Raw genomic sequence first — 56,763 nt, forward strand, 5'->3', positions numbered from 1 at the left:
CACCGCCGATCAGCACGTTCGCTGCCGAATTGCCCCTCATGCTGTTGTCGAGCGCGTTACCCGTACCGGCAAGCGCACTCGCTCCCGACAGTCTCAGTTCCTCGATATGGGCGCCTTTGGCCGATAGATCGAAGGAGATCGATGCCTCGACGGTATCGCTACCTTCACCGAGGTTCTCCACGATGACGTCACCGGCGTTATCCACGACGAAGATATCGTCCCCCAGGCCACCGACCAGGGTATCGGACCCGGCCAGGCCATCGAGGAGATCATTGCCATTGCCGCCATCGAGCAGGTCTGCCTGGGCGCCTCCCTTCAACCGGTCGTGGCCATCCAGACCGTAGATCCGGTTGGCGTCGCTGGCCGATCCGGTGATCGTGTCATTGCCCGTGCTGCCGCCGATGGCAGTAAGGCCGGCGCGGACGCTGGCCGCATCCCAGACGGTGCCGTCCGTAAAGCTGAAGCGCTCGATCTCGCTGGCGGCCGCAAGAAACTGATTCTTGACGGTAACCCGATCGGCTGCGCCGAACAGGATCACCAGGTCGTTGTTGGCGCGCAGGGTATCCGTGACATCGGCAGCCCTGAGATCGGGAAACTGCAGGGTATCGACGTGACCCGGCGTGAGATCACCATCGGTGATCACGTCGGGCCCGTCGCCACGTGCGAAGACATAGGTATCGCTGCCAGTTTCCCCGCTCAATACGTCCTGGCCCGGGCCACCGGACAGCGTATCGGCCCCAGTACCCCCATTGAGGAGGTCGTCACCGGCACCGCCCAGCAAACGGTCATCTCCTCCCAAGCCGTTGAGCAGATCGTTGCCGTTGCCGCCGTCGAGCAGGTCCGGGAGCGCGCCACCGCTCAGGGTGTCGTTGCCGTCGAGGCCGTAGATGCGGTTGGCGGTATCCTCCAGGCCGGCAATCATGTCGTTGCCAGCCGTCGCAGCGTCGGCAAGCAGTCGTGCACGAATGTCGTTGGCCGCCCAGACCGTCGCCGATCCGGAAAACACGATACGTTCGACCGCCTTCGCGCCAGCGCCCGGCGCAAATGCGTCGACCACGGTCAACCGGTCGCCGCTGCCGATGATCTGGAGGATCAGATCGTTGCCCTCGCGACCGAGTTTGAGGTCCACCGGCGTCACCTCCGCCGCAAACACGATCACGTCGCTTGCGCTCGCTTCGCCGCTGTCGACGATGCGGTCGCTGCCACTGCCGTGGCCAAAGCGGTAGGTATCGCCGCCACGACCACCGTCGAGTTGGTCGGCACCCCTGCCGCCGTCCAGGCTGTCGTCGTCGCCATCACCATGGAGGCTGTCGGCGCCATCGCCACCGCTGAGCAGGTCCTTGCCGTCGCCACCATGCAGCGTGTCGTTGCCGGAACCGCCGGCGATCTCGTCATCACCCGCCATGCCATCGACCACATCGTCGCCGGCGAGGGCGTCGAGGATATCGTTGCCCGGCGTGCCCGTGCGGATGTCGTTACCATCGGTCAGCCGATTCTCCAGGTGCTCGTCGATTTCAAGGACACTCCAATGTCTGCCGTCGGCAAAACGGATGACGTCGATGGGTGCGCCGGCGTAGTGCCTGAGCACTGTCAGCCGATCGTCGGTGCCGCGCACGCTGACGATCAGGTCGTCGCCGTTGCGCCTGAGAACGAGGTCTCCCGGCAGCAGTTCGTTGCCGATCGCCACCGTATCGGTCTTGCCGGTCGAGCTGTCGACGTTGTCGATGTGATCCTGGCCGCTGCCGATTCCCCAGGAATAGGTGTCGGAACCGCCACCGCCGCGCAGGCGGTCGTTGCCGGAGCCGCCATCGAGACGGTCGCTGACGCTGGTGCCACTGAGCGTGTCGTTGCCTATCGTACCGACGAGGTCGAAGCCTTTGGCGAGCAATTCGGGGTAAGTCAGCACGGCGCCGCCGACGAACTCGAAACGGTCGATCGCCGGGGGAGTGGAGATCCCGAGGGCATCGTCAGGATTGAATCCGTCGATGTGGATGGCGTCGTCGGGGTCGCTGCCGACCCGGATCCTGAGCGAGCCCAGCTCCAGCTTGAGGTCGTCCGGCATGATGCCGGCACCGAAGCGCAAGGTGTTGAACAGCCGGGCACCGGTGGCGTCGATCTTCGGGCTGCGATCGATGATCCGGTCGCTGCCGTCGCCCAGGCTGTAGAGATAGGTGTTGCCACCACCGTCGCCATGCAGGATGTCGTTGCCGCGACCGCCCGAGAGCGTCGCGTGGCCGGCGGTGGCGGTCAGGTCGTCATCGTGCTCGCCGCCGAAGCGAATGCTTGATCCATCGCGATCCTCGCTCATCGGCGCATCGGCCTGGCGACCAATCAGTTCGCTGTGGCTCAGCGTCTCGCCGTGGGCGAACTGGTAGTGTTGCACGCTGCCGATGACGCCGTCGATGACGCTCAGTCGATCGCTGCTGCCATAGTCGATGATCAGGGTTCCGGCGAAGCTGTCGAGGCGCAGTTCGGCTGACGTGGCGTCGAGGAAGACGATGGTATTGCTGCCTTCGCGATCGACGACTCGCTCGGTCATGCCGGACCCATCGGGCAGGCTGTCGCCGCTGGCGAAGAGATAGTGGTCATCGCCTGCGTCACCGGTCAGATAGTCGATACCGATACCGCCAACCAGGGTATCGTTACCACCACCGCCTTCCAGATAGTCTCTGTCGGCGCCACCCATCAGGGTGTCGTTGTCGTCGCCGCCGGACAGTTGATCCCTGCCGGCGTCGCCGGCAAGCCAGTCCTGGCCGCCCTCGCCGAGCAGCGAGTCGTTGTCGCCACCGCCTTCAAGAGTGTCGTTGCCAGCGTAGCCGCGCAGGTAGTCGTTGCCAGCGCCGCCGTTCAGCAGGTCATGGCCCTGGCTGGCCAAAGGCGTGAGGTCCGTATCGCCGTACAGTTCGTCATCGCCGTCGCCACCGAAAAGGGTATCGCTACCGGCGAATCCCAGCAGGATGTCGTCGCCGGCGTCCCCATACAGTCTGTCGTCGCCTTGTTCGGTGACCGCCGAGCCGCCGGCGTCGCCCTGCAGGTTGTCATTGCCGCTGCCCCCCTGCAGCTTGTCCCCGCCGCCGGCGCCGATCAGGGTGTCGTGGCCGGCACTGCCTTCGAGGGTATCGTCATCAGCGCCGCCATGCAGAAAATCTTCGCCGTTACCGCCTACCAGGAAGTCGTTGCCATCCCCGCCCCACAGGATGTCGTTGTCGTCGCCCCCGTCGACATCGTCGTTGCCGGCTCCAGCCCAGACCACATCGTTGCCCTTGTCGCCGGTAATCGTGTCGTTGCCGCTGCCGGGGGGACCTTCCTGGAATTGGTCATCGATGGCCGTGAGCTCGACAACGAACTCAAATTCGTTGCGGTGGACATTCCAGGCGCCGTAGACAAAGCGATCCTGATCGCCAAAAAGATAGTCGTCGCCACCCAAACCGCCAAGAAAGTCATTGCCGGCTCCACCGTAGATGAGATCCGTGCTGGGAGAACCATACAGGATGTCATGGCCACCCTGACCCGAGACGAGGTCACCGCGCTCGTTGTTGCCGGCTTCCCTGACCTGGAGAGCAAGCGTCTCGGCTCGGTCGGCAAAGAGGATGTCGTCGGCGTCACCACCGGCCAGCAGATCGAACCCCCCAGGACCGCCTTCGATGGTATCGCGCCCGCTTCCGCCGACCACGAAATCCACCTTCTTGCCGCCGACGATCCAGTCGTCGCCAGTGCGTTGAGTGAGAAAGGGCTGGGTTTCACCAGCGGCGTCCGGAACCGCCAGCGCCAGATTGAAGCCATCGCCGAGAATCATGTGATCGTTGCCGACGCTGTTATGCAGGATGTCCGTTGCCCCGAGAGCGGGAATTGCGGGATCTCTGATCAGGTTGCGCAGGTCGTCATACCGGGACTGGATGCCGTCCAGGGCAGGATCGAAGTCTACGACCTGTCGATCGCCGACGATTTCCCGGGTGATTCTGGCAGCGTCCGGAGCCTGCGCGAGCCGGATGCCAAAGTCGCTTTCGGCAAAGGCTTCCGGGCTGCTGTAGTGGTCGAAGGTAAGCGACGTGCGGTCGTCGAGGGTGAGAACGCCTGGGGAGTGGAACTTCATCTCAAAGCCTTCGTCGCCGACGAAGGTGTAGATGTCCGAGCCGGGGTTCTGGACGAAGAGACCGGCGATCAGTTTGCCGTTGTACTTGAGGAAGTTCCTGCCGGTATCGACGATACGATCGTTGCCGTCGCCGCGGTTGATGACGTACGTGTCTTCGCCGTCGCCACCGATCAGGACGTCATCGCCGGGACCACCGTTCAAAGTGTCGTTTTCGCCTCCGCCATCGAGCGTGTCGTGATCGGCGTTGCCTTCGAGATAGTCGGCACCGTTGTTGCCGTTGAGGGTGTCGTTGCCGGTGCCGCCGTAGAGATCGTCGTCTACGCCACCACCGGAAAGCGTGTTGGCCTCGCCGTCACCGAAGAGGTGGCGCCGGGTACTGGTCAAGGGGCTGTCGGACGGGAAGCCTTGGGCGATCTTGTAGGCACTGAAGGAATCTTCGAAATAAGTGCTGTCCGTCTGATACCGATGACTGTCCTTTGCCGGGTCGAGGGTCACTTGTTCCGGGTTCTTGTTGTTGGCGTTGAACCACAGAAGGCGTTGCATGAAATCGGCGCGGTCGTGCAACCAGGCGTCACTGATCCTAAGCGAAAGCGGGTCTGCGCCGGTGGCAAGAGCGGCCTGGTCCGCCTCCCAGTCGGTGTAGAGGTCGCTCCAGGCGCTACTCAATGCGGCTTTCAGAATTTCCGGATTGCCGGCCGACAACACGAAGGGGCTCAGGGTGTACAGCGCGGCGAAAGCGGCGAAGTCGCTGCGCGCTGCGCGCTCGATGTCGGGGTCGACCACCTTGAGCGTCAACTGGCCGGCAAGAGCGCGGTAGGTCGGGCTGCCGGTGATGGCGTCGAGCTTGGCGTAGAGCGCGTCGCGGCCGGCGTAGCGATCGATGTTGTCGGTTCTCGAGAAGGTGTTGCCGTCGAGGCTGCCTTGCAGGCGCTGGTCGTGCGGCTGCGAGCCGAGCAACAGGTCGGCGAGGGCATTGACGACGGTTTCCAGAACATCCCCTTCGGCCTTGCCCTGCATGCCGTTTTTGCTTTCTGCCTGGTGCCAGGAGGCCTGGCGCAAGACAGTGTCGAGGGCCTCAGTAGTGGCGGCGCGCTGCGTTTCAGGAACCAGTTGCAACAGAGCGTTCTGGACATTCAGCGAGTCGATGATCAGCACCAGGCTGTGGTTGTCGCCGAAGTCGTTGACCGCGTAGTGGTTGACCAGGCCCTTGAAGTCACGCGCCTTGAGAGACTCCCTGGTCACTTCGGAGAGATAATTTCCGCGCGAGAACGGCTGGTCTTCGATGAATACCCGGACGTCGCTGCCGTGGTGCCACTGCGAATGTGCCACTGCCGACCATTCTGCGGTGGTCGTTTCCCGTCCGACGAGATCGTACTGATTGGTGAACAGGGGCTCCCCGTAAACCTTGTTGCCAATACTGCGCAGCGCACCGCTGAGGAGGCTGGCGGGGACGGTTCGCTCGGCGGCGAACGAGACCGCCAGCCGGTAGTCGAGGTCGAGCGCCAGGATCTCCTTGGCGGGGACTGCTTTCGGAGAGCTTGCCGCGCCCTCTCCTTCGCCACCGGCGATGAGTCCGGCGACGCGTACGATATCCGCCTGCAACTTGGTGATCTCTTCGAGTGCGGTTTGCAGACGCTTCTTCTCCTGGGCGAAAGCCTCACGTTCGGGGTCGCTGATCAGACCACCGGTCAGCGTGCTGCTGCGGACCGCATCGGACGCCTGCGCCACCGTCCAACTGCCGTCGGCGAGATGGCTGCGCACCTCGCGATAGAACGTGGCGATCGCCGGCGACCCGGAAGAGAGGGCGAAGGCCATCCGTTCGGGGTCGCTGCGCAAGCCGTTGAAGGTATCGAGCGCAGCCCGCAGCCCGTCGGCGAGCCCCCCGCTCTTCACCTTGCCGACACCGGCGCCATTGAAGGTGACGACTTCCTTGACGTCGTCCGGGTGCAGGAGGTGAAAGGCGGTGGCCAGATGCCCGCCGAGGCTGTAACCGGTGACCGAGAACGTTTGGCCCTGGAGTTTGCCCGGATCGCGGCGCAGTTCGTCGTACCAGGTTTCCATATCGGCGATCTGCCCCCACGCCCAACCGGTATCCTTGATCTCCTTGACGTTGGTCGCCTCGTTGTCGCGCACCGCGTCGTCAATGAATTCGGTTGAGCGGAAGCTCAGGACGAGCTCATTGGTTTTGTTGTTCTTGAACAGCGTGCCGGAGAAGCCAGTGGGGGTGTTGGCGCGTTGGTCGAGAACCGTCCAGCCGTCAACGGGATCGGCGAATTTCCTGGCTTCGGATTCGGGGAAGCGGGAGGTGTGCTTGTTGCCTTCTTTAAGGGCGTCAGTAAGATCCTCGTTGGAATCCCTGAGGATGTTGGTTTCTTCGTCTCGAATGAATGCCTCAGCCGCCATCTGGAGGCTTGCATACTTGAGATAGTCAGCAATCGTCGGAGCAGGCATTTTTCAGTTCTCCAATTTGGGTTTGAGGACCTTTTCGGCGAAGTCTTGCGCTTGGCGAGGCTGTCGGCCAGACCCATGCCGAGTGCCGAAACTCGGGCAGGCATGATCGGCAGCGAAAAGCCAGGGCGACCGCCCGCCGGCACCGGAGCCCTGGGCACGATCCATCATGTAGCCGATACGCTCGGCCATTACTTCCTGGGTCTTGAGGTCGATCACGCGCAGCGAACTGCCGGCGATCCAGTACTCGCGTTCTTCGCGCGTCGAGAGGTCGTCGTAGGTGATGCCGTAGCGGGGGGCTGGACCGAGGGCGGGGACTTTGTCGAGGACGTAAGCGTAGATGTTGAGGTCGTAAGCAGGGTCTGCTGCAAGCTCGCGACGCACATTCTCCGCCGTGACATCCTTGCGCCCGACTGCCTTCACAGACCCGGTATAGCGGTACCGTTTCCCGTCCTTGGGATCGACGGCCTCTACGTAGAGATAGCCGACACGCGGCGGAAAGCCGGGCGGAGGTGTGCCGCTCGTATTTGCCTGAAAGCTGCCGCGGAGGAAACTGACGATATACCCGTCTCCCCCCAAATCTCGCCCATACGGGTCATCGAGCAGGAACTGCTCGCCAAAATTGATCTTGCCCGACCGCAGTTTCATCAGCAGCACGCCCTCGACGTTCTCGGCCGTGCGATGGATGGTGACGCCCGCTTTCTTGCAGCGTTCCTGAAACATTGCCTCGGCCGTTTGCAAACGACTGCGGCGGGCGGCAATGTCGGCTTCCTGCGCAGCATTTGGCGAGAAACAGCCCGTCAGGCAGACCACGAGCGCGAGGAGCGCGCGCGGGTTCATGCGGCGATCCAATCATGACGGTTGGCCGCAGCGGGGAGCTTTCCTGCTGCGGAGTGGGTGTTGCCAGGTTCCAGTGCGCCTTTCAGATCCGCGTCCCGGAACAGCTTCTTACCGGTATCCCGGTCAATCAGGAAGGCTTCCGCGGCCATCTGCAGATGGCCGAACTTGAGAGAAATGGCAATCGGCTTCGCTGGCATATCAGTCCTCCTTAATTTTCAGAGTCTTTTCTGCAAGCGACACGGCCGAGCAAGCCCCGCTTGTCCTCGGCGTGCTCGCGGGGTAGAGAATTTCAGGACAGCCAAGGAAGAATGGCGGCGACAGCGGGCGATGCCGCCGGGCACGCATGCGCTTGCTGATCCGGTTCAGGTGCTTCCCAGGCGGCGGAGTCGCCGCCTGGGAATGGACGGCATTAATGACGAACCTGCCGGAAAGCGCAGCGAACGGGTCCATGGCGTGCCTCATCGTCTTAGGAGTTTTCGGCATCTGTACTTAAGTCCAGCATCAGAAAAAAGTCAAGGCATCACGCGCGATGCCGACGGGAAAGCAGCCACTGCGGCTGTCGCCCACCGGTGCGCCGGACGCCGTTCCGTGTCGACACGCGCACTCATTAATGTGAAAGTCGCGTCCGCGACTCACGAATCTCCCCTCCCCCTCGCGGGGGAGGGGTCGGGGGAGAGCAACTGTGTTCCCAGTCAAGCTTTTTTAGGCGCATTTTGCATGCTCTGGATTCCACGGAATACCCGATTTGACTATGGCGTTCATGATCGTCAGCATCTTGTGCATGCAAGCGACCAGCGCGACTTTTTTGAGTTTTCCGTTAGCAAGCAAACGTTCATAAAAGGTCTTGATGACGGGGTTGTAACGTATGGCACTTAAGGCCGCCATGTATAAAGCGGTACGGACCGTCGCTCGACCACCCCAGGTGATGCGCTTACCCTTGTGGCGACCACTGTCCGCGTTTAATGGAGCGACTCCGACCAACTTGCCAATCTGCGCATGGGTGAGTTGGCCCAACTCAGGCAATGCCCCCATCAGACTCGCTTGCGTACACGGTCCGACCCCTTTGAAGCCTTTGAACAAAGCGAGCTTCTCGGCAAAATGCTCTTTCAGCATGCCAGCCATGCTTTTATCAACCGCCACGATCTGTCGATCCAGTATTTTGAGGACTGCCTTGATGCTCTTGTGTTGCGAACCATGGCTCAGGGCCAATCGGTTTCCTTCCGCCACGCGCATGCCAATGAGCTGGTTGTGGCGTACAAGCAAGGCTTCCAACGCCTCCTGGTTGGCATCGGGCAGTTTCATCAACAGCCGTTCCCGCTGCGCCGATTGGTGCAGTGTCCGCGCAAAGTGCGACAGGACTCGCGCATCAATGGCGTCCGTCTTGGAAAGGTATCCCATGGATTTGGCAAAGTCTCGCGCCTGCCTCGGATTGACCACCATCACCGGCAGCCCGGCCGCACAGAGTGCCGCCGCCACCTGGCGCTCGAAGCCTCCCGTGGCCTCCAATACGATCGCCCCAATCTCCTCAGAACGTGGAACGAGCTCTTTGACCAACGCCGCTATATCAGCGTCAGCATTGGCAATGCATTGGGTTTTTGATTGGTCGTCTAAAGCGATCTCCAGCGTGTCTTTGGAAACGTCAATACCCACAAACGTTGATTCAGAAGCGTTCATCTATAGCCATCCTTGCAAATACGTGGTCACGGCTTTCCGGCACGTGCCAACCAGCAACTGTTCGGTATTCAGACAAACGGCTGACAATGCACGCCAAGTGCTCTCCCACGGGCTTGATGTCCCAGAGGGGCGTCGGGCTGTGCGTCGCCTTCCGAACTCGTTTCCACCACACCTCCGTGGCACTCTACGACCTAAACCTTGGGGCTCTGCCCCAAACCCCGCACTCGCCGTGAGGCAGCGGCCGGGGATGATCAACCCCTCCCCAGCCCCTGCCTCAAGTGTACTTGGCTTACAGGATGTCAAGAGGCTTTCGCGGCATAAACGCAAGAGAAAAATACCTCTCTCGCATTTATTCCACGGTCCTCTTGACACCCTTCCAGCCATGACTTCATCTCCTCTCTTGAACGAACGAAAAACCACAAAACGAAGCATACAAGGGAAACGGTCATGACTTTCATGATCGGGGGTGCCTGGAAAAGTCATGACCGTTAGCAGCGCTTTATTTGACCGAAACTGCGCCCGGCGTGCCGTGAAAAGCGAATACCTCATCGACCTGCAGGCCGGCCGGAACCTGGTGGGTAATGAAGATCATCGTCACCCTCCCCTTCAGCTGGTTGATCGTTGACGCAAGGTGTCCGGCCGTTTGCGGGTCGAGGTTGGACACGGCTTCGTCGAAAATCAGGATGCGCGGGCGCTTGAGCAGTGCCCGGGCAATGGCGATGCGCTGCCGCTGTCCGCCGGAAAGCCCGGTGCCGCGTTCGCCGATCTCGGTCTGATAGCCTTTCGGTAACCGTTCGATGACTTCGTGAATCTCGGCGGCCTTGCAGGCGGCGACGATCTCCTCGAAACCGGCATGCGGGTGCGCCATGAGCAGATTGTCGTAGAGCGTGCCGGAAAACAGCACGGTCTCCTGCGGTACCACTCCGAAAGTCGCTCTCAGTTCGTTGGCGGCGAGATGACGGATGTCCTTGCCGTCAAGCGCAATGTGACCTTCCACCGGCTGATAGAAGCCGAGCAGCAGTTTCGCCAGCGTGCTCTTGCCGCAGCCTGAAGGACCAGTGACGACGGTCAGCTGACCCGGTGGGAAAGCCAGGTCGAGATTTCTGAATAGCCAGGGATGCTGTTCGGAGTAGCGGAAAGCAAGCTTGTCGATGGTCAGCAGAGCTTCATCGAGCTTCTGGCGATGCGGAACCAGCGTGTGCGGCTCGCGCGGCATGTCGAGGATGTCGCCGAGCCGCTTGACGGCGATGCTGGCTTGCTGGAACTCCTGCCACAGACCGACGATTCGCAGCAGAGGCTGGCTCATGCGGCTGGCGAACATCTGGAAGGCGACCAGCATGCCGACAGTGAAGCCCTCGTTCTGCATCACCAGCAGCGCGCCGACGATCAGGATGGCGAGGGTCATCAACTGTTCGAGTCCGTTGGCCACCACGTTGTAGGTATTGCCAACCTGTCGGGTCGCGAAGCCGGCAGCAAGGTACTGGGCCAGGTAATCGCCATATTTACGATCGATGTCGGGTTCCATCTGCAGCGACTTGACGGTCGCCATGCCCGCAAGGTACTCGGTCAGGAATGCCTGGTTGCGGGCGCCGAGCAGGAATTGCCGGTTGAGTCTGGTGCGAAACAGCGGTGCGACCAGGAGACTGATGACGGCGATCGCCCCGAGCAGGACGATGGCGATCAGTGAGAGCTGCCAGCTATAGGCGAACATCACCGCCAGAAACAGCAGCAGAAAGGGAAGATCGAGAATCAGGGTGACGGACGCGCCCGAGACGAACTCGCGAATGGTTTCGATCCCCTGCAGACGCGCGACCAGCGTGCCGGTCGGGCGATGTTCGAAGTAGGGAAGCGGCAGTTGCAGCAGGTGCCGGAAGACCTGGGCGCCGAGGACGGCATCGATGCGGTTGCCGGTGTGCAGGATGAGATACTGGCGCAACCAGGTCATGCTGCCGAAAAAGAGCATGAACATCAGCAGTGCGACACCCAGTACGATCAGCGTGCCGTGCGTCTGATGGACGACCACCTTGTCGATGATCACCTGGGTGAACAGAGGCGTTGCCAGGCCGACGAACTGGATCGCCAGACTGGCAAGCAACACGTCGCGCCAGATCGACCGGTGCTTGACGAGTTCAGGAACAAACCAGTCAAAACCGAAGGGCTTGCGCGCGCAGACGAGATCGTGAGGGTCGGCCGTTTCCTGGTGGCCGGCGGTGGCGTTTCTGGCAAGCAGAATGACTTCCGCTTCGAAACGCCGGTGCGCTTCGGCAATCGGCAGTGTTTCGGGAGTTTGCTTGCCGGCTGCGAAGCAGAGCAGCGACTGACCATCGGTGTTTACGATCAGAACCGGGTGGCAGACCGGCGGTGGCCCTTCCGGGACAGCCGCAGTCTGCAGAAACGCAATGGCCGGCAGCGGCAGCTTCTGCCAATCGACGTCTGCCTGCGCGACGACGCCGGTCCGGAAGCCGAGCGCGCGTGCTGCTTCGTGCAGGGTGGCGAGGGTGTACGGCGGCGGAAACTCCTGCTCGATCAGACTCGCTTCGAACGGCAAGCGGTACAGTGCGCTGAGGCTGCCCAGAAGCCAGATGACGTCCTCGTGCCTCACCCCCTCCACTCGAGACATGATTGTTATGCTTCCGTTCCGCCCTTCATGTGAAAGTCGCGTCAGCGACTCACGAATCTCTCTTCTCCCTCGCAGTGGAGGGGTCAGGGGAGAGGGAAACGATGATGACTTTCATGATCAGTGGCCGGGAAAGTCATGACCGTCAGGATGCGGGCCACTCTACTGTTCATTTGATCACCAGTCAACAGACCACTTCCGAGCTCATCCCCAGGGCTTCGCCAAGAAGCGGGTTCACCGAGTTCTCCTCGACGTCGTTGTGCGCCTTGCCTGTTTCTCGACAAGGGCGGGTCTTCGGGAAGCTTGAGGGTGGGCTATCCCCCAGCGTCTGATCGCTCCAGGAAATACTCGTCGTATTTCTCCCTGGCCTGATCGCCGAACAGGATTTCACACGCCTCCATCAGCCCGTCGGCGTTTCTGATGTCTTCCCGGCGCACCACCAAGGCGATCTTGGAGCGGCGCCGCAGGAAATCTTCGAGCTTGACGATCATTTCCTGATGTCTGGCCAGCCGAATCTCGCAACGAATGTAGTCGGTACCCTTGATCAAGACTTCCGCCTGTCTCGGGTTCTCGCGGATCTCGGCGAGCAGGGCCAGTGCCTGCTGGTCGTAGCGCCGCCACAGCCGACTGCTCAGGCTCTCGATCGACTCCGGCGAGGTATAGCTGTCGAGATTCATCAGCCTGACTGGTTGACGGCCAGCCAGTCGTTGTTCTCCGGCGTGTCGAAGTCGATGACGCGCGCCTGCGCGCCCGCGATCGAGCCATCCTGGCGGCGGTACGCGACCGTGGCGCCGTCGAGGAGCATCCGGGGCACCGCGCGGTTGCGCTCGATTAGCGATAACACATCGCTGCGCGTCAGCTTTCTAAAGGCGTCTTCCAGCGCTGCGTGCGGTAGGTCGGGATTCAGGCTGACGAGTGCCTGGCGGAGCCGCCCGTCAAGCATCGCGTCGTGGTAGTTCGGGTCGCTGCGCTCGGCGCCAGGTTGACTGACGGCGATGGCCGGTCCGTGCAGCACCGTGTAGCCCAGGGCTTCGAACCAGGCGAGGGCGGCGTCTTCGACGAGGGATTCGGTGAAGCTGGCCATGAATGGCTCAACTCGGTCGCAGGGGGTCGATGATTCATGCGATCGCCTCGGCAATCGCCGCGCGGAACGTCACGAAACTCCGCGAATGGCTGCGATCGGCATCGAGCTGAGTCCCGAAGGTTCGCGCGGCCTCGATCTTTCGCAAGCCAGTCCTGAAATAACCCTGCCGCTGTAGGACGCGCTCGAAGGCTTCCCATGTGCCACCGCGGATGCCATCGGGATCGCGAAAGGCTGCCTGCTTCGGAAGGTTGGGCGACACTCGCGGATAGGCGCGGCAGACTGCCTGCCAATCGCCAAAGTACCACGCTTCGAGTTCCTCGATCGCGATGCGGTTGACGAGTTGCCACCGTCGCCCAGCGGCGCGTGATCGCGTCATCAATCCGGCTGCCTCGGCCATCGCTTCAAGCTTTGTCTTCAGTTTCGCGCAGTCGTCGTCGTCGCGGTCGACCACCACGACGATGCGCCAGTCTTCCGGCAACCACTGCGCATAGCCGCGCAGACGATCCAGCAACTTGCTCAGGAGGTCGCTCTTGCCCTGGAATGGATGCACCTCGAAGCTGCGATCGCTGGGCAGCAGGCGCGGCAACAGGGCGCGCAGGAAGGCCTCCATCGACGGCTCCTCGACCAGGAATTCCAGATGCATTGCCGTCATGGCTTGCGCGCTCGCAGGGGGCGAGTTGGCGCTCCCTGATTGACCAGCGGATCGCCGACGCCAAGCTGGCCCTCCATCCAGAGATGGCCAAGCAAGGCGCCGTGTTCGACAAACTCGGGCACACCGGGCAAGTCCGACGCGCGCTGCGTCTGCGTGTAACCCTGCTCGTCGCGCCACAGCACGCGCACCTCTGTCGGCCGTAGTGCATTGAGAAAGAAGGGAGAATGTGTAGTCACCAGCAACTGCGTACGCCCGCTGGCGGTTCGGCATTCCTCGGCGAGTTCCGGCAGCAGGCGCGGGTGCAGGAAGTTCTCGGGCTCTTCGATGCCGATGAAGGGAGGTGGCACCGGGTCGTAAAGCAGCACCAGATAGGCGAGCATCTTCAGCGTACCGTCGGAGGCAAAGCGCGCGAGTACCGGATGGCTGAACGGCGCATCCTTGATCTGCAGCAGCAGGCGGCCGTCCGGCATGGTCTCGGCGAGTACACGTTCGATTCGTGGCACGCGGCTACGCAGCACGGCAAAGATTCGTTCGAGCTGTCCCTCGTGCTGCTCGGCCAGGTACTGGATCACGTTGGCGAGATTGTCGCCGGTCTTGCTCAAGCGCTCGCGCGGACCGGCCTCAGGCTGGCCACGTGCGCTGTCTGCCGACAGATAGGACACGTACCAGCCAGTGATGAACTCCCGCAAGGCGGCGACACGAGGATGCTCGGCGAATTGACCCAGCGCGTTCACCGCCAGCAAGTCGGAGGACTTCAGCGGCACCTCGATGCGCCGGTCCTGTGCATCGGGCTGTTCGCCGCTGACGGCGCGGCCTAGACCCTCGCGGTAGTCGAGAAAGCGAAACGGTTGCCCGTGGCTACCGCGCTTCCAGCGCAACCACTCCTCGATCACCACCGGCCTGCCAGCGCGCTCGTCCACGGCCAGGTGATAGGTAATCAGCGGATAACCCCGCTCGCGGTACTTGATCTCGATCGATACCGGCCCCTCGCCGCCGCGAGTCTTGAGTTCCTTGGCCCTGCCGCGCTTGTCCCAGGCTCGACGGAGCCCCACTTCGAAGCACTCGGCCAGGAAAGCGAACACGTCGAAGACGGTGGACTTGCCGCTGCCGTTGGGGCCGAGAAGCACCGTCAAGGGCGTCAGTTCCTTGAACTCGACCTCGCGCAAGGCGCGGAAGTTCTGTACCTTCAGGTACTCGATGCGCGCCGGGGCGCCGGGTCGTACATCGGACGGTTTCATGTGATCTCCTCGATTCGCTTCTCGGCATCCTTCACACGCAGCATTCACCGGAGATCGGCTTGGGCAGGAGGGTGTCACGCAGGTTGGTGAGGGTGCAGGTTTCGCGTCGACACTCAAACGTTCGAGCCAGCAAGCCGTCGACACGCTGATCGAAAGCCGCGATAACAGACGAGGGGGGATCTACAACTCCGACGTCTAGAATCGATGCGACTAGCGCACGCTGATGGCCAAGGATAGGAAATCCAACGGCACCATCGAGAGTATATGGAGTATATGAGCCTTCATCAACGGGCGTCAATCTCGGATTGGGTCCCAGGAACCCATGAAAAGTCATCCGAATCCCGCCTCGCCCAGTGCCTGTGTTCATCCGCCCGGCCGGGCCGATGAACACAGGCACGAGTCGTCCCACGACGGGCGATGGCAGCTCGTCTGGCTTCAGTCTGGACCTTTGCGCATGGATACTTCCAACCCGCACCTACCAGGCGATACGCTGGTCGAATTCGTACTCAGGTGCCGGTTGAGCCTGTGGGTCGTCCTCGCCCATGGTGGCGCCCTGCATCTCCCAGAGCGGCGGTGCACGGGCGGGCATCAGGCGTGGCGGCGATGTTGGCTCGCCCAGATGGGTCAGGATGTCGCGCACCGCGCCGGCGTCGGTGATGAAGGCGATGATTCGCATCTCACCGCCGCAGCGTGGGCAGACGAGCGGAAAGACCTCATCGATCCGCGTGAGCAGCAGCGCCCAGACGTAGCCGGTCGCACGACGCAGGGGCGCTTCCTCTGCCTGCTCCTCGCTGTCGGACGACGCGCCTGGGGCGGTGATTGGCGCCGCGATTGGCTCAGTCTCCGTCTCAGTCGCTGTAACCAGCGGCGCGGTCGGACGCTCTGGCACGCCGGCAAGCGCGGTGACCTGTGCGCGTAGCGGTGCGTTGGGCGCCAGTACGCCGTAGTACCGATGTCGAGGACGGCGCGGGGGTGGAATCAGCGCCGCCAGACGCTCGAACCGTTTGAGCGGCGTGAGCATCCAGCGGACGCTGTCGCAGGGACCCGGCTTGACGCGCTCATAGACCCGGTGTTCGGCGTCGAGTTCACGCAAACGTTCCAGCGCAAAGGCCGGTCGAGCGCAATACCGTAGCAGCCGTTCCAGGCCCAGGCGGTCGGCCCCTTCGACGCGCACGCTGGCGTCGACCGAGAAGCCACCCTCGTGCTCCCAGCTTGCCATCGTCTCGGCATCTTCCGGCTCAAGCACACCGCGCCGGGTCAGCGCGCGCAGCAGACGGCGGCGGACCTTGGCCTGCACTTCGTCGAGCAATTTCCGGTCGGGGGCACTGCTTTCCTGAAACGTCGCCGTTCCTGAAGCGTCCGCCTCGAAGACGCCTTCGATGACGATGCAGTGGAAGTGCTCATGCGGATTGAGCAGCGCGCCAAAGCGGTGAATGAAGGCAAGCGCCCCGATCCGGGCATCGGAACCCGCCGCCGGGCAGGGAAGCGCTGCCTGCCCGAGGGCGCCCTGATCCAGACCCGAGTCAAGCACCACACCACCGACATGAAGGCACCAAGGACAAAGTGCGCCGCGTCTACGAAGAACACGGCTCGCTGACCCTGTTCCGCCTGAGCCAAACGCGGTTCGAGGTCTTTTTTTGGCTCTTTATGCGTTTCGGACGGCTAGGCCAAGAGGGCATTGAGGAGATGTTTCAGCAAGCCTTTGCCACGGATTCTGGCGTTGTGCACGAACTGGAAGAAGCCCAGGTGGAGCATCGGGCCATATCCTCACGGAATAACAACCCAAAATTCTATCGGAATGGGCGCCTCCCTGCACATAGAGATCTTCAACCGTTCGGGAACGAACCAGTCAAAACCGAAGGACTTGTGCGCGCAGATGAGATCGTGAGGGTCGGCTGTTTCCTGGTGGCCGGCGGTGGCAGCTTCTGCCAATCGACGTCTGCCGGTGCGACGACGCCGGTCCGGAAGCCGAGCGCGCGTGCTGCTTCGTGCATCCAGAACTTCGCCAAGAAGCGGGTCACCGAGTTCTCCTCGACGTCGTTGTGCGCCTTGCCTGTTTCTCGGCAAGGGCGGGTCTTCGGGAAGCTCGAGGGTGGGCTATCCCCCAGCGTCTGATCGCTCCAGGAAATACTCGTCGTATTTCTCCCTGGCCTGATCGCCGAACAGGATTTCACACGCCTCCATCAGCCCGTTGGCGTTTCTGATGTCTTCCCGGCGCACCACCAGGGCGATCTTGGAGCGGCGCCGCAGGAAATCTTCGAGCTTGACGATCATTTCCTGATGTCTGGCCAGCCGAATCTCGCAACGAATGTAGTCGGTACCCTTGATCAAGACTTCCGCCTGCCTCGGGTTCTCGCGGATTTCGGCAAGCAGGGCCAGTGCCTGCTGGTCGTAGCGCCGCCATAGCCGACTGCTCAGGCTCTCGATCGACTCCGGCGAGGTATAGCTGTCGAGATTCATCAGCCTGGCCTGATGCATGTATTCCTCGCGTACCGAAGGGTGCGGTTCGCCATACCACTTGTATTGCCGGTACGGCAGCGCGACACCAAGCCGGGTGACGATCTTTGATACCTCGTCACCCACGTTGACGCAGTCGGTCAGCTTGCCGCCAAAGATGCTCAGATGAGCCGTGGCCCAATTGACATCGATCTCGTGCTTGCGCGACAACTGCATCCAGTCCCGGAGCCCGCCGTCGCCTCTCGCCTTGACCACCAGCGGGCGCACCCCGCAACGCTCGGCGATGATGTCGGCGCGGCTCAGTGGCCGCGCGATCTTGAGGCGCTTGTTGATGTTGTCGAGAACGAACTGACGATCTTCGTCGGTCACCTCGGTGAACGGCGAGTCCACCCGTGTGTCGGTGGTGCCGATGCAGGTGCGAACGCCCATCGGGATGACGAAAAACAGGCGCCCGTCGTCGGCGAAAAAGGTCAGGATTCGCTGCTTCGGAGTGATCTGCGGCACGATCAGGTGGATGCCCTTGGAAAACAGATGATGATGATCCGTTTCTTCGCCAGTCAGTGCATTGTGCTCGTCCACAAACGGACCGGCAGCGTTAATCAGCACCTTCGAGCAGATTTCGAGGGTCCGCCCATTGATCACATCGCGCACCCTGGTCCGCCAGTACCCGCCTGCACGGCGGGCGCCGAGCGATTCCACGTAATTGGCCGCGATGCAGCCGCGGTCCATTGCCGAGCGAACGAACTGAAAAACAAAGCGGGAGTCGTTGTCGTGCAGGTAGGCGTCTGAATATTCGCAGCCGCCCGCGGCGTAGCGCGTGTCGACCAGCGGTTCTTCGTGCGCGATGGCCTGCCTCGAAAAGCGGCGCGGCATCCTGGTGAAACCGTTCCCGAACAGCCAGTACACCCAGGTACCCGCCCAGAGAATCAGGGGATGAAAGCGGAAACCCTTTTCTATCGTGGCAAAGAAGCGAATCTCCTTGACTCGCGATGGATAGTGGCGAATCAGATGATTGCGGCTCAGACACAGCTTTCTGACCAGCGTGTAATCGCCGCTTTCGAGATACTTGATGCCCCCCCAGGCCAGGTTCGATGACTGCTGGCTGCTGAAACCGGCAAAATCACGCTTGTCGATCAAGGCCACGGCCGCGCCCTTGCCCGACAGGGCGGCAGCAGACACCGCGCCGTTGATGCCGCCGCCAATGATCAGCACGTCGTAGACGCGCTGATCCAGCTTGCCGATATTGCTGTCACGTAGATTCATGGGTGCCGCTCACTCGTCATCGAGTGCCCAGGCCTTGGAACGTGCCAACGCCTGATTCCACCCAGCCTGGTTCGGGGTAGTACCCGGTGAACGGTGACTCCGAGTAGGCACGCCCCTAACGGTCATGACTTTTCCAGGCACCCCCGATCATGAAAGAAAGTCATGACCGTTTCCCTCTCCCCCAACCCCTCCCCCGCAAGTGGGGAGGAGAGATTCGTGAGTCGCTGACGCGACTTTCATGGTAAGCCTTTACGAAAAGCCGAAATTATATCGCTTTGGGTTCGCTACCCCGCCACGACGGGAATGCAGTGCTGGGAAGCGGGAATCCGGCGGGACGAAAATTCGCTTGACGCTCCGACCGAATTCTATAGAATGAGAATGGTTCTCATTATTACTCATAAAGTACAGCCCACGCCATGACTACGGATCCCGACATGACCCCGACCCCGCATTCGTCGCACTTGCCGACGCAGGCAACTGCGACGGCACAGCCGGATCTACCGTCGAGCCTGAACAGCGGCCAGATATTCCGCGGCCAGAAGACGGTCGAGATCACCCATGGCGAGCAGCGCTACACACTACGCCTCACCAGGGACAACAAGCTGATCCTGACCAAGTAAGCACCCTGCATCTCTGCGTAGCGATCGACCACCGCATCTTTCGCTCGTTCCCGCCAGCCACATGTCTGCGCACTGGACGAATGGAACAGAAGGTGCCGCCAAAGAAGATGAATACCATCACTCACGCCGCCAATCCATACGCCACGTACGCGCCCAGGCTGTCCCTGTGCGCCGTGACATTGATCGCTGCGATGCACGCGGGCATTCTTGTCTTGCTCACCAAGATGGATGTCGTGCCGATGCCGACCAGCGTCAGCACACTGATGGTTGATATCCTCCGCCCGGAGTTGCCCGTCGACAGGACGCCGGAACTGCCGAAGCCGACACCCGTCGAAGCAAAGCCGCGACGCCAGACAGCCCCTGTACCGCAGCAGATGCTGGCCGCGCAGACCAATTCGCCTGCCGCCTTTTCAGAAACGACGATCGTCAGGGACCCACCTCCACCCACCCTGCCAGACCTACCCGCCCCGCCAGCACCGGCCACCATCAGCCAGCCCCGCTTCGCCGCCGATTACCTCTCCAATCCCGCACCCGCCTACCCCCCCCTTTCTCGCCGCATGGGCGAAGAAGGACAGGTCGTGCTGCGGGTTCATGTCGAGACCAGCGGTCGACCGTCGCAAATTGAAGTCAGGAAATCGAGCGGCTCCCCACGTCTCGACCAGGCGGCACTGGACGCCGTCTGGCACTGGCGGTTCGTTCCGGCCAAACGGGGCGAGGAAGCCCTCGCCGCGTGGGTTCTGGTCCCCATCACATTCCACCTGAAAAACTGAAAGGTCGTCATGGAAAATCCGCTGGGCTTTGCCCACTTCCTCGCCCACACCGACATCGTCGCCCGCATCGTGCTCTGCCTGATGCTGATCGCGTCGATCGGCACCTGGTACCTGATCGCCAGCAAGGGCATCCGCGGGCTGCGCATGCGCCGCCGCAGTGCTGAATTTCTCGCCGCATTCTGGAAAGCACCCAACCTCGAAGCCGTTGCCGCCCGCATCCGCGAGAAGGGCACGACCGAACCCTTCTCGCATCTGGTACACCACGGTTTTACCGCCATCGAGCAGCACAACCGCTGCAAGAACGGTGGCGAGTGCAGCACCGCCAACCTGGTCAACGCCGGCAACCCGGAAGACCTGCTCACCCGTGCGTTGAAGCGTGCCATCGACGAAGACAAGGCGAGCCTCGAATTCGGCCAGACCTTCCTTGCCACGGTCGCATCGTCCGCGCCCTTCGTCGGCCTCTTCGGCACGGTCTGGGGCATCTACCATGCGCTGATCGCCATCGGCATGTCCGGACAGGGCACGCTCGACAAGGTCGCCGGCCCGGTCGGCGAAGCACTGATCATGACCGGCATCGGCCTTGCCGTCGCCATACCGGCCGCCGTCGCCTACAACCATTTCGCCCGCGAGAACCGCAGTACGCTGTCGCAGCTCAACTCCTTCGCCTACGACGTGTTTGCCTTCCTCGCCACAGGTGTCAAGACCTCGCCAATGCTCACCGATGCCCGCACGACGAGCGAGAAGGTGATCGCCATGGCGCGCGCACAGGGCGTCGCTGCCGGTGCAGAACGTCAGTCGGCCCACCCCGGCCTGGCCGTTCGCTGAGGAGGACGGAACATGGCCTTCGCCAGCATGGAATCCGGCGACGACGACGCGCTGCTGACCGGAATCAACATGGTGCCACTGATCGACGTGATGCTCGTCCTGCTGATCATCTTCATCGTCACTGCCCCCCTGCTCACGCATGCCGTCAAGGTCGACCTGCCGAAGGCTTCGTCCTCGGTCAACCAGACCAGGCCGGATAACGTGCAGCTCGCCATCGACGCCACCAGCCAGGTGTTCTGGAACGGCGAGCCGATCGATGCCGCCGGGCTTGCCGAACGACTGCAGGCCGTTAGCGCCATGCAGCCGCAGCCGGAAATGCACATCCGCGCCGAGCGCACGACGCCGTACGAGAAAGTTGCGCAGGTCATGTCGGAAGCCGCAAGAGTCGGCCTGTTGCGCATCGGGTTCATTACCGATCCGTCCGGAGCGCGCTGACGGAGCAGCTCATCCGAATGTTCATGACTTTCAAAAAGAAACAAGGCGACACCAATTGACTAGCCAGCCAGACGCGATGCCGTTCAGCCAGCCACAAAACCTCACCCCACGGAGATTTGTATGCCTGCTGACGCCTCTCGCCAGACCGCCCGCCCGCGCTCCTGCGCACCGACCCCTTCCCTGCCCCGCCGGCTGCCACTGGCCGCACTGATGGCCCTCTCCTTCGCTGCCGGCGCGCAAACCGCCGGTGAACAGACGATGGCACCGGTCGTCGTCACCGACACCGCCGAGCGCCAGCCCGATGGCTACCTTGCCACGCGCACGCGCGTCGGCAAGGTGGAACAGGATCCGCACAGGATTCCGCAGGCCATCACCACGGTGACCAGTGCACTGATGGAAGAACAGCAGGTCGGCTCGCTGCGCGAGGCGATGCGCAACGTCTCCGGGATCACTTTCAACGCCGCCGAGGGCGGCCGCTCGGGCGACAACATGAATCTGCGCGGCTTCTATACCTTCGGCGACATATATCTCGATGGCATCCGCGACACGGCCCAGTACAACCGCGAAACCTTCAACGACGAACAGATCGACGTACTGCGCGGCGCCGGTTCGATGCTCTTCGGCCGCGGCCAGGCCGGCGGCGTCATCAACCAGGTGAGCAAGACTCCCCTGCAGATAGACAAATACAGGCTGACCGGCAGCATCGGCACCTACGGCTACCGCGAGCTGACCGCCGACCTGAACAAGCGCTTCAGCGCCGATGTCGGCCTGCGCGTGAACCTGATGAATCGTGACGAGGGAAGCTGGCGCGAAAATCTCGCCAACGGCGACGAGCCGGAAGTGCACCGCCAGGGTGCTGCGATCAGCCTCGCGCTCAACCAGAATTCGCACAACCGCTTCTGGCTCAACCATTATTACCTGAAGACCCGCGACAACCCCGACTACGGCATCTCCTTCGACGGCGTCACGCGCCGCCCGAACGAACGCTTCCCGGCGCGGGCGTACTGGGGCACCGACAAGACCCTCGACGACAGCGACACGACGATCACGACGCTGGTCAACGAATATCTCTTCGACCCCGAATCGATGCTGCGCACGCAGGTCCGTGTTGCCGACTATCAGCGCAGCTACTGGGCGAAGACGCCGAACCTGACCCTGCCGCCGAGCGCCAACGGCGTCAACGGCGGCAACGTCACACGCTCGTCCCATTACGAGACGGTGACGCTGCAGTCCGACTACTCGACGCGCTTCAAGACCGGTGGCATGGGCCACGAATTCCTGGCCGGCATGGAATACCTGAAGGAGGACAGCTTCCGCCACGGCCTGCAGAACTTCGGTGGCACGACCAATGCCAACCCGCCGCTGTTCCATCCCTACCAGGAAGCGCTGGCCGGCACACCGACGAAATTCACCAGCGACTCCTACGCACTTTACCTGCAGGACAGCATCGAATTCATCCCGCACTGGAAGGCCACCATCGGCCTGCGCCGTGACGAGATGGATGCAAAATATTCCAGCACCACCTCGCCAAGCCTGAAGTACGGCGAATGGAGCACGCGGGCCGCGCTGTCCTGGCAGCCGCAGGAGGAAGCGAATTACTACCTCGCCTGGAGCGACTCCTTCAGTCCGACGGCCGACCTCTATCAGTTGACGGTCACGCCGATGCCGGCCGAGCGCAGTCAGGTCACCGAACTCGGCGCCAAGTGGCTGCTGCTCGGCGGCGACCTCGCGCTGCGCACGGCCCTCTACCGTGCCAACAAGGCCTGGGAACGGAATACCGATCTTGAATCCACGGCCGCCATCCTGACCAGGAAGCGCCGTACCGATGGCTTCGAAATCGAGCTCGCCGGCCGCCTGAGCGAGCGCTGGGAAGTCTTCTCCGGCCTTGCGTTGATGAACGCCACGATTCTCGAAACCGCGATCAACGTGAACGCCGCGACCGGCACCGTCACCCAGGGCGACCCACGTCTCGTCGGCGAGCGCGCGCGCAATGCACCGGTCTATACCTTCAACCTGTGGTCAACCTACATGCTGACCGGCCACTGGAAGATCGGCGGCGGCATCGAGGCCAAGGGCAGGCGCTTCGCTTATCAGCCGCAACAGGCGGTCAGCGGCGCTTTCGTCAACGGACAGTTCACCCCGAACACGGCAGAAGCCTATCAGCGCTGGGATGCCATGGTCGCCTATGAAGAGAAGCACTGGGCCGTGCGCCTGAACATCAAGAATGTATTCGACAGGCTCTACTACGACTCGATCTACGACAACGGCGGCTTCACGGTACCGGGTACGCGACGTGCCGCAATCCTCACTGGCGAGCTGAAGTTCTGAGGAAGGAAGGCATGACGACGAATCGCCGGCAGTTCATTGCCGCTGTTGCTGCCGGCGTCGCCGGCAGTGCTCTTCCGGGTATTGTCTTGGCCACGACTCCCCGGCAGGCCGTCGTGGCCGCCGCCTGGCGCGGTCCGAACCAGGGCGATCCCTACTTCGCCGGCGCCCTGGTCGCCGACTGGGAAACCCGCAAGCTCGACATCCGCCACGCCGTGCCACTGCCATCGCGACCACACGGCCTCCTGCCGGAGGCCGATGGCGGCATGCTGGTCGTGGCGGCGCGCCCCGGCGCCTGGCTGATGCGGTGCGACGCGCAGGGCAAGGTGCAGCAGCAGGTATCGCTGGAGGAATCGTCGGCGCTGCGTTTCTGCGGCCACGCCGTCGTCGCCGCCAACGGCGAGGTGCTGCTGACCACCGAAACGGAGTACGGCAAGGGACGTGGCCGCATCGGCGTGCGCGACCGGCGAACGCTGCAGAAGCTCGACGAATGGGATACGCACGGCATCGATCCGCACCAGCTCGCGCTCGACGCCGCTGGCCAGTTGATCGTCGCCAACGGCGGCGTGCCGAGAACGCTGGCCGACAAGAAGCATGATCTGCAGCGCATGGAGTCCTCGCTCGTCCGCCTGGACACCACCAGCGGCAAGCTATTGCGCCAGTGGCGATTGGACGACCCGCGCCTCAGCCTGCGGCATATCGCGTGGAGCCACTCGCCGGTCGACGATGAGGCCTATCTCGGCATCGCCATCCAGGCCGAGCATGAGCGCAGCGAGGAGCGCGCACAGGCCCCCATCCTCGCCGTCCTCGACGGCGACCGCCTGTTCGTGCCGACCCGGGCCAACGACGGCATCGGCTACGCCGGCGACATTGCTGCCGCCTGGGACGGCGGCTTCGTATTGTCGAGCAACCAGATCGGCCTCGCCCACCTCTGGCACCCTGCTGCTGGCGAACGCATGACGCCGCTGGTCAGGATGAAGGAGGCTTACGCCCTGACTTCATGGCGGGGCGCCGGATCGTCCGGCGGCGTCCTCGTCGCAACGGGCCTGGGACTGGTGCGCAGTCACCCGCAGCTCAAACCCGTTGCCCTGCCATGGCCGCAGCCGATGGCGCTGGACAATCACTGGAGTCTGATCAGCGAGACCTGATCGTCGCTTTGCTGAACGCGCAGGACCGATCAGATTCGGCTCGCCTTAACGCAAGCGGACCGACTCGCGCTACACTTACTTCCGTTCCCACCCCAAGGAGAAAACCACCATGCGCAAGCTGATCGTTGCCATCCTTGCCGCGAGCCTGGCCATTGCCTTGCCCGCGGCTGCCGCCGAACCCACCCTGGCGAAAATCAAGCAAAGCGGCGTCCTCAAGCTCGGCTACCGCGAGAACTCCATGCCGTTCTCGTTCATTGCCGGCGACAGCAAGCCGCGCGGCTACAGCATCGATTTGTGCGAGATCGTTACCAAAGACGTGGCCAAACAGCTGAACATGCCGAATCTCCAGGTGCGCTGGGTGCCGGTCACGGCGCAGAGCCGTTTCGAGTCGCTGAAAAGCGGCAAGATCGATCTGGAGTGCGGCAACACCACACAGACCCTGTCGCGCCGTGCCGACTTCGACTTCAGCGTGATGACCTACGTCGATGGCGCCAGCCTGCTCTTCCTGAAGGGCGAGAAACCGAAGTCCCTGGTAGAGATCAACGGCCAGCGCGTCGCCGTCGTTGCGGGCACGACGACCGAAAAGGTCTTCGACGCACTGGTAGCGATGGAGAAAATCGGTATCCGCCTGCTCAAGGTCGCCGACCACGATGCCGCCCTGAAGGCGCTGCAGGACAGAACCGCCACGGCCTATGCGGCGGATCGCACCGTGCTGGTGACGATCGCCGTCGTGAAGGGCGAAGAGCGTTCCTACGAGGTCTCGGAGACCCAGTTCACCTACGAGCCCTACGGCCTGATGATGCGCCGTGATGCTGAATTCCGGCTGCTTGTCGATCGTTCCTTGTCACGCCTCTATCGCAGCGGCGATATCGGGCAGATCCTGCAGCGCTGGTTCGAGCCGCTGGGCGAACCCGGCGAGGTGCTGCAGGCGATGTTCATGCTCAACAGCCTGCCGGACTGAAGGATTTTCAGGCGGGCGGCAGGGCGGCGTCCAGCTGGCGTTGCAGGGGAAACCGGGGGTCAGACCAGGAAACCGGGGGTCAGACCACGCAGCACGGAAAGGCCCTATGTTTGCCCGTCCGGCGGCGTCCTCGTCGCAACGGCCCTGGGACTGGCGCGCAGTCACCCGCGGCTCAAACCCGTTGCCCTGCCATGGCCGCAGCCGATGGCCCTGGACAATCACTGGAGTCTGATCAGCGAGACCTGATCGTCGCTTTGCTGAACGCGCAGGACCGATCAGATTCGGCTCGCCGACCATGTCGAACTTCGCCGCGAATGGCCTTTGCGGAAGAATCCCGAGCGCTTGCTACAGCAGCTCGAGCACCTTCTCCGGCGGTCGACCGAGCACCGCCCGGTCACCGCGCACGACGATCGGACGCTCGATCAGGATCGGGTGCGTTAGCAGCGCCTGCAGCCATTCGTCGTCGCTCAGGGAGCGTCCGGCGTAATGCTCCTTGAACACCGCTTCACCGCGACGCACAAGTTCCGATGGCCGCATGCCGAGTTTTCGCAGGAGTTCGCGCAGTTCTTCGTGGCTCGGCGGCGTCTTCAGGTAGTCGACGATCTCGGCATCGACACCCTTTTCGGCAATCAGCTGGCACGCTGCGCGACTCTTCGAACAGCGGTTGTTGTGGTAGATGCGGACGGACGCATGGCTCATCTGCTTTCCTCAGGCAAAGGACGATCGCGAATGGTAACGCCGCAGGCAGGCAGCCTCCTAGCGCCACAGGCTCAGCGGCGGATCGGTGATGATCGCACGCAGGATGTCGCTGCGCGACACGAAACCGACCAGCGCCTGCGTTTCATTGACGATCGGCACGCCATCGACCTGGTGTTCGAGCATCACCCAGGCGATCCGCCGGATGTCGGTGATCGGGTCGGCGCTGACCACGGGCGTCGTCATCACGTCGCTCACCTTCCTCGCCAGCACATCGCGCACGCGCCCGTCTTCGACGTTGACCACGGTCAGCAGGTCGCGCTCACTGACGATGCCCACCAGCCGATGAGTCGGGTCGAGCACCGGCGCCTGGTGGATGCGGCGTTCGAGCAGTATCCGCCAGGCCCGCTCGACGGGATCGCTGCTGGTCACCGAGACGATCTGCCGTTGCATGATCTGATAGGCATGGTACAGCGGACCCCGCTCAGGGTCGCTGCGCAGCATTTCCCGGTAAGCGCTCACGGCCTGCGCCGCGGGAGCGTTGAAGACGGGTGCCGGCTCGCCCTCGGCAATGGGTCGGACAGCGGAGCCCCGATGAATTCCGGCGACATCCTTGAGGCCTTCGAACGTACCCTGGAAAATTGGACCACTCAAGCCATAGACCGCAAACACGTTCTTCTCCTCGTCCGGCGCAACGGCGCTGCAACAGCGATCACCGTCCATTATAGCGGCTCGCGTACGCCAGACGTGCCGGCCGCCGCGAGCAGCAGCAATTCCAGAATTAAAACCATTATGATATAAATGTTTTTATGGATCTGCCCTGCTCGACTACTTGCGTCTTTTGGACGGAAGAAATGGCGGGGAAAGCGCAGCAGAGGGGAGTGCTCCAGACGTCGATTTGAACCCCATATAGTATTTTTTAATCAATATGTTAGTGCTTAGCATATCCACTTGAGGAACACCACCCTACAGCCGTCAAGCAACGGCCCGAGCGCTTGCTACGTCGCCACCCCCCTCGCCAATTCCTCTATACTCGACAGCCCCATAGCCCTCCATTTCGGCCACCCCGACCGGACCAAACATGATCGGCGCCATCACCCTGCTCCTCGTTTTCCAGCTTCTCGGCGAGGTCATCGCCCGCGGCCTGGCCTTGCCCATCCCGGGGCCGGTGATCGGCATGGCCCTGCTTTTCGCCGCGCTCGCCGTGCGAGGCGGTCCCGCGACCGACCTGCGCAAGACCGCGCAGGACATGTTGCAGCATCTCTCCCTGCTGTTCATTCCCGCCGGTACCGGCGTCATGCTGCACTTCCAGCGGATGTCCGACGAATGGCTGCCGCTGCTCATCTCCCTGGTCGCCAGCACGCTGATCACCATCGCCGTGACAGCCCTGGTGTTGCGCTTCCTGAGTCGCCGCCGCGACCTCCCGCAGGAGACACCATGACGCCACGCATCAGTGAAGTCTGGGTATATCTTGCGGCGTCGCCGCTGCTTGGCCTGACGCTGACCTTGCTCGCCTACCAGGGCGCCACCTGGGTGCACAAGCGTTGCCGCGGGCATCCACTGGCCAACCCGGTCCTGCTCGCGGTCGCGACGCTGGTCGCCTTGCTGTCGCTGACCGACACGTCCTACCGCACCTACTTCGACGGCGCGCAGTTCGTACACTTTCTGCTCGGGCCGGCCACCGTGGCGCTGGCCATTCCGCTCTACGCCCAGTTTGGGCGCCTGAAGCGTCTGGCGCTACCCTTGCTGGTCGCGCTGCTGGTCGGCTCCCTGAGCGCCGCCCTGTCTGCCGTCGCCATCGGCAGCCTGTTTGGCGCCAGCCGGGTGACACTGCTCTCGCTGGCTCCGAAGTCGGTGACCACACCGATTGCCATGGGCGTCGCCGAGCGCATCGGCGGCCTGCCGTCGCTTACCGCGGTACTGGTGATCATCACGGGAATCGTCGGCGCCATCGGCGCGCGCTACGTCTATCGCGCCCTGCATATCGAAGATGACGCCGTGCGCGGTTTCGCCATGGGAATCGCTGCACACGGCATCGGTACCGCGCGCGCTTTTCAGGAAAATGAGCAGACGGGGGCCTTTGCCGCGCTGGCGATGGGTCTCAATGGTCTGATGACGGCGCTGCTGCTGCCGCTGGTAACCCCGTGGTTGCTGAGTTGGTAACAGCGCCAGGCGACGGCAAGCCGACCTGAAGGTGACTATTTTTCCCGGCCTGCCGCCGCTGGTCGCCATCGAAGCAGGAACTTACCCCATCGGCAACGACGAAGGCAGCGACCCGGACAAGGCGCCGGCTTCAGTGTGCGGTCGGCCCGAAGACGTCGTCGATCCGACCCGCTTCGATGGCTTGGTCGAACCAGCCTTCGATTTCTGACAGCGACGCGGCCGCAATCCGGGCGCTGATCTCCGACGGGATGGCGCCGAACCGTTTGCGCAGCAGGCGCTGAAGTGCCAAGGCCTCACCTTGCTGCAGGCCTTGCTCGCGGCCCTGCTCGCGGCCTTTCTCGATACCGATTCGTTCAACCGACGACACGTAGCGCATTTGTTCTTGCTCCTCAAGCAGGTCGATATTCTGCCACAGCTCCTGCGCAAGATGTTCGGGCAGCCGCATCATCCAGTCAAGGACGACAAACAGGTCAATGATGCGCTGTTTTTCCCAGCGTCGCTGGTAGAGCAACTGGATCCGCTTCCACTTGGCGGCAAAGCGAGCTGCCATGTCCTGGCGCGTCATGGGCCAGAGTCACCAGCGCGAAGGGATTCGGTTCCGCTTGCAGTTCAGCTTCGCGGCCCGTCAAGTTCAATAGCTTGGTGGTTGGAAACTTCAGCATATGTTCGCAACCGAGCACCTCGAAGCCAAACGAACTCGGGTGCCAGCCTTCGGATTGGTCGGCGAGCAAGGCCATGCTGGCGACTGGGCGGTGGTAGCGGTCAAACAGGCGGTAGTTGTAAACGAACATCCGTTCGGCGAATTCCGCCTGCGGGCTGCCCTGCACTTTGATGTGGAGGTAGATCCAGTCTTCTGTTCCCGACAGACGGGTGACGCGGACCAGTTTGTCGACCAGGCGCTTACCGAGTTCAGCGTCCTGCACCACGGCGCGGAGTTCCTGATCAAGGAATTCGTGGCCCGCAAACCAGTCGATGCGGGATACGCGGCCGGGAAATAGAAGGCCATGAATTCAGGAAAGTAGTGCTCGACGGCTTCTTTCCATGGGCTGTCGCAATCGTCGCTGACTTGTAGGTTGGGCTGAGCCTGCGAAGCCCAACCGCCCAAGGGCGCAGCCAAAGACGTGCTGTTTGTTGGGCTTCGTTCCTCAGCCCAACCTATCGAAGCCGCGGCGAAGGGGCCAATGAGCAATAGAGCGTAGTCCTGCGGAGCATTACCAGCCAACAAACCACGGGGCACCACCAATGCTTAGGCCAGTCTTCATATCGACCAGATTACACCCGGTCATACTCTCTCGTAGTCTCCAGAAGTTTCGCCTTTCGGTCTGCGTAATCAGGCATCAGCCCTTCCAGCCGGCGCCAGTAATCGTCGTTGTGATGTGGCTCCACGAGGTGGACCAGCTCATGGGTGATCACGTAGTCGATCAGTCGGATTGGAAACTGGAGGAGGCGCCAATTGAAATTCAGTCGGCCGGCTGCGCTACAGGAGCCCCAGCGGTTGCCCAGGTCGAGAATCTCGACTGTGCTCGGCACAAGTCCATACCGGTCAGACAGCAACTTCACCCGTTCCTTGATCCAGTGCCCGCCCGTCGCCTGAAACCACTCCCTGATCCGTGCCTCGGCGTCGGTCTTATCCGACAGTCTCAGTTCCAGCCATCCTGTCCTGCAATGTACCGCCCCCTCCTGGTCTGTAACGAAACGAACACGGTAACTACGGCCAAGGTAGAAAACGGCGTCGCCGCTCATATACCCTGCTGGGCGAGGGATCGGCCGGGATGCCTCCTTAATGGCAAGCTTCTGATACACCCAGAGCTGGCGACTCTTCGCCCATTTTTCCAGTTGCTCACGAGGCGTGGCCTCCGGAGCGTAGAGTTTCAGCTCGCCGGATCGATCAACTGTCAGCCCTAGGGTTTTGCGCCGGCTGCTGCGCTGAACCTCGAATAGCAGATCACCAACCGAGAGCGTTTCCGCGCTCATCCCGCCAGTACCTCATGATTGTGTTTCGCCAGCGCCACCAACTGGAAGGCGAGATCCCGGGCAGCTTGGGCTTGCAGTCCGCCCGTGGTCATCAACTGGCGCACCAGATGTTTGGTCAGCATGTCGCGGGCGTGAGCATTCTTCCAGAATCCGACACGTTTGATCTCCTGCCGGATATGGTCGACGAGGTCGACGGTCATGCCAACCAGTTGTTGCTCCCGTGTCGTGTCGGACGCCGCATTCTTGGATGCCACTTCCAGAACCAGCCGTACAAACGGAACCTGGACATCCGGATCGAGCCCTGGGAAATCGTTGCGGTCGCCTTCCTTCAGCTCCTTGATGAACTGCTTCAGCGCCTGCTCCAGCGCCTCCCAGTTGTCCTTGAATGATTTGAGAATATCCTCCAGCTTCTCGCTCATCTTCTTGGCGTAGGCAGGGTTCTGGAGTTCAAAGCTGACGATATGGTAGCGCGCTGCGTGCTGCATTTCGGCCGCCCGGGTCTTCGACGATTTCTGACCTGCCACCACCTTCTCGAAGTCCGTATCGGTAATCGTGATCGGTGGAATCTTGGGATCTACGCCCCTGGCTGCGACGTGTTTGTCGATCAATGCGCGCACACGTTCCGGCACGCCGAGCAAATTCAGCGTCGAGTCTCGATAGAGATTGGCGGCGACCTTGTTGATGAAGCCCAGCAACTTGGCATCGCGGAACATTTCCGGCGTTACCTCCGGACGGTGTTCGAGGATGCTCAGCGTTTCGTAGAAGAGACGCAGCTTGTTGATGAAGTCGGCACGAATTTTCAGGTCGGCGAGCAAATCGACCGCAGCCTGGACACCTTCGAGCAAGTCCGTAATTCCCCGGTCCGAGAACACCGCCATCACCCGGGCGTGGCGGTCGCGTAGCTTCGGCAGTTCGTTGTTGATGTCGAGGCCGATGCCCTTGAGATCATCGGCGTCGTAATCGCCCAAGGCATCATTCAGATGACGGGCCACGCCGATGTAATCCACCACATAGCCGCGCGGCTTACGGCCACTGGTACGGTTCACGCGAGCAATGGCCTGCAGCAAGTCATGCGCAATGATTCTGCGGTCGAGATACATCACCTGCTCGACCGGAGCATCAAAGCCCGTCAGCAGCATATTGGTAACGATCAGGAGGCCCAAGGGGTCGGTCTTGTCCGACTTGGCCGGCGCCAGGCGTCGCTTGAAGCGCTCGACCAGTCCTTCCTGTTTTTCCTTGTCCGTCCACTTCTTCCACGATTCGGGGTCGTTGTGGTTGCCGGACATGACTACGGCGAATTCGAGTGCTCGAATCAGGTCAAGCTTCGGATGCGCGTCGATCAAGAATCGCGTTTCGGCATCCAGCTTGGCCTGGTCATCTTCGGACAGGGCAAGAATGGCCGTTGACAAGGCTTCCAGCTGTGCCACGAGAGCGCCCTTGGCTGCCGCGAGCTTCTCGTAATAGATCACCGCTGCATTGCGGCTGGTGGCGACTACCTGGCCCTTGTACCCCTCCGGCAACACCACGCTCACGTAGTGCCGAAGCATGTCCGCCGCCTTCTTCTCGATCAGCAGTGGTGCCTCAAGCACGTCCCCCTGAGTGGCGTACTTGGCCTTGATGATGGCGAGTTCGGTATCGGTGTATCCACGGAACAAGTCCTCGAACACCTGATCGAGACTGGTCGCGTCTTTCACCATGCCATCGGCGGTGCGGCCCTCGTAGAGAATGGGCACGGTGGCGCCGTCCATCTCTGCGTCCTGTAGCAGATATCGGTCGATGTAGTCGCCGAAGATTTTCCGCGTCTCCGTCTTTTCCTTGGACAGAATGGGCGTGCCGGTAAAGCCGATGATGGCGGCGTTCGGCAATGCCTTGTGCAAATTCCGATGCAGCGTCCGGGTATGGGAACGGTGCGCCTCATCGACCAGCACCAGGATGTTCTCGGAGTCGTTCAGCTCCGGGAACCGTTCGAACTGGATGGTTTCCTCGAAGGTGACCTGTTTGATTTCCTCGACACGTTTGGGAACCTTGTTCACTCCCTGCTCGGCGACGCGGATTTCCTTACGGGCGATGGTCAATTTGATCTTGTCTGCCTCGCGCCGCGCCACTTGATCCTGATATTTCTGGATCATGGCGAACACGATGTCCGGGGATTTCTCGGCCAGAATCCGCTGCGTTGCGGCGGTCGCCGATTCCCTGCGTTGCTTGTCACTTTCGGACGGGCGCACAGTCTCGCCGGTAAGCGAGGCTGTTTCGCGTAGCTGCTTCTCCAGGTCGCTGCGATCCGTGACCACAACGATCTTGAACTTTCTGAGATCGCCCAGCGTGCGCATCTTGCGCACCAGGAACACCATTGTCAGGCTCTTGCCCGAGCCTTGTGTATGCCAGACGATGCCGCCACGTTCGTCCCGCTCCGCGCCTGCTTTCCGACTGCGGCCGGTTTTCAGGCGCTCGATGGCCTTGTGAACGGCGCGGAACTGCTGGTAGCGTGCCACCACCTTGCGCGTCTTGCCTTCACCCGATTGGTACAAAGTGAAATTGCGCATCACGTCCAATAGATGATCAGGGCGCAACATGCCAGCAACCAGAATCTGCTGGCTCGCCAGTCCCTTGCCGGTGGCGGAAGGTACTGCCGATTGCGCGGTATCAGACGATACCTCGATGGCCTTCTGCCGATAGAACAACGGCGTCCCTGCCCGATCCGCCTGCTCCGGCCCCAGCGCACGCAGTTCAGCGGACGCCACCTCTTCGGCTTCGGCAATGTCCTGTGTGCGCGGAATCAGCCCGACTTCCTCGCCTACCTGCGACATCGGCAGCGGGCTGGTGTCCGCCCATTCCAGATAGACCTCGGGCGGTGCACCGATAGTGGCTGCACGGGCCTCGAAGAAATTGCTGGCGATCAGCAATTGGTTGGAATGGAACAGCCGCTCGGTCCCTTCATCTTCGGTGTACTGCTCAGGGTAGAGTTCCTTGCGCTGATTGGTGTAGCGGAGCAACTGGTTGATCGCCTGAGCAATGGGTGCCTCGATGCCGGGGCTCTTGAATTCCGCCACTACCAACGGAATGCCGTTCACGAACAGGACTGCATCGGGAATGATGTGTCCCCGCCCGCTGGTCAGTTGCACCTTGAACTGGTTGATCACCAGAAAATCGTTGTTCTTCCAGTCATCGAAGTCGATATAGCGCAGCGGTTGCTGGCGGCCGGCGTCCCATCCGGGCAAACCATCGGTCACCGTACCCTTGAGCAGCAGCTCGGTGAGCTGCCGGTTGGCCTCCATCAGGCGCAAGCCGGCGGTCAGCTCCAGTTGGTGAATCACACGCTCGATGCGCGCTTCATCCAGCCAGGGCTGCGCTCCGTTTACTCCGTCCGGGCCAAGGTTGATCTTGTGCAGCGCCTTGGTCAGCCGATCCTTCAGCAGCACCTCACGGAAATTTGCTCGCTCGGTGAGTTCGGGGACATCGGTGTCACCGGTCAGCCACTCCCAGCCCATCTTTTCGAGTTGCTGGCAGAAGGGCTGCTCGACCAGCAGTCCCTCCCATTCGATCTTGCACCCCACGTACGGAGCAACCGAATCGCTCATGTCGCCTCCCCAAAGTCCCTTATCCGCGTCCGCAGGCTTGTGTTATTTCTTGGTGGATACGTCAACAACCATTTGATTTAGCTTTGCACTCGGTCATTTTTTGCTGGTTTTGCTTGTGTTAACGCTTGCGCTAAACGCAATAGCCTCACGTAACAGGCTGTGCCACTTGGAGCTCAGCACATACGCTCGAACGCGCTGAACTCCGGCCCTGGCCGGCTCCACGAATCCCTCACCGCGCCAGCGGTCCAGCCATTCCCGTCCGGTGTTGGCGGAAATACCGAACCACTCGACCATGTCGGAGGGGGTGAACGCGAGGCCTTCCGAACCGGTTTCCAAACCACGCATCAGCAGGCGCGTCAGGAGTTGTTGCTGCACCCGGCGTAGCGATTCCCAAGGCGGCGCCCGACGGCGATGGGGCGCATAAAGGTCGACGGCCTGACGGCGCAGATCGTCCGCCGCACGCGCCATCGTGGCCAGGAAAAACTCCAGCCACTGGCCGTGGTCCGGGTCATGGCGCCCGTCGTAGAAATTCACCGGCAGACCCATCTGAAGATGGTCGTAATAGGCGCCGAGGTCTGCCGTGTAGTGTTCCTCCAGCGACAGGAAGCCGCGCATCTCGTAGCCGCTGCGCCACAACTCGGCCGTCGCCAGGGCACGGGCCGTGCGACCGTTCCCGTCGCCGAAGGGATGGATGCTGACGAAACGGTGCGCCAGCAGGCCGGCGCGCACCGGGCCAGGCAGCGCAGCCGCCGCTTCGCCTTGCCACCAGGCCACCAGTTCCCGCATCAATACCGGCACGTCGGCGGGCGTCGGCGGAGCGTAGTCGATGCGGCGGGTAGCCAAATCCACCACCGGACATTCCTCCCTGCGATAGTCGCTGCGCAGGCCCCGCCGGCCCATGCCGCGCACCAGGATGATGCTATGCAACTCGCGGATGAATTCCTCGGACGGGTGCCGATTGGCCTCCAACTGCTCCTCGATCCACTCCAGCGCGCGCCAGTAGTTGCGCACCTCCTGCTGCATTTCGGTCTGACTCTTGCCCACCGCCATCACCGCCTGCCCCACTTGCTCCGAGTTCAGGGTGTTGCCTTCGATGCGCGTGGAATGGCGCGTCGCCCGCTGCCGGGCCGCCTGCTTCAGGCGCAGCTCCTGATCCGGCGGCAGGGGCAGCACATCCACCACGGCGCGAGCGGACTCGATGAGGCCGAGGTTGCGCACCATCGCATGGGAATAGGCGAAGCGAGGTGAGAAGCTCATCGCTCGGGCTTTTCCTTCAGCGGCTGCAATGCCGAGCGGGCGACGATCCAGGCGTCCGGCGCGTGAGGAAACCCGGCGATTTGCTCCAGCGCGGCGCGCAGGTGCGCGTTTTCCGCTTCGAGTTCGGCGATGCGCTCGGGCAGAGTCTGTTCGCGCCTGCCGTCGTCGGGGTGGTTGGACGGGAAATCAGCGAGGAGTTTGTGCAGAGGGGGCATCAGGCCACCTCCAGGCCGGCTGGTACGCGGACGCGGCCGCTGAGCAGATCGGCCATCAGGCCGGATTTTAAAAGATGCAACTTTGTCAGTTCGTTCTCAATCGCGTCCTGCTCGCGGTCACACAATTCGATGGCGCTTGCGATGCGCTGCTGTTCATCGAACGGTGGCCAGCTCGTAACGAACTCGGCCAACTCTTCTCTGTTGATCTTGGGAAATCCGCTACGCATTGAAACGGCGGAAGCGAATCTTGAGAATGGCTCGCCCAAGATAACTGCAAGTAGGAATCGCGGATGGACTCCGTCATTGGGGCGAAGGGGATACATATCGGCACTGCATAGACCCTCACCAGAGGCCAGAACAGCTTTCCGAAGATACGGGCGAATCTTGCTGTAGATGACGTCGCCAGGGCCAAACACATACTTTCCGGATATGGCACCTTGCTCAGCCGCAGTGACACTCGCAAGCAGCCGCCCCGTCACTGATTCGACGTGGTCTGGCGCAACGAGGATCCAATCGCAATACGGCGCGAGTCGAGGATCAACTTGGCCCTGCGGAAGCGCGATACGACTGACGAGCGTCTCGATTGTCCAGCCGCATGGAATCAACCCAAGAGGGGAGTTCTGGAACTGTTCGGGATGCGCGATGGGATCGCGAATTTCGCCGTTGTCATTGATTCCTCTTATCAGCAGGTCATGCAGCAATCCCGCCCGCACCTGCTTGAGCTTGGCGATCAGCGCTTCGGCTTGCTCGATGGCGGTATCAATCTCCCTCAAGGCTCGACCAATCTGTCGCTGCTCGTTCAGAGGGGGAAGCCAGACAGGGGCGCTGCTGATGGCGCCAACTGATAGCCCATATCGAGTGAGGCCGTTCGCCATCCGCGCAAAGTATCCGGCCAGCCGAGAATGCCCAATCTGCTTGCTCAGATAGTCGGAATCAACAGCATCCTGATCAGGGCGCAGCAATGCGAGGTGATAGCCGCAAACCAAGTCGTCGGTCGCGTAGTCCACCCGTGCTGGAGTCCCGATATCGTAGGGAGTCTCGGAATCCTTGGTGATGATCACATCGCCGACCTGAAGGTGGAACCTGTCGATCTCGGGCTGCGATGCGGTGGCTTCCATGAACTCGATGGCTTCGGTGATATAATCGTTGTTGTAGACGTCAACGTAATTGCACAGTCGTACCGCCTGTTCTCCGGACTTGGTGAGCTTGTCGACATTACTGAATTTCGTGTCTGCCACGGCACGCAGCGGCACCTCCCTCCAGCCGACGGGCAGTTCTACAGGTGAGGGTGAATCCATCGGCAAGGCTTCAGAGCACATAGCCCAATCCTTGAAGCAACTGACCGACGCTGCCCCGCAGCGCTTGCTGCGTTCGCTGCATCTGATGCAACGTGACGCTGTACTTGTCCCAAAGTCGTTCGATGCAAGAAATCAATACCTGCCGTCTTCTCGCAATGGCTCCATCCAGTGCTGCTTGTACCCGCTCTTCCAAGAGTCGCAGCACCATCGTGGCAGTTTGCTCACCACTCATGTCGTTGCACCGCTTGGTGAGCGTATCGAGGAATTGATTTAGCAGTTCCCGATAGCGAGCACGGGTAGCGGCCAGATCGGCTGTGATGGTTTCATAGGGTTCGAGTTCCGCTTGCAGCGCCGCGATCTGCTCGAGCGTCGGCGCGAGCTGAGCTTTGATGCCCGCGTGCTCGGCGGCGAACGCCGTATTGCCGGCGTACTTCTTCATGCCGAGCTTCTTTTCCAGTTCCTTGAAGCGCTTCAGGTCTTCACGGATGCTGTCCTTGAGTTCCTTGATGCGGCGTTCCAGGTTCCTGGCGTAGTTCCAGCCCTCGGCCTCCTCCTCGTCCTCGGGCGGGTTCTCGGCTTCCCATGCCTCCTTCTCGGCCCGCAGGCGGGTGATCTCCTGGCGCTCGGCCTCGATGCGCGCCAGGTAATCCTGCATGGTGCTCAGCACCAGCGGATGGGTGAACGGGTCGAAGATCGGACCACTGCTTTCGTCGTCCTCCAGCGCATCGGCGATGGCATCCAGCCAGCCCTCGATGACGCCGGCGAAGCCACGCTCCATCAGCGTCTTGAGGTCGGGCAGGCTGTCGCTCCACCAGCCGGCCACCACGCCGGCAAGCTGGAAGCGATCCAGCGCGCCAATCGGCGACAGTGCAACGCCAAAGGTTTCCAGGAACTCGCTGCGCACCCCATTGAGGTCACGGCGATTGGGCAGATCAGCCAGCTGGTGGCTGTGGGTAGCCCACCAATCGTCGCAGGCCGCGAATATCTGTTCGCGCCGGTCGCGGATGCCGGTGTCGGCCTCGATTAACCGGCGGATGTCGGCACGGCTATCCAGTATGTCGGCAAAATCCGCATAGCTTGTTTGGGCCGCGAGATAATGCGCCGATGGTTCGCGAACACCCGGCGCGCTGTGCGCACTGCTGGCAGATGGCCCGTTGCGAAACGTGAATAGATGCTCCGGGTTCAGCCCGACCGCCTCGAATAGCGAACGCTTGGCTTCGATTTCCGCAACCGGGATACCACCTTGCAGGTGCGCCCTGACGTCGTGGGGCTCCGGTGGCGGGGCGTTGTCCACGTAGCGGCGGATGTTGAGGTTGTAGTCGTTGTCGGCGAGTTCCTGCACGCTCACGGCACGGGCATAGGCGGGCACATTCTCGAAGCGCTCGAAGGTGGAGACGATCTTTTCCACGTGTTCGGGCTTGAGGTAGTTCTGGGCGCGCCCGGCGTGATATTCGGCGTCGGCATTGATGAACAACACCTGCCCGCGCCGGCCGGCCGGCTTTCGGTTGGACTCCGGGCGCAGCACCAGGATGCCGGCGGGGATGGTGGCGCCGTAGAAAAGGTTCTGCGGTAGCCCGATGACGGCCTCGACCAAGTCCTGCTCGATCCACTTCTGGCGAATCTTTCTTTCCTCGCCGCCCCGGAACAGCACCCCGTGGGGCATGACGGTGGCGACCATGCCGGTCGGCTTGCACACTGCCAGCATGTGCTGGGCGAACATCAGGTCGCCCTTCTTGCCGGTCGTCGGACACCACCCCCAGCGGAAGCGCTCGGGGAATTCCATGTTGGTGCGAGAATAGTTCTGGCTGAATGGCGGATTGGCGATCACCCGGTCGAAGCGCTCCAGTTCGCCGGCCTCACGGTGCAGGGGGTGCAGCAGGGTGTCTTCGCGCTCGATATGGGCGTCGGGGATGCCATGCAGAATCATGTTGAGCTTGCAGATGGTCCACGCGGACACGTCGAGCACCTGCCCGGCGAGGCGCATATCGGCACTGTTGCCACCGCACTGTTCCACGTACTCCTTGGACAGGATGAGCATGCCGCCCGACCCGCAGGTCGGGTCATATACGCTCATGCCTTGTCCCGGCTTGAGCAGTCGCACCATCAGACGTACCACGTCGCGCGGCGTGTAGAAATCCCCACCTTTCTTGCCCGCCGATTCGGCGAACATGTTGATCAGGAATTCGTAGGCGGCACCGAGCAGATCGGAGAACTGGAAGTCGCCATTGCGGAAGCGGTAACGGTTGAAGTGTCGCGCAAGTGCCCGGCAGTCTTCGTCGTTGATGACGCGCTTGTTGCCGACCTGCTTCATGAAATCGATATGGTCGAGCACACCTTCCAGCGGACCGTTGTGTTCACCAAGCTTGGTCAGCGCAGTGTTGAGCAGTGTCGCGTAACGGTCGGCATTGAGGTTGTCGATCAGATATTGCCAGCGTGATTCCGATGGGACGAAGAAGCTGTCGTAGAACATCGGGTCGTAGGCAAACGCCTCGCCGTGGTCGGCGACGACTTTCTCCCGCTCGGCCTCAAAGACGTCCGAGCAGCGCTTGAGGAACAGCATGCCGAAGATGAAGTCCTTGTATTCCGACGCATCCATCTTGCTGCGCAGAATGTCTGCAGCAGCGTAGAGATGCCGTTCAAGTTTGGCGAGTGATAACCGTGCCATTCAATCGTCCTGTCGGACCGCAGATTTCACGGTCGCATTTTTTGTTTTCCTGACCGCGTCCTTTTGGGGTTTCATCGCCGGTCGCTTGTCGTTGTCGTCCTGCGCACCACCACCGCGCACCCAGTCATCCACCTCAGACAACTTGAACTTCCAAAGCCGGCCAATCTTGTGGGCTGGAAGCCCTTTGGCGTCAATCCATCGATAAATGGAATCCCGGACTACGCCGAGATGCTCGGCGACCTGCTCAACAGACACCCAATGCTCGTTCATCGGCAGTTCCCGCACCAATTGCCTTAAAGACAGTTGGTCACAGTCGAATCAAGTCGTAAAGCCGACACTTTACCAACTCTTGGGTCGACAAGACAGGGGGCAGCCCGATTGCATAGTTGATCGCCCCAACAATTCCTCGCGTTATCGCGTCATTCAGCCAGGCTTCCTGATCGAACAGCGCGTTCATGCTGGTGTCGCCAATCACATCACGGAGCCAACGATGGACACCAAGCAAACCACCCTGGACGCCTATCTCGCCCGCACTGCAGCTATCCACGCCAAGTTGGAACGATTCCAGCAACTCGCTGACGACCACCTCGGTCACGACCCCGATGCCATCCATTGGGGCCTCGTTGGCAACCTCGGGCGGGTAGAGGCCGGGCTGGACGAGTTGCTGGCGATCCTCGGCGGCGACGGCGAGTGACGACGAGTGACGACGCCCATTAACCACCGGCAATCATCATGACCACCCAAGCCAAACTCACCGACACCCAGACCACCGTCCTCAAGGCCGCTGCCCACGACGAGATCGAACTTCTGCACGGCATCGGTGACCAGTTCGTCGAGCCGGAAACGCTCGCAGTGCAGCACCTGGTCGGTGGACTGCAGCGCCGCCAGCTCGAACAACTGCTGCGACAGGCGGCGTACCTTGTCGCTCTGCGCCAGCGCCGCGGCCAGCAGGCGAGCGCACCGCCCCGGTTCGGCGGGTGTCTTGCCGGCCATCGCTTCGAGATGGCCGTGCAGCGCCGTCAGGGGCGTCCGCAGATCGTGCGCGACGCTGGCCATCATCTCGCGGTGCGCGCTTGCCTGCTGTTGTTCGCGCGCCGTCTGCGCCTCGATACGCTGCGTCATCTCGGCAAAGGCCGCGGCAATGGCGCTGACTTCGTCGCCGCTGGTCGGCGAGCGGTCGCGCCGGGCGTCGGCGGCGTACAGCGTCCGCAGCGAGTAGTCGCGCATGCGGCCAGCCAGGCGATGCAGGGGCAGCGTCAGGCGGGTGGTGAAGGAGCGGGCAGCGATCACGCGGGCGTCTCTTCAAAGCGGTAGCCGACGCCCCAGACGGTGACGATCCGGCGCGGGTCGCGCGGGTCATCTTCGATCTTGGTCCGCAGGCGGTTGATATGCAAATTCACGGTGTGTTCGTAACCGTCGAAAGCGGCGCCCCAGACGCGCTGCAGAAGTTCGCTGCGACTGAAGGCCCGGCCCGGATGACGGACCAGGAAGTACAGCAGGTCGAATTCACGAAGGGTCAGTGGAACGGCTTCGGCGCCACGCAGCAGCTCGCGGCGAAGGGTATCGAGCCGGAAGGGGCCAAAGCGCAATTCCGATGCCGGCGCCGGCGACGAACGCAATTGCTCGATACGTCGCAGGAGTGCCCGCACGCGCGCCACCAGTTCGAGCATCGAGAACGGCTTGGCGAGGTAATCGTCGGCCCCGAGTTCGAGGCCCAGAATACGGTGTGCCTCGGCCGAACGGGCGCTGAGCATGATCACCGGCACATCCGCGTGCTGCGCCCGCAGGTGACGGCAGACGTCCCAACCGTCGGCGCCGGGCAGCATCAGGTCGAGCAGAACCATGTCCCAGCGCTGGCGATCGATCGCCGCCATCGCCTGCAAGCCGTCGGACTCGCGATGCAGGCGATAGCCGGCCTCTTCGAGGTGCAGACGCAGCGCGGCGGCGATCGCGTCGTCGTCCTCGACCAGCAGCAGTTGACGGCGACCAGTCGGCGAGCGACCCGGTTCAATACCGCAGGAATTCCTGACGCGCCTGCGCCCAGGCCTCCTCGTCGCTGCGGCACAGGGCGTCGAGGTCGGCCGGCGTCGCGGTCGGGTCATCGACCCACTCGCGCAGCAAGGGCGAACCGTTGATCAGGTCGATGGCCCGGCGATCGAATTCGTATTCGTAGGCAAAATCGCGCCACAGCGGATAGTCCGGCTGCAGTTGCCGCAGCGCCTTGAAAGCCAGGCTCTGCAGGCGCCAGGGGCGGAAACTGGCGGGTCGGTAGCAGCCATCGTCGACATGGATCTGCACGCCGTGGCAGAGCTGCCCGGCGTGTTTGTGGAAAGTCGGTTCGAACCAGCATTCGCGCAGTCGGCAGCCCTGCAGCCAGTGCGCTGCGAGCGCGTCCATGCTCAGCAGCAGCTGGCGCGCGTCGATGTCCGGCGCGCCAAAAAGCTCCAGCGGGCGCGTCGTGCCACGGCCTTCGGAGAGCGTGCTGCCTTCGAGCATCACCGTGCCGGCATAACAACGCGCCATCGACAGGTTCGGGGCGTTCGGGCTGGGGTTGATCCAGCAGCGCTCGCCGAGCGGCCAGCCATAGCCGGGCGCCGCCTCGGGAAGCCAGCCCTGCATGGGGATCAGCGTCCAGTCCAGGTCGAGAGCAAGGCGGCTGATGAACCAGCCGGCGAGTTCGCCCATGGTCAGACCGTGCCGCATCGGCAGTGGCCCGGCGCCGACGAAGCTCTCCCAGCCGGGACGCAGCAGCAGTCCCTCCAGCGGACGTCCCGCCGGATTGGGGCGATCGAGGATCCATACCGCCTTGCCGTGCTCGGCAGCAGCTTCGAGCACGTAGCGCAAGGTGGTGATGAAAGTGTAGATGCGGCAGCCGAGGTCCTGCAGGTCGACCAGCAGCACGTCGAAAGTCGCCATCATCGCCGGCGTCGGCCGCCGCACGGCGCCGTACAGGCTGAACACCGGAATGTGGTGCAGCGGGTCGAGAAACTCGGGCGACTCGACCATGTTGTCCTGCTTGTCGCCGCGCAAGCCATGCTGCGGGCCGAAGGCTGCGGTGAGGTGCAGATCGGGCAAAGCGGCCAGGGCGTCGAGGGCATGCCTCAGATCGGCGCTGACCGACGCCGGATGCGCCAGCAGGGCCAGACGACGGCCGCGCAGGGGCCGGCGCAAGGCCGGGTCGGTGAGCAGGCGATCGAGTCCGAATTGCAGGGCGGGCATTCTGGATTCCTTCAATCTGCAAGTCGCGTCAGCGACTCACGAATCTCCCCTCCCCACTCGTGGGGGAGGGGTCGGGGGTGAGATGGGGAATTCGCAGAGCATGCTCTGCGCCCATCGAACGATTCCGGCGTGCAAGCCGGAATGCGCCCTGCAAGGGAGGGAAACGGTCATGACTTTCATGATCGGGGGGTGCCTGGAAAAGTCATGACCGTTAGCTTGACTCGTGCGCTGGCGCCAGTTCGAGGGCAAAGCCGTCGCGGTGGTGAAAATCGGGCAAGGCCGCCGGATGATGCAAGGCCCAGTAGCTATGGCTGCCGTCGATGATGTCGGCGGCTTCGACAACGGCGGACAGACCGATCTGCAATGTTGCCGTGGCGGCTCGCGGTGGCAGCACGGCGGCGGCAATGACGGCTTCGAGTTCCAGCCTGCCGGCGAACAGCTTGGCGGTGATCTGCGGCGGCACCAGCAGGACCCGACTGTCGTCGCGCTGGCGGTAGCCGGAAAACGCATACGCCGCCCATTGACCCGACGGCGAAAAGTTGAACTCGTGGTAGCCGGCCTCGCCAAGGACGCCGACAAAGGCTTCGAAACAACTGTGTTCCCAGAGTCCATCGGCAGGTTCGGGTGGCTGTGGCGCCGGAATCCGCAGGCGGGCCATGTCACCGCGCAGGCAGTAGGCCAGGGCAATGCCTCCACCGGCGGCACGCGCCGCATGCACTTCGATCGTGCGCACCACCGGGGCAGGTGTTGCCGGATGGCGACGCAGGGTCAGCGTGAATTCGCCTGGAAACATCGAAGGGATGCAACAGGGTTCATCGGCGTTCGCCGGTACACTCGGCACAGCGGCCACACAGATCGAGTTCGATGCGCGACAGGCAGAAGCCTTCCGGCAGACTGGGCGGCACCGGCGGCGCAGCGTCGAGGCAGAACACCCGCCCGCAGTCTTCGCAGCGGAAATGGGTATGTGCGGCATGCTCACCGCCAGCGGCAAGCGAATAGCGGAACGTCCGCTGTGCATCGGTCGTGCGGCGCGCGAGTCCGCTCTCGACCAGCCAGTCGAGCACCCGATAGAGCGTCACCCGATCGATGGCCAGATCACCGAGCGCCTGCTCGATCTGGTGGTGGGTCAGCGCCGCCGGCGCAGCGCGCAGCAGCCGCAGGACCCGCAGCCGTGCCGGGGTGGCGCGCGCACCCGTGCGGCGAATCAGCAAGACGGCGGTTTCCGCTTCTGCAGCGGTCTCGACAGGGGTGGCATGGGGAAGCATCATGGCTGCGAATTTAATCACAGCCCGCCCATAGATGCTACACAGTTGCGAATGTCGGGATTCACCCGCAGGACAAGGATTGGCGATGCGAAGAAAGACGTAAGTTTTCTTCTCCGGTCAACGACCATAGAGCAAACCTTCGCCAGGAAAGGCCTCGGTGCCCTGCCCTGCCCGGCCAGGCGTCTGCCGGCGGATCGCTGGCTTGGGGAACTGACACGGCGCTTTTCGGCCGAATGTTACTGATGCCCGACTGAGCCTGGCCAGCGGGAATTCGCAAACCGTTTTTACTGGAGAACATCATGGATCGTCGTCAATCACTGAAATGGCTGGGCGGCATATCCGCCTTCATCCTGCCTGTAGCCGCCCCCGGCCCGGGTTGGGCCAGCGAGGCCGCTGGCAATAAATTGCGGAAATCGCAAGCCGAATGGGCCACCCTGCTGCCACTGCCCGCTTATCGCGTGCTCTTCGAGGAAGATACCGAACGTGCCGGAACAAGCCCGCTGAACCAGGAGAAACGCGACGGCACCTTCATCTGTGCCGCTTGCTACCTGCCACTCTTCGACAGTTCGGCAAAATACGAGAGCGGTACTGGCTGGCCCAGCTTCTGGCAACCCCTGCCAGAAGCGGTAGCCACCAAAACCGACTTCAAGTTGATCTATCCGCGCACCGAGTACCACTGCACCCGCTGCAGCGGCCATCAGGGGCACGTTTTCAACGACGGTCCCAAGCCCACCGGCAAGCGCTACTGCAACAACGGCGTGGCCCTGCAATTCGTGCCGCGCGCCGAGCCACTACCGGCATTGCGGACATGAGCACGCGCCTGCTCATGGCAGCGTTGTGGCTGCTGGCGCTTGGCGGTGGCGCCGGCGCTGCCGAGCCAGCCGCCGACAAGAGAGCCGAAACCAGAACGGCGATTTTTGCTGGCGGCTGCTTCTGGTGTATCGAGGCGGATTTCGAGAAACTGCCGGGCGTGCTCGGCGCCGAGTCCGGCTATACCGGTGGTCAGACGGTCAACCCGAGCTACGAACAGGTCAGTGCAGGCAACACCGGACACACCGAAGCCATCCGCGTCAGCTACGACCCGCAGAAGGTCAGCTATCCACAACTCCTCGACTATTTCTGGCGGCACATCGATCCGACCGTCAAGAACCGGCAGTTCTGCGACATTGGCACGCAATACCGCAGCGGCATCTACTGGCAGAACGAGGCCGAGCGCAAGGCCGCCGAAAGCAGCCGTGACGCCCTGCTGGCAAGTGGCAAGCTGCCGCGCATCGAGACCGAAATCGCCGCCGCTGCCGCTTTCTATCCGGCCGAGGAGTATCACCAGGACTACTACAAGAAAAACCCGATCCGCTATACCTATTACCGTCAGAGTTGCGGCCGCGACGCGCGCGTCAAGCAGGTCTGGGGAGGTGGTTAGCGCACTGGCTCAATCGACCTGACAGAGCAGGCCCTTGAGATATTCCCCTTCGCTGAAATGCAGCGCTACCGGATGATCCGGCGGCGCGGCGAGACGGCGCAGGATGCGCGCGTCACGGCCGGCATCGACGGCGGCATCGGCGACAATGCGCTGAAAGTACTCGCTGCTGATGCCCCCCGAACACGAGTAGCTCATCAGCAGGCCACCGCGATTGAGCAGACGGAAGGCATAAGCATTGATGTCCCGGTAGGCGCGTGCAGCGCGCTCGGCATGCGCGGCCGACGGGGCGAACTTGGGCGGGTCGAGAATGATCAGGTCGAAATGCTGCCCGGCGCTCTTCAGCGCGCGCAATTCGGTGAACACATCGGCCTCGCGCCACTCGGCCCGGTTCGCGTCGAGCTGCGGGTTGAGCGCCAGGTTGTCGATGGCCGTAGCCAGCGCCGGCCCTGACGAGTCGATCGAAAGCACGCTGCTGGCGCCGCCGGCGAGCGCCTGCAGCGAAAATCCACCGGTGTAGCAGAAACAATTGAGCGTCGCGCGGTCGGCGGCCAGGGTGCGCGTCAGCAGGCGGTTGTCACGCTGGTCGAGATAGAAACCGGTCTTGTGGCCGGCAACGACGTCGACCTGCATGCGCACGCCGTTTTCGACGATGCAGAGTCTTTCTGCGGGTGCCGCACCGAACACCCAGCCGGTCACCGGCGGCAACCCTTCGAGGCGACGAACATGTGAATCCGAACGCTCGTAGATGCGCGCACAGACAGTCGCACGCTGCAGTGCATGGATGATCGCCTGCCGCCATTTCTCGGGGCCGGTCGCCGTCAGTTGCAGCACGACGGTGTCGCCGTAGCGATCGGCAATCAGGCCCGGCAGGCCATCGGACTCGCCATGAACCAGCCGCAGACCGTCCTGCCCGCGCAATTCCGGTGTCAGCTGACGGCGTTCGACGGCGGCCTGGATATGGCGTTTGAAGAAGGCATCGTCGACGATCTCGTCGGGGTTGAAGGTCCACACGCGGGCGCGGATTTTCGATTCCGGGCTCCACGCCGCTTTCGCCAGAGGACGCCCATTGGCAGCGACGACATCGACGGTATCGCCCGGTCGCGCGCGACCGCTGAGCTTCTCTACCGCGGCCGCAAAAATCCAGGGGTGGCGACGAGCAAGCGAGCGATCCTTGCCGGGCAAAAGAACGAGTTGGGCCATGCTGAATATCCCTCGCCCGTGGCCGGACGACAATGAGCTGAAACGTAACGCGGCGCGATACCAGAGGTACGCGCCGCGCGTGTTGCATACACCGACAAGTCAGGTCTTGGGTTTGGCCGGAGTGCTCATTTCGGTTTGCCCATCCTTGGCTTTTTCAGCCGAGCAGGCGACAGCATGTGCACTTGATAGCGCCAGCGCCACGGCCAACAGGCCGGCGGTTAGTTTCCCCATACGCTTCTCCTTGTGGCTGCCGACATTGGCGAAGCCACTGTAGGCCTTCCCGTCGCGAAATACAACCCCTATTTTGACAGTGCCTTTCAGCGATGTAATCTTGCCCACGTTCTGTTAACATCGGCAGCATTGCAAGTGTGTCTCAGGGACAAACCATGCGCCTGGATGATCAGAGCGAGAGTCAGAACGTCGAAGACCGGCGAGGTGGCGGCGTCGTGGCCGGCAGCGTCGGCATCGGGACACTGCTGGTCGCCCTCGCCGCCGGCTATTTTTTCGGCATCGACCCGGCGGTGATCCTTGGACTGGTTTCGAACAGCAGCCACAACACTTCGTCCGCAGCACGCCCGGCAGCGAAGCCCCCGGCCAATGATGAAATGGCGAGCTTTGTCGCCAAGGTACTCGGCAGCACCGAAGCGACCTGGCAGACGGTTTTTCGTGAGGCCGGACGCCGTTACCAGGAACCAAAACTGGTGCTGTTCGCCGGCGCCACACCGACCGCATGCGGCACGGGCAAGTCTGCCATGGGTCCTTTTTATTGTCCGGCCGATCAGAAGGTCTACATCGACCTGGCGTTCTACCGCGATCTCAGAGAACGCTTTCACGCACCCGGCGAGTTCGCCCAGGCGTACGTGATCGCACACGAAGTCGGTCATCACGTACAGCACCTGCTGGGCATTTCCGACAAGGTGCATGCGGCACAGCAGAAAAGCGGCAACCGGGCCGCCGCCAATGCGCTGTCCGTGCGGCTCGAACTGCAGGCCGACTGCTTTGCCGGCGTCTGGGGCCATCGCGCCGACAGCATGCAGAAAATCCTCGAACCGGGAGAGACCGAACAGGCGCTGACCGCAGCGTCAGCGATTGGCGACGACCGCCTGCAACGCCAGACGCAGGGCCAGATCGTCCCCGAATCCTTCACCCACGGCACTTCCGAACAACGCGTACGCTGGTTCAAGCGGGGTATGGACAGCGGCGACGTCCGCCAGTGCGACACTTTCAGCGCTGCGTCGCTGTAGCGGGGTGGATGCCATGACGCTCCGCCAGCGTGTCGCCCTGTGCCTGCGATTCTTGCTTCCCCTGCTGTTACCCTCGCTCACGCACGCCGCCTTGCCCAGGGCAGCCAGCGTCCCCGGCGGCGTGGCGGTGGTTTCGCTCGGCCCGGTCGCGACTGGCGCCAGACCGCCACGCGCCTGGCTCGGTGAACAGCCGGTGCTGGTCGCTGCCGACGCCGGTCAATGGGTCGGCGTGGTCGGTCTGGCGCTGGACACTCCCCCCGGAACGTACGCACTGCGGGTGGAGGAAAAGGACCAGGCGACTGAACAGGGAAAATCGCGCCGCGTGCATTTTCATGTCAGCGCCAAGGACTATCCGGAACAACGAATCACGCTCAAGGACAGCAGCAAGGTGCAGCTCTCGGCCAGTGATCTAGCGCGCGTCGAGGGCGAAATCGCCGCCATCCAGGGCATCAAGCGCCATTGGCGCGATGCCGACGATACCGACACCGACTTCATCCTGCCGGCGGCGGGTCGACTCACCGGCCGCTTCGGTGTGCGGCGCTTTTTCAACGGTGAGGCACGTTCGCCACATGCGGGCTTCGACATCGCCTCGCCACGCGGCGGCGCCGTCAAGGCTAATGCCCACGGCATCGTGCTCGCCACCGGTGATTATTTTTTCAACGGCCAGACCGTGTTTGTCGACCACGGCAACGGCCTGATCAGCATGTACTGCCACCTCGAGCGCATCGATGTGCAGACCGGCGAGACGGTTGGCAAGGGCCAGCGGCTCGGCCTGTCCGGAATGAGCGGCCGCGCCACCGGTCCACACCTGCACTGGAGCGTGATTCTCAACGGGGCGATGGTCGACCCGCAGTTGTTCGTGGCCAGTCCAGGCAGAATGCGCTGACGCTGGCCCTTGCAGCGTCGGGAAATCGATTGGCGCTTGCATGCAAGCGCACTTATGGAGAAAAGCATGAAACACGTGATCTGGGTACTGTGGCCTGCGTTCATCGCCGCGGGAATCGCCGAGGTGATCTTCTTCACGATGATCGATCCGGCACAGTTATACCTGTTTGGCGAACTGGTGCAATGGTCGGCAATAGCGACCTACTCGACGGGCTTCCTGCTCTTCTGGCTGGTCTGCATCGGCTCCAGCCTGATGACCTACGCGATGATGCCGGAAGCGGTCAAGGAGGCGCTCAGAAAAGCCGCCAGCGAGCGCGAAGACCTGGCTCGGCCAAAACGCAGGGAACCTGTTGTCGGCAACGACCGCTAAATCAACGACAACCCGGTTTCGAGGTCGTCCTGCAGATCGACGACGGCTTCGAGACCCACGGCGATGCGCAACAAGCCCTCGGTGATGCCAGCCGCCGCCCGCTGCTCCGGCGTGATACGGCCGTGCGTGGTCGAGGATGGGTGCGTCAGGGTGGTTTTGGTGTCGCCGAGATTGGCCGTGATCGACAGCAAGCGGCAGCGATCCACGATCTTCCAGGCTTCTGCACGGGCTCCCTTGACTTCGAAGGAAACAATGGCACCACCGCCTTTCTGCTGGCGTTGCGCGAGTTCGAACTGCGGATGAGAAGGCAGGCCGGGATAGTAGACGCGCGCCACCCGCGGATGATCTTCCAGCCATCGCGCCAACTGCAGCGCCTTTGACGACTGCGCCTCGAGGCGAATCTGCAGCGTCTCCATCCCTTTCAGCAACACCCAGGCGTTGAACGCGGAGAGCGTCGGACCGGCGGTGCGCAGGAACTTGAACACTTCATCGGTCAGTTTCCTCGGCCCGGCGACCGCGCCACCGAGAACCCGGCCCTGCCCATCGAGAAATTTGGTCGCCGAATGAACGACCAGATCCGCTCCGAGGTCAAGCGGGCTCTGGAGAATCGGCGTACAGAAACAGTTATCGACCGCCACCAGCACGCCCTGCGCGTGCGCAATGCCTACCAGAGCAGCAATGTCGGCAATCTCGGTCAGCGGATTCGACGGGGTTTCGAGGAAGAACAGCTTCGTTTCCGGCCGCATCGCGGCATGCCAGGCCGCGACATCGGTCTGGGCGACAAAGCTGGTCTGGATCCCGAAGCGCGGCATGATGGTACCGAGCAACTGCTGCGTGGCCCCGAACAAACCCGTTGAGGCGACGATGTGATCGCCGCTGCTGCAGAGCGCCATCACCAGCGAGAGGATCGCCGACATCCCGGAGGCGGTGGCAATACACGCCTCTGCACCTTCCAGGGCGGCGAGGCGATCCTGGAAAACAGCGACTGTCGGATTGGTGAAGCGCGAGTACACATTGCCTTCTTGCTCACCGGAAAAACGGGCGGCTGCCTCTGCAGCAGAAGTGAAGACAAAACTCGAGGTCAGGTAGAGCGCTTCACTGTGCTCGTTGAACTGGCTACGCTCCTGACCCGCTCGCACCGCCAGCGTCTCCAGGGAAGGTCTGCGCTTGCTCTCCATGCTGTTCTCCATCATGCTCAGCCTGCCGACAGCAGGTTGAGATGCAACTGTTTTGACGCCCAGCGCTCTTCCTTCGTCGTTGGGTGGTGACCCTCACGGGCCATCTCGATGGCCGTCAGGTACTCTGCACTGACATCGCCGGTCACGTAACAACCATCAAAGCACGAAGTATCGAAATGGCAAAGCGACGGTTTCAATTCACGGATCGAAGCCTTGAGTGCATCCAGATCCTGATAGACCAAGGCGTCGGCACCGATTTCACGGGCAATCTCCTCGCCGGTGCGGCCGGTCGCGATCAGCTCGCTACGCGTCGGCATGTCGATTCCGTAAACATTCGGGTAACGCACCGGCGGCGAAGCGGATGCGAAATAGACCTTCAATGCTCCGGCTGCTCGCGCCATCTCGACGATCTCGCGGCTGGTCGTGCCGCGCACAATCGAGTCATCGACCAGCAGGACGCGCTTGCCCTTGAATTCCTGCGCCACGGTGTTCAGTTTCTGGCGAACCGAGCGCGCCCGCGTCGCCTGGCCGGGCATGATGAAAGTGCGGCCGATGTAGCGGTTCTTGACAAAACCTTCGCGGTACGGGACGCCGATGCGCTGTGCCAGTTGCATCGCCGAAGGGCGACTCGAATCGGGAATCGGGATGACCACGTCGATCTGATCGACGGGAATGTGTTTGAGCAGTTTGTCAGCGAGATGCTCACCCATACTCAAGCGTGCTTCATAAACCGAGACCCCGTCGATCACCGAGTCCGGCCGCGCCAGATAGACGAATTCGAAAATGCAGGGGGACAGTGCCGCATGCTGCGCACACTGGCGCTGATGCATACGGTGATCGAGATCGATGAAGATTGCCTCGCCGGGGTCGACGTCGCGAAGGACCTGGAAACCCAGAGTATCGAGCGCAACCGACTCGGAAGCAAACAGGTATTCGGTACCCTCTGGGGTCTCGTTGGTTCCGAAAATCAGCGGCCGAATGCCGAAGGGATCACGGAACGCGAGCAGGCCGTGACCGGCGATCATCGCTATCACCGCGTAGGCACCCCGGCAACGACGATGCACGGCCGCCACCGCAGCAAAGATGGTATCGAGATCCAGGCGACATCCCTTGGCTGTCGCCTGCAGTTCGTGCGCCAGCGTGTTCAGCAGCACCTCCGAATCCGAACTGGTATTGATGTGCCGCAGATCCTGACAGAACATCTCTTCCTTGAGGTGCTCGGCGTTGGTCAGGTTGCCGTTGTGCCCGAGAACGATCCCGAACGGCGAGTTCACATAAAAGGGTTGCGAGAGGGCTGCGTCGAAAGCCGAACCGGCGGTCGGGTAGCGACAATGGGCGATCCCCATGTTGCCCGGCAGAGCCCGCATGTTGCGGGTGCGAAAAACGTCGCGCACCAGCCCAGACCCCTTGTGCATGTGAAAAGCGTCGTTCTCGGCGGTGACGATGCCGGCGGCGTCCTGTCCGCGATGCTGCAGGACCATGAGTCCATCATAAAGCAACTGGTTCACCGGCGTAGTTGCGACAACCCCGAGAATTCCGCACATAGTCTTTTTCCCTACCCAAACCTGATTCGTTTCGCCACATCGGATGGCAACCAGGGCTTGCTGGCCAGAACGGCCGTTTCGAGCGGGGCAGCGAAATACGCCTCACTCCACCACTTCTCTTTCGGCAACGCCGTCATGCCGCCAACGGCAACCAGGAGCAGAACGATCGCCAGGCCACGGGCAACACCGAAGAGGAGTCCCAGGAGGCGATCGCTCAGAGTCATTCCCAGCGCCTTGATCAGGCTACGCACGGTCAGGCGAAGAAGCGCCATGATGACCAGCGTGGCCATGAACACCGCCACCCAGCCGGCAACGATGCGTAGCGTCGGATCGGAAATGGCCGTGAACCAATGGGCAAGCGGTGTCCCCCACCACTTCGCCGCGAAGAAAGCCAGCACCCAGGCGACCAGGGCAATGATCTCGCCCACCACGCCACGCCACATGCCCAGCAACAGGGAAGTTGCGACGATCAGCAGCACAAGGTAGTCGAAGACTGTCATTGCCGACCGGCGACGACTCCAGTGACGCCAATTTTCTTCAGTTGTTCGAGAGCCCTCTCGGCGGCTTCTCGATTTGGGAAAGGGCCGGCGCGCACGCGCGTTTTCTTGCCGTCCGGTGAATCAAGAACTTCGGTATAGCTATTGACACCGGCTGCGCTGATCTTGCTCTGCAACTGCTTGACGTTTTCGGCATTGACAAAAGCCCCGATCAGAATCACCCGCTGCCCGCCAGATTTTGCTGCTGCGGCTTCAGGCGGTTTGCCGGCTGGCGCCGTATGCGAGGCATCGTCGGCAGAAGGTTTGACGGCGTCTTCGGAAGCGGTCTCGGACGTTTTCTCGGCGGGTTTGTCGACCTTCTTGACCGGCGCTTTTTCAGGCGGCTTCTCGGCCGTTTTCTCGATCGCCTTTTCAGGCAGCTTGTCGGCAGTTTTTTCGACCTTCTTTTCGACTTTCTTTTCGATCGGCTTTTCAGGCGCCTTTTCGATCGCCTTTTCAACAGGCTTAGCGGTTTTGGCCGCCTTGTCCGGCGAGGTCTCCGCCAGTTTGTCGGATTTCTTGTCGACCGTCTTCTCCGGCACCTTCTCTGCCGGCTTGATGACTTTCTTGTCGGCCGCTTTCTCTGGTACTTTCTCCGTCGGTTTGGCGACATGGACAGCCTTGTCGCCGCTTTTCTCGACGGGCTTGACGACCGGGGCAGCGGCGGGAGCAGCAGCCGGCCTGGCAAGCGGCACGGCCACTGGCGATTGCGGAGACGCGCCACCCGCCGCCATCTGCGGCTCGCCAGCGGCAACCGCTGCGGGGGCTGCTGCCCTGGCAGCCAGTTCCTTGGGTTGGTAAGGCAACTGCTCCTGACCGGGGATGCGTATCGGCACGTCCTGCACCGACTGCTTCGGTTCCTCGTCCAGGACCATCGGCAGAATCACGGCAGCCAGTCCTGCAAACGCGACCGCACCCACGAGGCGGCGGCGAGCCCGTTTCTTGAGTTGCAGTTGCGGGTCAGGTGATTCAGTCATCGGTGGAGTCCACTCGCGTCGCTTCGATCATCGACCAAATGCATGCTGTGCAGGATGGCCGCGACCGTGTAGAACGATCCAAAGACGATAATTCTACCATTTTCCCCGGCCAGCTCGGGAGAACGCGCGAAGGCTTGCGCCGGTGAGGCAAAGCATTCGACGTGGCCAGCGAGGCCAGCGCCGTTGATGGCAGTCGCCAGGACTGCCGCCGACGCGCCACGCGGCACATCGAGGTCGGCCAGCAGCCAGGTGTCAACCATGCCGGCCAAGGGTGCCAGCGAGCCGGCAATGTCCTTGTCGGCAAGCATGCCGACGACGGCAATCGTCCTGGTGAAGAAAGCCATGTCGCGCAGATTGTCTGCCAGGGCACTCACCGCCTGTGGATTGTGCGCCACATCGAGGATGATTGCCGGGCGGCCCGGCAACACCTGAAAACGCCCTGGCAAATCCAGTTCGATCAGCCCGCGCCGTATCGCCTGCATCGAAACCGGCAAACGCTGTCCAAGCAGGTCGACGACTGTGAGCGCCGCCGAGGCATTGCGTAGCTGGCAGGCGCCACGCAAACCTGGATTCGCCAGGCCACCACGCCGCCGGCCGCCATGCCGCCAGAAGGTCCATTGCAGCCGGTCTCCGAAATGGCCGAAATCACGACCCAGCAGGTGCAGTTCGGCGCCCAGCTCCTGCGCATGCGCCAGCAGCGATGACGGTGGATCGGGGTCCGCACACACTGCCGGTCTGCCCGCACGAAAAATGCCGGCCTTCTCGAAGCCGATGCTCTCGCGTGTCGGACCGAGCCAGTCGGTATGATCGAGGGCGACACTGGTCACCACGGCACAATCGGGATCGTAGGCATTGACCGCATCGAGGCGCCCGCCCAGCCCGACTTCGAGAATCATGACTTCGACCTCACGGACGCGGAAGACCTCGATGGCGGCCAAAGTACCAAACTCGAAATAAGTCAGTGCGACAGCGCCAGCCGCCTGTCGCGCCGCCTCAACCCGGGCAAAGGCCTCGCACAGATCGGCGTCTTCTACCGGGATTCGATCAATGCGCACCCGCTCCTTGTACTCCAGGAGATGCGGCGAGGTATAGCAGGCCACGCGGTAACCGGCAAAGCGGTAGATCGCTTCGAGATAGGCGCAGGTCGAACCCTTGCCGTTGGTGCCGCCGACAGTGATCAGCGGGCATTGCGGATGCTGACCCAACTCCTCCTTGACGCGCCGGACCCGTTCCAGCCCCAGCTCGATTCCCGCCTGCCCGCGCGGGTGGAGACTTTCGAGGTGGGCCAGCCAGAGTTCCAGCGAGAGGTCAGGAATCGCGGCGGCTGCCGGCGGCCTGCCCTCCTGGCTGCTCACGCCGCGCTGCTCACGGCAATGCCGGCCGCTTCTGCAGCAGGGTCAGCAAACCGGCAACGCGCGCTTTCATTTCCCGGCGGTCGACGATCATGTCGATCGCGCCCTTTTCGAGCAGGAACTCGGATCGCTGGAAACCCTCCGGCAGGGTTTCACGGACGGTCTGCTCGATGACGCGCGGACCGGCGAAACCGATCAGGGCGCCGGGTTCGGCAATCACCACATCGCCGAGAAAGGCGAAAGACGCCGACACACCACCCATCGTCGGATCCGTCAGAATCGAAATGAAGGGCAGCCTGGCTTGCGAAAGGCGGGTCAATATGGCCGTCGTCTTGGCCATCTGCATCAGTGAAAACAGTCCCTCCTGCATGCGCGCACCCCCCGAAGCGGTGACGCAGATGAACGGCCGCGCCTGCTCGATCGCTGCCCGAACACCGCGCACGAAGCGTTCGCCAAGCACCGAGCCCATCGAACCGCCCATGAAATCGAACTCGAAAACGGCCAGGACCACCGGCAGGGTATTGATCGAACCGCTCAGGACGACCAGTGCGTCGGTCTCGCCGGTGGCCTCGGTGGCATCCTGCAAGCGCTCGGGATAGCGGCGACTGTCCTTGAACGACAGCGAATCGACCGGCAGTACCTCCGAAGCGATCTCGGAACGTCCATCGGCGTCAAGCAGGAGATCGACGCGGGCACGCGACTCGAGACGCTTGTGATGGGCACACTTGGGACAGACATTGCAGTTGTTCGCCAGATCGGTCGCGTAGAGCACGGCTTCACAGGCCGGACACTTGCTCCACAGGCCTTCCGGCAAGGATGATCGGCGTGCGACACCGCTGTCGTTACGCTTGATTTTTGGCGGCAGCAGTTTGTTCAGCGAGCCCATGTCGTTCCTCCCGAGGCATTCGTTGCCGCATCCATCCCGCGCCGGATATCGGCGACCAGCGCCAGCACCTTCGCGCAGGCCTGATCGGGTGCCGATTGCTCGATTTCTTCGATGATCCGGCTACCAACCACCACGGCATCGGCAATCCCGGCCACGGCGGCGGCAGTCGCCGCGTCACGAATCCCGAAACCGACCCCCACCGGAACACCGGTGCGCGCCCGGATTTCCGGAATGCGCGCGGCGACGGCAGCGACGTCGAGTGCAGCCGAGCCGGTGACCCCCTTCAAGGAGACATAATAGATGTAACCACTGGCCAGGGCACCCACCTGCGAGATACGCGCATCGCTCGAAGTCGGCGCCAGCAGGAAGATCGGATCGAGGGCATGGCGATGCAGAATGCGGGCAAAATCAATACCTTCCTCGGGAGGATAATCGACCACCAGCACGCCATTCACCCCGGCAGCGCAGGCGGCACCGGCAAAGACCTCGACACCCATCGATTCGATCGGGTTGGCGTAACCCATCAGAACGATCGGTGTCTGCTGGTCATCGGCGCGGAAGCTCTCGACCAGTTCGAGCACCTGGCGCAGGCTGACACCTTTCGCCAGTGCCCGCTCGGAGGCCCGCTGGATGGTCGGTCCGTCGGCCATCGGGTCAGAGAAAGGCACGCCCAGTTCGATGATGTCGGCGCCGGCACGGACCAGCGCATGCAGCAAGGGCACGGTCCATGCCGGATCGGGGTCGCCGGCGGTGATGAACGGGATCAGCGCCTTGCGCCCCTGTGCCTGCAAACGCTCGAATACAGACTGTATAGTAGTCATGATCAGAAGGTGATGCCCGATTGGTCGGCAACGGTGTGCATATCCTTGTCACCACGACCGGAGAGGTTGACCAGCAGGATCTGCTCCTTCGCCAGCGTCGGCGCCAGCCGGGTCGCATACGCCAGGGCATGACTCGACTCCAGCGCCGGAATGATACCTTCGAGACGGCACAAGTCATGAAAAGCCTGCAGCGCCTCGGCATCGCTGATGCTCACGTACTCGGCCCGGCCACTATCCTTGAGCCACGCGTGCTCCGGGCCGACCCCCGGATAATCGAGCCCGGCCGAGATCGAGTGCGTCTCGGTGATCTGGCCGTTCTCATCCTGCAGCAGATAGGTTCGGTTGCCGTGCAACACGCCGGGACGACCCGCCGTCAATGAGGCAGCGTGCTGTCCCGTGGCAATCCCTTCACCCGCCGCCTCGACGCCAATCAGACGCACCCCGGCGACCGGAATGTAGGGATAGAAGATCCCCATCGCATTCGAACCGCCGCCCACGCAGGCAATCACGGCATCGGGCTGGCGGCCACACTGTTCCTGCATCTGCACGATCGACTCGCGGCCGATGATC

Annotated in this window: 52 protein-coding genes and 3 pseudogenes (2 of these 55 cut by a window edge); 16 read left to right on the forward strand and 39 right to left on the reverse strand. The window is 62.4% G+C overall.

The annotated features are described in order from the left end of the window. The 12 genes and pseudogenes from V5B59_RS14810 to V5B59_RS14865 all read right to left on the reverse strand — a co-directional run. Positions 1-6,544 carry the 5' portion of a calcium-binding protein gene (locus V5B59_RS14810; protein ID WP_332351999.1) on the reverse strand. Its footprint begins 5,063 nt before the window's first position, so the window shows 6,544 of its 11,607 coding nt (coding positions 1-6,544); its start codon is at positions 6,542-6,544; the stop codon falls past the left edge of the window. 3 nt (positions 6,545-6,547) lie between these two features. Then, positions 6,548-7,381: a hypothetical protein gene (locus V5B59_RS14815; protein WP_332352000.1), complete on the reverse strand. Its 834-nt coding sequence runs from the start codon at positions 7,379-7,381 to the stop codon at positions 6,548-6,550. Then, positions 7,378-7,578, reverse strand: a complete 201-nt coding sequence (locus tag V5B59_RS14820; protein ID WP_332352001.1) for a hypothetical protein — start codon at positions 7,576-7,578, stop codon at positions 7,378-7,380. Before V5B59_RS14820 ends, V5B59_RS14815 begins: the two co-directional genes overlap by 4 nt. 1 nt (position 7,579) lies before the next feature. Continuing rightward, on the reverse strand, positions 7,580-7,831 hold the full coding sequence (locus V5B59_RS14825) for a hypothetical protein (RefSeq protein ID WP_332352002.1): 252 nt from the start codon (positions 7,829-7,831) through the stop codon (positions 7,580-7,582). 252 nt (positions 7,832-8,083) lie between these two features. Further along, positions 8,084-9,055, reverse strand: a complete 972-nt coding sequence (locus V5B59_RS14830; RefSeq protein WP_332351565.1) for a transposase — start codon at positions 9,053-9,055, stop codon at positions 8,084-8,086. Between the two features lie 499 nt (positions 9,056-9,554). Beyond that, a complete protein-coding gene (locus V5B59_RS14835) occupies positions 9,555-11,675 on the reverse strand; it encodes a peptidase domain-containing ABC transporter (RefSeq protein ID WP_169068941.1) in 2,121 nt (706 codons plus the stop codon). A gap of 311 nt (positions 11,676-11,986) precedes the next feature. Continuing rightward, positions 11,987-12,355 (reverse strand): annotated as a pseudogene (locus tag V5B59_RS14840) (glycerol-3-phosphate dehydrogenase C-terminal domain-containing protein); the annotation flags it as partial. Continuing rightward, the gene (locus V5B59_RS14845) at positions 12,349-12,756 is read right to left on the reverse strand and encodes a type I restriction endonuclease (protein ID WP_034920056.1); all 408 of its coding nucleotides are present in this window, start codon (positions 12,754-12,756) and stop codon (positions 12,349-12,351) included. The pseudogene V5B59_RS14840 and the gene V5B59_RS14845, both read right to left, overlap by 7 nt. A 34-nt stretch (positions 12,757-12,790) precedes the next feature. After that, positions 12,791-13,408, reverse strand: a complete 618-nt coding sequence (locus tag V5B59_RS14850; RefSeq protein WP_034920054.1) for a DUF4276 family protein — start codon at positions 13,406-13,408, stop codon at positions 12,791-12,793. Continuing rightward, positions 13,405-14,646 (reverse strand): AAA family ATPase, encoded by a 1,242-nt coding sequence (locus V5B59_RS14855; RefSeq protein ID WP_034920052.1) that lies wholly within the window; start codon positions 14,644-14,646, stop codon positions 13,405-13,407. The genes V5B59_RS14850 and V5B59_RS14855 overlap by 4 nt, the downstream gene beginning before the upstream one ends. A 475-nt stretch (positions 14,647-15,121) precedes the next feature. After that, on the reverse strand, positions 15,122-16,180 hold the full coding sequence (locus tag V5B59_RS14860) for a transposase (protein WP_332352003.1): 1,059 nt from the start codon (positions 16,178-16,180) through the stop codon (positions 15,122-15,124). Further along, positions 16,129-16,275: pseudogene (locus tag V5B59_RS14865) on the reverse strand (IS630 family transposase); the annotation flags it as partial. The pseudogene V5B59_RS14865 and the gene V5B59_RS14860, both read right to left, overlap by 52 nt. Between V5B59_RS14865 and V5B59_RS14870 the strand changes: the two are divergent. Next, positions 16,210-16,761 carry a hypothetical protein gene (locus tag V5B59_RS14870; protein ID WP_332352004.1) on the forward strand — a complete coding sequence of 184 codons (552 nt, stop codon included), beginning with the start codon at positions 16,210-16,212 and terminating at the stop codon, positions 16,759-16,761. The pseudogene V5B59_RS14865 and the gene V5B59_RS14870 sit on opposite strands and share 66 nt — an antisense overlap. On the opposite strand, the gene V5B59_RS14875 is transcribed toward V5B59_RS14870, so the two are convergent. Next, positions 16,744-18,366 carry a glycerol-3-phosphate dehydrogenase/oxidase gene (locus V5B59_RS14875; RefSeq protein WP_332352006.1) on the reverse strand — a complete coding sequence of 541 codons (1,623 nt, stop codon included), beginning with the start codon at positions 18,364-18,366 and terminating at the stop codon, positions 16,744-16,746. The two genes, V5B59_RS14870 and V5B59_RS14875, sit on opposite strands and share 18 nt — an antisense overlap. Positions 18,367-18,800: 434 nt before the next feature. Between V5B59_RS14875 and hemP the strand changes: the two genes are divergently transcribed. From hemP to V5B59_RS14910, 7 genes are all read left to right on the forward strand, one after another. Beyond that, on the forward strand, positions 18,801-18,986 hold the full coding sequence (gene hemP, locus V5B59_RS14880) for a hemin uptake protein HemP (protein WP_169068938.1): 186 nt from the start codon (positions 18,801-18,803) through the stop codon (positions 18,984-18,986). An 80-nt stretch (positions 18,987-19,066) separates the two neighbouring features. After that, positions 19,067-19,756 carry an energy transducer TonB gene (locus V5B59_RS14885; protein ID WP_332352007.1) on the forward strand — a complete coding sequence of 230 codons (690 nt, stop codon included), beginning with the start codon at positions 19,067-19,069 and terminating at the stop codon, positions 19,754-19,756. A 9-nt stretch (positions 19,757-19,765) separates the two neighbouring features. Next, a complete protein-coding gene (locus tag V5B59_RS14890) occupies positions 19,766-20,581 on the forward strand; it encodes a MotA/TolQ/ExbB proton channel family protein (RefSeq protein WP_169068935.1) in 816 nt (271 codons plus the stop codon). Positions 20,582-20,593: 12 nt separating this feature from the next. Then, on the forward strand, positions 20,594-21,016 hold the full coding sequence (locus tag V5B59_RS14895) for an ExbD/TolR family protein (RefSeq protein WP_034911585.1): 423 nt from the start codon (positions 20,594-20,596) through the stop codon (positions 21,014-21,016). 120 nt (positions 21,017-21,136) lie between these two features. Then, entirely contained in the window at positions 21,137-23,344 is a 2,208-nt protein-coding gene (locus V5B59_RS14900) for a TonB-dependent receptor (RefSeq protein WP_169068934.1), read from the forward strand. Positions 23,345-23,355: 11 nt separating this feature from the next. After that, complete coding sequence (locus V5B59_RS14905) at positions 23,356-24,489, forward strand: DUF1513 domain-containing protein (RefSeq protein ID WP_169068933.1); 1,134 nt, start codon at positions 23,356-23,358, stop codon at positions 24,487-24,489. A 109-nt stretch (positions 24,490-24,598) separates the two neighbouring features. Further along, positions 24,599-25,450, forward strand: a complete 852-nt coding sequence (locus V5B59_RS14910) for an amino acid ABC transporter substrate-binding protein (RefSeq protein ID WP_169068932.1) — start codon at positions 24,599-24,601, stop codon at positions 25,448-25,450. Between the two features lie 345 nt (positions 25,451-25,795). Here V5B59_RS14910 and arsC read toward each other — a convergent pair whose 3' ends face one another. Together arsC and V5B59_RS14920 are read right to left on the reverse strand one after the other, a co-directional pair. Next, the gene (arsC, locus tag V5B59_RS14915) at positions 25,796-26,149 is read right to left on the reverse strand and encodes an arsenate reductase (glutaredoxin) (protein ID WP_169068931.1); all 354 of its coding nucleotides are present in this window, start codon (positions 26,147-26,149) and stop codon (positions 25,796-25,798) included. 57 nt (positions 26,150-26,206) lie between these two features. After that, positions 26,207-26,818 carry a CBS domain-containing protein gene (locus V5B59_RS14920; RefSeq protein ID WP_034916303.1) on the reverse strand — a complete coding sequence of 204 codons (612 nt, stop codon included), beginning with the start codon at positions 26,816-26,818 and terminating at the stop codon, positions 26,207-26,209. A 409-nt stretch (positions 26,819-27,227) separates the two neighbouring features. Between V5B59_RS14920 and V5B59_RS14925 the strand changes: the two genes are divergently transcribed. Both V5B59_RS14925 and V5B59_RS14930 read left to right on the forward strand, forming a co-directional pair. Next, on the forward strand, positions 27,228-27,587 hold the full coding sequence (locus tag V5B59_RS14925) for a CidA/LrgA family protein (protein ID WP_169068930.1): 360 nt from the start codon (positions 27,228-27,230) through the stop codon (positions 27,585-27,587). Beyond that, positions 27,584-28,309 (forward strand): LrgB family protein, encoded by a 726-nt coding sequence (locus tag V5B59_RS14930; protein WP_169068929.1) that lies wholly within the window; start codon positions 27,584-27,586, stop codon positions 28,307-28,309. The genes V5B59_RS14925 and V5B59_RS14930 overlap by 4 nt, the downstream gene beginning before the upstream one ends. A gap of 130 nt (positions 28,310-28,439) precedes the next feature. On the opposite strand, the gene V5B59_RS14935 is transcribed toward V5B59_RS14930, so the two are convergent. After that, complete coding sequence (locus V5B59_RS14935; protein ID WP_308240022.1) at positions 28,440-28,874, reverse strand: DUF4351 domain-containing protein; 435 nt, start codon at positions 28,872-28,874, stop codon at positions 28,440-28,442. Positions 28,875-28,971: 97 nt separating this feature from the next. Between V5B59_RS14935 and V5B59_RS14940 the strand changes: the two genes are divergently transcribed. After that, the gene (locus V5B59_RS14940) at positions 28,972-29,307 is read left to right on the forward strand and encodes a hypothetical protein (RefSeq protein WP_308240021.1); all 336 of its coding nucleotides are present in this window, start codon (positions 28,972-28,974) and stop codon (positions 29,305-29,307) included. 274 nt (positions 29,308-29,581) lie between these two features. Here V5B59_RS14940 and V5B59_RS14945 read toward each other — a convergent pair whose 3' ends face one another. The 13 genes and pseudogenes from V5B59_RS14945 to V5B59_RS15005 all read right to left on the reverse strand — a co-directional run bounded on the left by V5B59_RS14945 (position 29,582) and on the right by V5B59_RS15005 (position 43,783). Continuing rightward, positions 29,582-30,283 (reverse strand): M48 family metallopeptidase, encoded by a 702-nt coding sequence (locus tag V5B59_RS14945; protein ID WP_169068928.1) that lies wholly within the window; start codon positions 30,281-30,283, stop codon positions 29,582-29,584. After that, positions 30,280-33,861 (reverse strand): type I restriction endonuclease subunit R, encoded by a 3,582-nt coding sequence (locus V5B59_RS14950; protein ID WP_169068927.1) that lies wholly within the window; start codon positions 33,859-33,861, stop codon positions 30,280-30,282. The genes V5B59_RS14945 and V5B59_RS14950 overlap by 4 nt, the downstream gene beginning before the upstream one ends. 93 nt (positions 33,862-33,954) lie before the next feature. Then, on the reverse strand, positions 33,955-35,118 hold the full coding sequence (locus V5B59_RS14955; protein WP_332352008.1) for a Fic family protein: 1,164 nt from the start codon (positions 35,116-35,118) through the stop codon (positions 33,955-33,957). After that, a complete protein-coding gene (locus tag V5B59_RS14960) occupies positions 35,115-35,333 on the reverse strand; it encodes a hypothetical protein (RefSeq protein WP_169068925.1) in 219 nt (72 codons plus the stop codon). The genes V5B59_RS14955 and V5B59_RS14960 overlap by 4 nt, the downstream gene beginning before the upstream one ends. After that, positions 35,333-36,652, reverse strand: a complete 1,320-nt coding sequence (locus V5B59_RS14965; protein WP_169068924.1) for a restriction endonuclease subunit S — start codon at positions 36,650-36,652, stop codon at positions 35,333-35,335. The genes V5B59_RS14960 and V5B59_RS14965 overlap by 1 nt, the downstream gene beginning before the upstream one ends. Next, complete coding sequence (locus V5B59_RS14970) at positions 36,642-39,296, reverse strand: type I restriction-modification system subunit M (protein ID WP_169068923.1); 2,655 nt, start codon at positions 39,294-39,296, stop codon at positions 36,642-36,644. Before V5B59_RS14970 ends, V5B59_RS14965 begins: the two co-directional genes overlap by 11 nt. Before the next feature lie 90 nt (positions 39,297-39,386). Next, a pseudogene (locus V5B59_RS14975) lies at positions 39,387-39,566 on the reverse strand (helix-turn-helix domain-containing protein); the annotation flags it as partial. A 37-nt stretch (positions 39,567-39,603) separates the two neighbouring features. Next, positions 39,604-39,909 carry a hypothetical protein gene (locus V5B59_RS14980; RefSeq protein ID WP_169068921.1) on the reverse strand — a complete coding sequence of 102 codons (306 nt, stop codon included), beginning with the start codon at positions 39,907-39,909 and terminating at the stop codon, positions 39,604-39,606. Further along, complete coding sequence (locus tag V5B59_RS14985; protein WP_308240020.1) at positions 39,888-40,586, reverse strand: sensor histidine kinase; 699 nt, start codon at positions 40,584-40,586, stop codon at positions 39,888-39,890. Before V5B59_RS14985 ends, V5B59_RS14980 begins: the two co-directional genes overlap by 22 nt. After that, positions 40,583-41,398, reverse strand: a complete 816-nt coding sequence (locus V5B59_RS14990) for a response regulator transcription factor (protein WP_248594597.1) — start codon at positions 41,396-41,398, stop codon at positions 40,583-40,585. The genes V5B59_RS14985 and V5B59_RS14990 overlap by 4 nt, the downstream gene beginning before the upstream one ends. Continuing rightward, a complete protein-coding gene (locus tag V5B59_RS14995) occupies positions 41,304-42,515 on the reverse strand; it encodes an exo-beta-N-acetylmuramidase NamZ family protein (RefSeq protein WP_169068920.1) in 1,212 nt (403 codons plus the stop codon). Before V5B59_RS14995 ends, V5B59_RS14990 begins: the two co-directional genes overlap by 95 nt. Positions 42,516-42,726: 211 nt before the next feature. Continuing rightward, positions 42,727-43,308, reverse strand: coding sequence for a DOMON-like domain-containing protein (locus V5B59_RS15000; protein WP_169068919.1), 582 nt, complete (start codon positions 43,306-43,308; stop codon positions 42,727-42,729). A gap of 19 nt (positions 43,309-43,327) precedes the next feature. After that, positions 43,328-43,783: a Fur family transcriptional regulator gene (locus tag V5B59_RS15005; RefSeq protein WP_034909101.1), complete on the reverse strand. Its 456-nt coding sequence runs from the start codon at positions 43,781-43,783 to the stop codon at positions 43,328-43,330. Positions 43,784-44,079: 296 nt separating this feature from the next. Between V5B59_RS15005 and msrB the strand changes: the two genes are divergently transcribed. After that, positions 44,080-44,592: a peptide-methionine (R)-S-oxide reductase MsrB gene (gene msrB / locus V5B59_RS15010; protein ID WP_034909102.1), complete on the forward strand. Its 513-nt coding sequence runs from the start codon at positions 44,080-44,082 to the stop codon at positions 44,590-44,592. After that, a complete protein-coding gene (gene msrA / locus V5B59_RS15015) occupies positions 44,589-45,200 on the forward strand; it encodes a peptide-methionine (S)-S-oxide reductase MsrA (RefSeq protein ID WP_034909103.1) in 612 nt (203 codons plus the stop codon). Before msrB ends, msrA begins: the two co-directional genes overlap by 4 nt. A gap of 9 nt (positions 45,201-45,209) precedes the next feature. On the opposite strand, the gene V5B59_RS15020 is transcribed toward msrA, so the two are convergent. Continuing rightward, entirely contained in the window at positions 45,210-46,400 is a 1,191-nt protein-coding gene (locus V5B59_RS15020) for a class I SAM-dependent rRNA methyltransferase (protein WP_169068918.1), read from the reverse strand. 99 nt (positions 46,401-46,499) lie between these two features. Next, the gene (locus V5B59_RS15025; protein WP_169068917.1) at positions 46,500-46,739 is read right to left on the reverse strand and encodes a hypothetical protein; all 240 of its coding nucleotides are present in this window, start codon (positions 46,737-46,739) and stop codon (positions 46,500-46,502) included. A 47-nt stretch (positions 46,740-46,786) separates the two neighbouring features. Here V5B59_RS15025 and ypfJ point away from each other — a divergent pair, with 47 nt between their 5' ends. From ypfJ to V5B59_RS15040, 3 genes are all read left to right on the forward strand, one after another. Beyond that, positions 46,787-47,644, forward strand: coding sequence for a KPN_02809 family neutral zinc metallopeptidase (gene ypfJ, locus V5B59_RS15030; RefSeq protein ID WP_169068916.1), 858 nt, complete (start codon positions 46,787-46,789; stop codon positions 47,642-47,644). Between the two features lie 13 nt (positions 47,645-47,657). Then, positions 47,658-48,530 (forward strand): peptidoglycan DD-metalloendopeptidase family protein, encoded by an 873-nt coding sequence (locus V5B59_RS15035; RefSeq protein ID WP_332352009.1) that lies wholly within the window; start codon positions 47,658-47,660, stop codon positions 48,528-48,530. A 66-nt stretch (positions 48,531-48,596) separates the two neighbouring features. Continuing rightward, entirely contained in the window at positions 48,597-48,899 is a 303-nt protein-coding gene (locus V5B59_RS15040; protein ID WP_248594594.1) for a hypothetical protein, read from the forward strand. On the opposite strand, the gene V5B59_RS15045 is transcribed toward V5B59_RS15040, so the two are convergent. The 8 genes in view from V5B59_RS15045 to trpB are tightly spaced (at most 17 nt apart) and all read right to left on the reverse strand, a layout consistent with a single transcriptional unit that may run on beyond the window. Beyond that, the gene (locus V5B59_RS15045; protein WP_169068915.1) at positions 48,896-50,077 is read right to left on the reverse strand and encodes an O-succinylhomoserine sulfhydrylase; all 1,182 of its coding nucleotides are present in this window, start codon (positions 50,075-50,077) and stop codon (positions 48,896-48,898) included. The genes V5B59_RS15040 and V5B59_RS15045 overlap by 4 nt on opposite strands. Positions 50,078-50,094: 17 nt before the next feature. Further along, complete coding sequence (gene purF / locus V5B59_RS15050) at positions 50,095-51,621, reverse strand: amidophosphoribosyltransferase (protein ID WP_169068914.1); 1,527 nt, start codon at positions 51,619-51,621, stop codon at positions 50,095-50,097. An 11-nt stretch (positions 51,622-51,632) separates the two neighbouring features. Next, positions 51,633-52,121 carry a CvpA family protein gene (locus V5B59_RS15055; protein WP_034917376.1) on the reverse strand — a complete coding sequence of 163 codons (489 nt, stop codon included), beginning with the start codon at positions 52,119-52,121 and terminating at the stop codon, positions 51,633-51,635. Then, positions 52,118-53,134, reverse strand: coding sequence for an SPOR domain-containing protein (locus V5B59_RS15060; protein WP_332352010.1), 1,017 nt, complete (start codon positions 53,132-53,134; stop codon positions 52,118-52,120). Before V5B59_RS15060 ends, V5B59_RS15055 begins: the two co-directional genes overlap by 4 nt. Continuing rightward, complete coding sequence (gene folC / locus V5B59_RS15065; RefSeq protein WP_169068911.1) at positions 53,131-54,489, reverse strand: bifunctional tetrahydrofolate synthase/dihydrofolate synthase; 1,359 nt, start codon at positions 54,487-54,489, stop codon at positions 53,131-53,133. The genes V5B59_RS15060 and folC overlap by 4 nt, the downstream gene beginning before the upstream one ends. A 10-nt stretch (positions 54,490-54,499) precedes the next feature. Further along, entirely contained in the window at positions 54,500-55,372 is an 873-nt protein-coding gene (gene accD / locus V5B59_RS15070) for an acetyl-CoA carboxylase, carboxyltransferase subunit beta (RefSeq protein ID WP_034916009.1), read from the reverse strand. Beyond that, complete coding sequence (gene trpA / locus V5B59_RS15075) at positions 55,360-56,193, reverse strand: tryptophan synthase subunit alpha (RefSeq protein ID WP_034916007.1); 834 nt, start codon at positions 56,191-56,193, stop codon at positions 55,360-55,362. Before trpA ends, accD begins: the two co-directional genes overlap by 13 nt. 2 nt (positions 56,194-56,195) lie before the next feature. Beyond that, positions 56,196-56,763, reverse strand: partial view of a tryptophan synthase subunit beta gene (trpB, locus tag V5B59_RS15080; protein WP_034916005.1) — the 3' portion only. 632 nt of this gene lie beyond the right edge of the window; the window shows 568 of its 1,200 coding nt (coding positions 633-1,200); the start codon falls outside the window, past its right edge; the stop codon is at positions 56,196-56,198.

Origin of the sequence: Candidatus Accumulibacter contiguus (assembly GCF_036625285.1) — a bacterium.
Lineage (GTDB): Bacteria > Pseudomonadota > Gammaproteobacteria > Burkholderiales > Rhodocyclaceae > Accumulibacter > Accumulibacter contiguus.

What these genes read in the sequence shown, in the direction of transcription:
- V5B59_RS14965 (WP_169068924.1), bottom strand. Translation starts at nt 36,652, where the DNA reads ATGTGCTCTGAAGCCTTGCCGATGGATTCACCCTCACCTGTAGAACTG.
- accD (WP_034916009.1), bottom strand. Translation starts at nt 55,372, where the DNA reads ATGGGCTCGCTGAACAAACTGCTGCCGCCAAAAATCAAGCGTAACGAC.
- trpA (WP_034916007.1), bottom strand. Translation starts at nt 56,193, where the DNA reads ATGACTACTATACAGTCTGTATTCGAGCGTTTGCAGGCACAGGGGCGC.
- V5B59_RS15035 (WP_332352009.1), top strand. Translation starts at nt 47,658, where the DNA reads ATGACGCTCCGCCAGCGTGTCGCCCTGTGCCTGCGATTCTTGCTTCCC.
- V5B59_RS15000 (WP_169068919.1), bottom strand. Translation starts at nt 43,308, where the DNA reads ATGTTTCCAGGCGAATTCACGCTGACCCTGCGTCGCCATCCGGCAACA.
- V5B59_RS14955 (WP_332352008.1), bottom strand. Translation starts at nt 35,118, where the DNA reads ATGAGCTTCTCACCTCGCTTCGCCTATTCCCATGCGATGGTGCGCAAC.
- V5B59_RS14940 (WP_308240021.1), top strand. Translation starts at nt 28,972, where the DNA reads ATGTTCGCAACCGAGCACCTCGAAGCCAAACGAACTCGGGTGCCAGCC.
- V5B59_RS14995 (WP_169068920.1), bottom strand. Translation starts at nt 42,515, where the DNA reads ATGCCCGCCCTGCAATTCGGACTCGATCGCCTGCTCACCGACCCGGCC.
- V5B59_RS14980 (WP_169068921.1), bottom strand. Translation starts at nt 39,909, where the DNA reads ATGGATGGCATCGGGGTCGTGACCGAGGTGGTCGTCAGCGAGTTGCTG.
- V5B59_RS15040 (WP_248594594.1), top strand. Translation starts at nt 48,597, where the DNA reads ATGAAACACGTGATCTGGGTACTGTGGCCTGCGTTCATCGCCGCGGGA.
- V5B59_RS14945 (WP_169068928.1), bottom strand. Translation starts at nt 30,283, where the DNA reads ATGAGCGCGGAAACGCTCTCGGTTGGTGATCTGCTATTCGAGGTTCAG.
- V5B59_RS14845 (WP_034920056.1), bottom strand. Translation starts at nt 12,756, where the DNA reads ATGGCCAGCTTCACCGAATCCCTCGTCGAAGACGCCGCCCTCGCCTGG.
- ypfJ (WP_169068916.1), top strand. Translation starts at nt 46,787, where the DNA reads ATGCGCCTGGATGATCAGAGCGAGAGTCAGAACGTCGAAGACCGGCGA.
- V5B59_RS14930 (WP_169068929.1), top strand. Translation starts at nt 27,584, where the DNA reads ATGACGCCACGCATCAGTGAAGTCTGGGTATATCTTGCGGCGTCGCCG.
- V5B59_RS14850 (WP_034920054.1), bottom strand. Translation starts at nt 13,408, where the DNA reads ATGACGGCAATGCATCTGGAATTCCTGGTCGAGGAGCCGTCGATGGAG.
- V5B59_RS14910 (WP_169068932.1), top strand. Translation starts at nt 24,599, where the DNA reads ATGCGCAAGCTGATCGTTGCCATCCTTGCCGCGAGCCTGGCCATTGCC.
- V5B59_RS14835 (WP_169068941.1), bottom strand. Translation starts at nt 11,675, where the DNA reads ATGTCTCGAGTGGAGGGGGTGAGGCACGAGGACGTCATCTGGCTTCTG.
- purF (WP_169068914.1), bottom strand. Translation starts at nt 51,621, where the DNA reads ATGTGCGGAATTCTCGGGGTTGTCGCAACTACGCCGGTGAACCAGTTG.
- arsC (WP_169068931.1), bottom strand. Translation starts at nt 26,149, where the DNA reads ATGAGCCATGCGTCCGTCCGCATCTACCACAACAACCGCTGTTCGAAG.
- V5B59_RS14990 (WP_248594597.1), bottom strand. Translation starts at nt 41,398, where the DNA reads ATGACCCGACCGCGACGCCGGCCGACCTCGACGCCCTGTGCCGCAGCG.
- V5B59_RS14825 (WP_332352002.1), bottom strand. Translation starts at nt 7,831, where the DNA reads ATGGACCCGTTCGCTGCGCTTTCCGGCAGGTTCGTCATTAATGCCGTC.
- V5B59_RS14820 (WP_332352001.1), bottom strand. Translation starts at nt 7,578, where the DNA reads ATGCCAGCGAAGCCGATTGCCATTTCTCTCAAGTTCGGCCATCTGCAG.
- V5B59_RS15005 (WP_034909101.1), bottom strand. Translation starts at nt 43,783, where the DNA reads ATGATGCTTCCCCATGCCACCCCTGTCGAGACCGCTGCAGAAGCGGAA.
- V5B59_RS15060 (WP_332352010.1), bottom strand. Translation starts at nt 53,134, where the DNA reads ATGACTGAATCACCTGACCCGCAACTGCAACTCAAGAAACGGGCTCGC.
- V5B59_RS14935 (WP_308240022.1), bottom strand. Translation starts at nt 28,874, where the DNA reads ATGACGCGCCAGGACATGGCAGCTCGCTTTGCCGCCAAGTGGAAGCGG.
- V5B59_RS14895 (WP_034911585.1), top strand. Translation starts at nt 20,594, where the DNA reads ATGGCCTTCGCCAGCATGGAATCCGGCGACGACGACGCGCTGCTGACC.
- V5B59_RS15045 (WP_169068915.1), bottom strand. Translation starts at nt 50,077, where the DNA reads ATGGAGAGCAAGCGCAGACCTTCCCTGGAGACGCTGGCGGTGCGAGCG.
- V5B59_RS14925 (WP_169068930.1), top strand. Translation starts at nt 27,228, where the DNA reads ATGATCGGCGCCATCACCCTGCTCCTCGTTTTCCAGCTTCTCGGCGAG.
- V5B59_RS14905 (WP_169068933.1), top strand. Translation starts at nt 23,356, where the DNA reads ATGACGACGAATCGCCGGCAGTTCATTGCCGCTGTTGCTGCCGGCGTC.
- V5B59_RS15020 (WP_169068918.1), bottom strand. Translation starts at nt 46,400, where the DNA reads ATGGCCCAACTCGTTCTTTTGCCCGGCAAGGATCGCTCGCTTGCTCGT.
- V5B59_RS14815 (WP_332352000.1), bottom strand. Translation starts at nt 7,381, where the DNA reads ATGAACCCGCGCGCGCTCCTCGCGCTCGTGGTCTGCCTGACGGGCTGT.
- V5B59_RS14960 (WP_169068925.1), bottom strand. Translation starts at nt 35,333, where the DNA reads ATGCCCCCTCTGCACAAACTCCTCGCTGATTTCCCGTCCAACCACCCC.
- V5B59_RS15055 (WP_034917376.1), bottom strand. Translation starts at nt 52,121, where the DNA reads ATGACAGTCTTCGACTACCTTGTGCTGCTGATCGTCGCAACTTCCCTG.
- V5B59_RS14885 (WP_332352007.1), top strand. Translation starts at nt 19,067, where the DNA reads ATGGAACAGAAGGTGCCGCCAAAGAAGATGAATACCATCACTCACGCC.
- V5B59_RS14970 (WP_169068923.1), bottom strand. Translation starts at nt 39,296, where the DNA reads ATGGCACGGTTATCACTCGCCAAACTTGAACGGCATCTCTACGCTGCT.
- V5B59_RS14890 (WP_169068935.1), top strand. Translation starts at nt 19,766, where the DNA reads ATGGAAAATCCGCTGGGCTTTGCCCACTTCCTCGCCCACACCGACATC.
- V5B59_RS14830 (WP_332351565.1), bottom strand. Translation starts at nt 9,055, where the DNA reads ATGAACGCTTCTGAATCAACGTTTGTGGGTATTGACGTTTCCAAAGAC.
- V5B59_RS14875 (WP_332352006.1), bottom strand. Translation starts at nt 18,366, where the DNA reads ATGAATCTACGTGACAGCAATATCGGCAAGCTGGATCAGCGCGTCTAC.
- msrB (WP_034909102.1), top strand. Translation starts at nt 44,080, where the DNA reads ATGGATCGTCGTCAATCACTGAAATGGCTGGGCGGCATATCCGCCTTC.
- V5B59_RS14900 (WP_169068934.1), top strand. Translation starts at nt 21,137, where the DNA reads ATGCCTGCTGACGCCTCTCGCCAGACCGCCCGCCCGCGCTCCTGCGCA.
- V5B59_RS14855 (WP_034920052.1), bottom strand. Translation starts at nt 14,646, where the DNA reads ATGAAACCGTCCGATGTACGACCCGGCGCCCCGGCGCGCATCGAGTAC.
- V5B59_RS14950 (WP_169068927.1), bottom strand. Translation starts at nt 33,861, where the DNA reads ATGAGCGATTCGGTTGCTCCGTACGTGGGGTGCAAGATCGAATGGGAG.
- msrA (WP_034909103.1), top strand. Translation starts at nt 44,589, where the DNA reads ATGAGCACGCGCCTGCTCATGGCAGCGTTGTGGCTGCTGGCGCTTGGC.
- hemP (WP_169068938.1), top strand. Translation starts at nt 18,801, where the DNA reads ATGACCCCGACCCCGCATTCGTCGCACTTGCCGACGCAGGCAACTGCG.